This window comes from Streptomyces sp. NPDC003456 (assembly GCF_042878735.1).
In the GTDB taxonomy this organism is placed as follows: domain Bacteria; phylum Actinomycetota; class Actinomycetes; order Streptomycetales; family Streptomycetaceae; genus Streptomyces.
The window spans coordinates 335,172-392,842 of the sequence record NZ_JBIAOK010000007.1; the positions used below are offsets into that span (position 1 = coordinate 335,172).

Annotated in this window: 47 protein-coding genes, 1 tRNA gene and 1 riboswitch (2 of these 49 cut by a window edge); of the genes, 28 read left to right on the forward strand and 20 right to left on the reverse strand. The window is 72.3% G+C overall.

The genetic code is table 11. The features are described from left to right. The 4 genes from ACFYWG_RS28945 to ACFYWG_RS28960 all read left to right on the forward strand — a co-directional run. On the forward strand, nt 1–1,365 hold the 3' portion of the coding sequence (locus ACFYWG_RS28945) for an ABC-F family ATP-binding cassette domain-containing protein (protein ID WP_383501774.1). Its footprint begins 450 nt before the window's first position; 1,365 of the gene's 1,815 nt are visible here — the last part of the coding sequence; the start codon falls outside the window, past its left edge; the stop codon is at nt 1,363–1,365. Between the two features lie 190 nt (nt 1,366–1,555). Further along, nucleotides 1,556–3,364, forward strand: a complete 1,809-nt coding sequence (locus ACFYWG_RS28950) for a PQQ-binding-like beta-propeller repeat protein (RefSeq protein ID WP_389204139.1) — start codon at nt 1,556–1,558, stop codon at nt 3,362–3,364. A 67-nt stretch (nt 3,365–3,431) separates the two neighbouring features. Next, nucleotides 3,432–5,345: a PQQ-binding-like beta-propeller repeat protein gene (locus ACFYWG_RS28955; protein ID WP_389204140.1), complete on the forward strand. Its 1,914-nt coding sequence runs from the start codon at nt 3,432–3,434 to the stop codon at nt 5,343–5,345. A gap of 238 nt (nt 5,346–5,583) precedes the next feature. Next, nucleotides 5,584–6,273: a LuxR C-terminal-related transcriptional regulator gene (locus tag ACFYWG_RS28960; RefSeq protein WP_383501768.1), complete on the forward strand. Its 690-nt coding sequence runs from the start codon at nt 5,584–5,586 to the stop codon at nt 6,271–6,273. A 103-nt stretch (nt 6,274–6,376) separates the two neighbouring features. Here the strand turns inward: ACFYWG_RS28960 and ACFYWG_RS28965 are convergent, their stop codons facing one another. Together ACFYWG_RS28965 and ACFYWG_RS28970 are read right to left on the reverse strand one after the other, a co-directional pair. Further along, nucleotides 6,377–6,691, reverse strand: a complete 315-nt coding sequence (locus tag ACFYWG_RS28965) for a hypothetical protein (RefSeq protein WP_376332348.1) — start codon at nt 6,689–6,691, stop codon at nt 6,377–6,379. A gap of 31 nt (nt 6,692–6,722) precedes the next feature. After that, nucleotides 6,723–8,402, reverse strand: coding sequence for a sodium:solute symporter family protein (locus ACFYWG_RS28970; protein WP_383501765.1), 1,680 nt, complete (start codon nt 8,400–8,402; stop codon nt 6,723–6,725). A gap of 178 nt (nt 8,403–8,580) precedes the next feature. Here ACFYWG_RS28970 and galT point away from each other — a divergent pair, with 178 nt between their 5' ends. The 3 genes from galT to galK are packed head-to-tail and all read left to right on the forward strand — an operon-like array spanning nt 8,581 to nt 11,794. Continuing rightward, entirely contained in the window at nt 8,581–9,642 is a 1,062-nt protein-coding gene (galT, locus tag ACFYWG_RS28975) for a galactose-1-phosphate uridylyltransferase (RefSeq protein WP_389204142.1), read from the forward strand. Beyond that, a complete protein-coding gene (gene galE, locus ACFYWG_RS28980) occupies nt 9,639–10,604 on the forward strand; it encodes a UDP-glucose 4-epimerase GalE (RefSeq protein ID WP_389204143.1) in 966 nt (321 codons plus the stop codon). Before galT ends, galE begins: the two co-directional genes overlap by 4 nt. 26 nt (nt 10,605–10,630) lie before the next feature. Next, nucleotides 10,631–11,794, forward strand: a complete 1,164-nt coding sequence (gene galK, locus ACFYWG_RS28985) for a galactokinase (protein WP_383501759.1) — start codon at nt 10,631–10,633, stop codon at nt 11,792–11,794. 3 nt (nt 11,795–11,797) lie between these two features. Here galK and ACFYWG_RS28990 read toward each other — a convergent pair whose 3' ends face one another. After that, nucleotides 11,798–12,256 carry a GNAT family N-acetyltransferase gene (locus ACFYWG_RS28990; RefSeq protein WP_383501756.1) on the reverse strand — a complete coding sequence of 153 codons (459 nt, stop codon included), beginning with the start codon at nt 12,254–12,256 and terminating at the stop codon, nt 11,798–11,800. Between the two features lie 300 nt (nt 12,257–12,556). Between ACFYWG_RS28990 and ACFYWG_RS28995 the strand changes: the two genes are divergently transcribed. Then, entirely contained in the window at nt 12,557–13,324 is a 768-nt protein-coding gene (locus ACFYWG_RS28995; RefSeq protein ID WP_383501753.1) for a LuxR C-terminal-related transcriptional regulator, read from the forward strand. Here the strand turns inward: ACFYWG_RS28995 and tamR are convergent. Then, nucleotides 13,283–13,780, reverse strand: a complete 498-nt coding sequence (gene tamR / locus ACFYWG_RS29000) for a MarR family transcriptional regulator TamR (RefSeq protein WP_376332359.1) — start codon at nt 13,778–13,780, stop codon at nt 13,283–13,285. The genes ACFYWG_RS28995 and tamR overlap by 42 nt on opposite strands. Before the next feature lie 138 nt (nt 13,781–13,918). Here tamR and ACFYWG_RS29005 point away from each other — a divergent pair, with 138 nt between their 5' ends. Next, nucleotides 13,919–14,746 carry a trans-aconitate 2-methyltransferase gene (locus ACFYWG_RS29005; RefSeq protein WP_385412302.1) on the forward strand — a complete coding sequence of 276 codons (828 nt, stop codon included), beginning with the start codon at nt 13,919–13,921 and terminating at the stop codon, nt 14,744–14,746. Nucleotides 14,747–14,773: 27 nt separating this feature from the next. On the opposite strand, the gene ACFYWG_RS29010 is transcribed toward ACFYWG_RS29005, so the two are convergent. Both ACFYWG_RS29010 and ACFYWG_RS29015 read right to left on the reverse strand, forming a co-directional pair. Further along, a complete protein-coding gene (locus ACFYWG_RS29010; RefSeq protein WP_369194458.1) occupies nt 14,774–15,451 on the reverse strand; it encodes a TetR family transcriptional regulator in 678 nt (225 codons plus the stop codon). Beyond that, a complete protein-coding gene (locus ACFYWG_RS29015) occupies nt 15,448–16,464 on the reverse strand; it encodes an acyl-CoA desaturase (protein WP_383501747.1) in 1,017 nt (338 codons plus the stop codon). Before ACFYWG_RS29015 ends, ACFYWG_RS29010 begins: the two co-directional genes overlap by 4 nt. A 295-nt stretch (nt 16,465–16,759) precedes the next feature. Between ACFYWG_RS29015 and ppc the strand changes: the two genes are divergently transcribed. Then, complete coding sequence (ppc, locus tag ACFYWG_RS29020; RefSeq protein ID WP_376332365.1) at nt 16,760–19,489, forward strand: phosphoenolpyruvate carboxylase; 2,730 nt, start codon at nt 16,760–16,762, stop codon at nt 19,487–19,489. A 66-nt stretch (nt 19,490–19,555) separates the two neighbouring features. Here the strand turns inward: ppc and ACFYWG_RS29025 are convergent, their stop codons facing one another. The 8 genes from ACFYWG_RS29025 to ACFYWG_RS29060 form a co-directional block, all read right to left on the reverse strand. Then, entirely contained in the window at nt 19,556–20,269 is a 714-nt protein-coding gene (locus ACFYWG_RS29025; RefSeq protein WP_389204145.1) for an LPXTG cell wall anchor domain-containing protein, read from the reverse strand. A 135-nt stretch (nt 20,270–20,404) separates the two neighbouring features. After that, nucleotides 20,405–20,896, reverse strand: coding sequence for a hypothetical protein (locus ACFYWG_RS29030; protein WP_389204146.1), 492 nt, complete (start codon nt 20,894–20,896; stop codon nt 20,405–20,407). A 54-nt stretch (nt 20,897–20,950) separates the two neighbouring features. After that, nucleotides 20,951–21,553: an aminoacyl-tRNA hydrolase gene (pth, locus tag ACFYWG_RS29035; protein ID WP_376332371.1), complete on the reverse strand. Its 603-nt coding sequence runs from the start codon at nt 21,551–21,553 to the stop codon at nt 20,951–20,953. A 69-nt stretch (nt 21,554–21,622) separates the two neighbouring features. After that, the gene (locus tag ACFYWG_RS29040; RefSeq protein ID WP_376332373.1) at nt 21,623–22,219 is read right to left on the reverse strand and encodes a 50S ribosomal protein L25/general stress protein Ctc; all 597 of its coding nucleotides are present in this window, start codon (nt 22,217–22,219) and stop codon (nt 21,623–21,625) included. Nucleotides 22,220–22,403: 184 nt separating this feature from the next. Beyond that, nucleotides 22,404–23,384 (reverse strand): ribose-phosphate diphosphokinase, encoded by a 981-nt coding sequence (locus ACFYWG_RS29045; RefSeq protein ID WP_376332374.1) that lies wholly within the window; start codon nt 23,382–23,384, stop codon nt 22,404–22,406. Nucleotides 23,385–23,519: 135 nt separating this feature from the next. Then, a complete protein-coding gene (gene glmU / locus ACFYWG_RS29050; protein ID WP_376332376.1) occupies nt 23,520–24,968 on the reverse strand; it encodes a bifunctional UDP-N-acetylglucosamine diphosphorylase/glucosamine-1-phosphate N-acetyltransferase GlmU in 1,449 nt (482 codons plus the stop codon). A gap of 134 nt (nt 24,969–25,102) precedes the next feature. Next, nucleotides 25,103–25,175, reverse strand: a tRNA-Gln gene (locus tag ACFYWG_RS29055). A gap of 14 nt (nt 25,176–25,189) precedes the next feature. Then, nucleotides 25,190–26,050: a hypothetical protein gene (locus tag ACFYWG_RS29060; protein ID WP_389204147.1), complete on the reverse strand. Its 861-nt coding sequence runs from the start codon at nt 26,048–26,050 to the stop codon at nt 25,190–25,192. 167 nt (nt 26,051–26,217) lie between these two features. Between ACFYWG_RS29060 and ACFYWG_RS29065 the strand changes: the two genes are divergently transcribed. Continuing rightward, the gene (locus tag ACFYWG_RS29065) at nt 26,218–27,516 is read left to right on the forward strand and encodes a histidine kinase (protein WP_383501733.1); all 1,299 of its coding nucleotides are present in this window, start codon (nt 26,218–26,220) and stop codon (nt 27,514–27,516) included. 23 nt (nt 27,517–27,539) lie between these two features. Here the strand turns inward: ACFYWG_RS29065 and ACFYWG_RS29070 are convergent, their stop codons facing one another. Further along, nucleotides 27,540–28,034 (reverse strand): SUKH-3 domain-containing protein, encoded by a 495-nt coding sequence (locus ACFYWG_RS29070; protein ID WP_376332382.1) that lies wholly within the window; start codon nt 28,032–28,034, stop codon nt 27,540–27,542. A gap of 79 nt (nt 28,035–28,113) precedes the next feature. Next, the gene (locus tag ACFYWG_RS29075; RefSeq protein WP_383501729.1) at nt 28,114–28,689 is read right to left on the reverse strand and encodes a YwqJ-related putative deaminase; all 576 of its coding nucleotides are present in this window, start codon (nt 28,687–28,689) and stop codon (nt 28,114–28,116) included. A 379-nt stretch (nt 28,690–29,068) separates the two neighbouring features. Between ACFYWG_RS29075 and ACFYWG_RS29080 the strand changes: the two genes are divergently transcribed. The 3 genes from ACFYWG_RS29080 to ACFYWG_RS29090 all read left to right on the forward strand — a co-directional run bounded on the left by ACFYWG_RS29080 (nt 29,069) and on the right by ACFYWG_RS29090 (nt 34,197). After that, nucleotides 29,069–30,103 carry an SMI1/KNR4 family protein gene (locus ACFYWG_RS29080; RefSeq protein ID WP_376332385.1) on the forward strand — a complete coding sequence of 345 codons (1,035 nt, stop codon included), beginning with the start codon at nt 29,069–29,071 and terminating at the stop codon, nt 30,101–30,103. 7 nt (nt 30,104–30,110) lie between these two features. Further along, a complete protein-coding gene (locus ACFYWG_RS29085) occupies nt 30,111–33,068 on the forward strand; it encodes an SUKH-4 family immunity protein (RefSeq protein WP_389204148.1) in 2,958 nt (985 codons plus the stop codon). A 244-nt stretch (nt 33,069–33,312) separates the two neighbouring features. After that, entirely contained in the window at nt 33,313–34,197 is an 885-nt protein-coding gene (locus ACFYWG_RS29090; RefSeq protein WP_389204149.1) for a cellulose-binding protein, read from the forward strand. Between the two features lie 107 nt (nt 34,198–34,304). Here ACFYWG_RS29090 and ACFYWG_RS29095 read toward each other — a convergent pair whose 3' ends face one another. The 4 genes from ACFYWG_RS29095 to ACFYWG_RS29110 form a co-directional block, all read right to left on the reverse strand. Beyond that, entirely contained in the window at nt 34,305–35,885 is a 1,581-nt protein-coding gene (locus tag ACFYWG_RS29095; RefSeq protein ID WP_385412833.1) for a cation acetate symporter, read from the reverse strand. Nucleotides 35,886–35,914: 29 nt separating this feature from the next. Next, nucleotides 35,915–36,349 carry a DUF485 domain-containing protein gene (locus tag ACFYWG_RS29100; RefSeq protein WP_383501719.1) on the reverse strand — a complete coding sequence of 145 codons (435 nt, stop codon included), beginning with the start codon at nt 36,347–36,349 and terminating at the stop codon, nt 35,915–35,917. Between the two features lie 155 nt (nt 36,350–36,504). After that, complete coding sequence (locus ACFYWG_RS29105; RefSeq protein ID WP_383501716.1) at nt 36,505–37,029, reverse strand: GNAT family N-acetyltransferase; 525 nt, start codon at nt 37,027–37,029, stop codon at nt 36,505–36,507. Nucleotides 37,030–37,049: 20 nt separating this feature from the next. After that, nucleotides 37,050–38,543: an MFS transporter gene (locus ACFYWG_RS29110; RefSeq protein ID WP_389204150.1), complete on the reverse strand. Its 1,494-nt coding sequence runs from the start codon at nt 38,541–38,543 to the stop codon at nt 37,050–37,052. Nucleotides 38,544–38,985: 442 nt separating this feature from the next. Here ACFYWG_RS29110 and ACFYWG_RS29115 point away from each other — a divergent pair, with 442 nt between their 5' ends. The 14 genes from ACFYWG_RS29115 to ACFYWG_RS29180 all read left to right on the forward strand — a co-directional run. Continuing rightward, complete coding sequence (locus tag ACFYWG_RS29115) at nt 38,986–39,774, forward strand: ABC transporter ATP-binding protein (protein WP_385412270.1); 789 nt, start codon at nt 38,986–38,988, stop codon at nt 39,772–39,774. Beyond that, complete coding sequence (locus tag ACFYWG_RS29120) at nt 39,771–42,350, forward strand: ABC transporter permease (RefSeq protein ID WP_389204151.1); 2,580 nt, start codon at nt 39,771–39,773, stop codon at nt 42,348–42,350. Before ACFYWG_RS29115 ends, ACFYWG_RS29120 begins: the two co-directional genes overlap by 4 nt. Nucleotides 42,351–42,597: 247 nt before the next feature. Next, nucleotides 42,598–46,131: a transcription-repair coupling factor gene (gene mfd / locus ACFYWG_RS29125; RefSeq protein WP_389204152.1), complete on the forward strand. Its 3,534-nt coding sequence runs from the start codon at nt 42,598–42,600 to the stop codon at nt 46,129–46,131. A gap of 188 nt (nt 46,132–46,319) precedes the next feature. Continuing rightward, complete coding sequence (locus ACFYWG_RS29130; RefSeq protein ID WP_383501704.1) at nt 46,320–47,093, forward strand: HNH endonuclease family protein; 774 nt, start codon at nt 46,320–46,322, stop codon at nt 47,091–47,093. A gap of 280 nt (nt 47,094–47,373) precedes the next feature. Further along, nucleotides 47,374–47,979, forward strand: a complete 606-nt coding sequence (locus tag ACFYWG_RS29135; RefSeq protein WP_383501702.1) for a hypothetical protein — start codon at nt 47,374–47,376, stop codon at nt 47,977–47,979. A gap of 38 nt (nt 47,980–48,017) precedes the next feature. Beyond that, entirely contained in the window at nt 48,018–49,514 is a 1,497-nt protein-coding gene (locus tag ACFYWG_RS29140) for a protein kinase (RefSeq protein ID WP_383501836.1), read from the forward strand. Nucleotides 49,515–49,656: 142 nt separating this feature from the next. After that, complete coding sequence (locus tag ACFYWG_RS29145) at nt 49,657–50,304, forward strand: SurA N-terminal domain-containing protein (RefSeq protein ID WP_383501699.1); 648 nt, start codon at nt 49,657–49,659, stop codon at nt 50,302–50,304. Between the two features lie 127 nt (nt 50,305–50,431). Beyond that, a complete protein-coding gene (locus tag ACFYWG_RS29150; RefSeq protein ID WP_389204153.1) occupies nt 50,432–51,439 on the forward strand; it encodes a nucleoside triphosphate pyrophosphohydrolase in 1,008 nt (335 codons plus the stop codon). Nucleotides 51,440–51,485: 46 nt separating this feature from the next. After that, on the forward strand, nt 51,486–52,796 hold the full coding sequence (locus ACFYWG_RS29155) for a cytochrome P450 (protein WP_385412254.1): 1,311 nt from the start codon (nt 51,486–51,488) through the stop codon (nt 52,794–52,796). Between the two features lie 179 nt (nt 52,797–52,975). Then, nucleotides 52,976–53,956, forward strand: coding sequence for a transglycosylase family protein (locus ACFYWG_RS29160; protein WP_389204154.1), 981 nt, complete (start codon nt 52,976–52,978; stop codon nt 53,954–53,956). Between the two features lie 228 nt (nt 53,957–54,184). Next, nucleotides 54,185–54,351, forward strand: a riboswitch (cyclic di-AMP (ydaO/yuaA leader). Nucleotides 54,352–54,355: 4 nt separating this feature from the next. Beyond that, nucleotides 54,356–55,069: a transglycosylase family protein gene (locus ACFYWG_RS29165; protein ID WP_389204156.1), complete on the forward strand. Its 714-nt coding sequence runs from the start codon at nt 54,356–54,358 to the stop codon at nt 55,067–55,069. A 401-nt stretch (nt 55,070–55,470) separates the two neighbouring features. Next, complete coding sequence (gene eno / locus ACFYWG_RS29170; RefSeq protein WP_010034445.1) at nt 55,471–56,751, forward strand: phosphopyruvate hydratase; 1,281 nt, start codon at nt 55,471–55,473, stop codon at nt 56,749–56,751. A gap of 116 nt (nt 56,752–56,867) precedes the next feature. Beyond that, nucleotides 56,868–57,344 (forward strand): septum formation initiator family protein, encoded by a 477-nt coding sequence (locus tag ACFYWG_RS29175; RefSeq protein WP_376332415.1) that lies wholly within the window; start codon nt 56,868–56,870, stop codon nt 57,342–57,344. Nucleotides 57,345–57,400: 56 nt separating this feature from the next. Continuing rightward, a protein-coding gene (locus tag ACFYWG_RS29180) for a DUF501 domain-containing protein (protein ID WP_383501685.1) crosses the window boundary here: on the forward strand, nt 57,401–57,671 show its beginning. Its footprint extends 329 nt past the window's final position; the window shows 271 of its 600 coding nt (coding positions 1–271); its start codon is at nt 57,401–57,403; its stop codon lies off the right edge, out of view.

A 57,671-nucleotide genomic window follows, 5' to 3' on the forward strand; every position in this document is an offset into this window, starting at 1 on the left:
CTCCTCGTCCTGGACGAGCCCACCAACCACCTCGACGTCGAGGGCATCGCCTGGCTCGCCCGGCACCTGCAGACCCGGCGCTCCGCCCTGGTCTGCGTCACCCACGACCGCTGGTTCCTGGACCAGGTCTGCACCCGCATGTGGGACGTCCAGCGCGGCGCCGTGTACGAGTACGAGGGCGGCTACTCCGACTACGTCTTCGCCCGGGCCGAGCGCGAGCGCATCGCCGCCACCGAGGAGGCCAAGCGGCAGAACCTCGTCCGCAAGGAGCTGGCGTGGCTGCGCCGCGGCGCCCCGGCCCGTACCTCCAAGCCCCGCTTCCGCGTCGAGGCCGCCAACGAGCTCATCGCGGACGTACCGCCGCCCCGGGACAGCAGCGAGCTGATGAAGTTCGCGTCGACCCGGCTGGGCAAGACGGTGTTCGACCTGGAGGACATCACCGTCCAGGCCGGCCCCAAGGTCCTGCTCCAGCACGTCACCTGGCAGCTGGGGCCCGGCGACCGGATCGGCCTCGTCGGGGTCAACGGCGCCGGCAAGACGTCCCTGCTGCGGGCCATGGCCCAGGCGGCCCGGACCGAGGGGGAGGCCCAGCCCGCGGGCGGGCGGATCCGCGTCGGCAAGACCGTCAAGCTCGCCTACCTCTCCCAGGAGGTCGCCGAACTCGACCCGAACACGCGCGTGCTGGAGGCCGTTCAGCAGGTGCGCGAGCGCGTCGACCTCGGCAAGGGCCGGGAGATGACCGCCGGGCAGCTGTGCGAGACGTTCGGCTTCTCCAAGGAGAAGCAGTGGACGCCGGTCGGCGACCTGTCCGGCGGCGAGCGCCGCAGGCTCCAGCTGCTGCGCCTGCTCATGGACGAGCCCAACGTCCTCTTCCTCGACGAGCCCACCAACGACCTCGACATCGAGACGCTGACCCAGCTGGAGGACGTCCTCGACGGCTGGCCCGGCTCGATGGTCGTCATCTCCCACGACCGGTTCTTCGTCGAGCGCACCACCGACCGCGTCTTCGCGCTGCTCGGCGACGGCGCCCTGCGGATGCTGCCCCGGGGCATCGACGAGTACCTGGAGCGCCGCCGGCGCATGGAGGAGGCCGCGGCCGCCGCCACGCCCGCGCCCGCCGCCGCGCAGCAGTCCGCCGCCCCCGAGCGGAGCTCCGCCGACCAGCGGGCCGCCAAGAAGGAACTGCAGAAGATCGAGCGGCAGCTCGACAAGGTCTCCGAGAAGGAGACCAAGCTCCACGCTCAAATCGCCGAAAACGCCACGGACTTCGCGAAGGTCGCCGAACTCGACGTGGAGTTGCGGGAGTTGGCCGGTCAGCGCGAGGAGCTGGAGATGCGCTGGCTGGAACTCGCCGACGACGCGTGAAGGGCGCGTGAAGGCGCGTAACGACGGCATCACGGGCCGGTCCTCCCTTGGGAACAGGGGACGGGACGGCCCGTTCGCTTGTCGGAACGGGGTGATAGAAAGAGCCGTCTTAGAACTTTATGGAACGACTCTGAGCGCACCGGGTGCCTCAGGGCGTGGCGAAAAATCAGTGAAACGGGGGGAGCGACTGATGTCTCAGCCGCCCAGTCAGCCGCCGCAGGGTGGCTTCGGAGCACCGCAGGACCCGCCGCCGCAGGGCGGTGGCTTCGGGGCGCCGACCCCGCCGCCACCCCAGGGCCCGCCGCAGCCCGGCTACGGCTACCCCCAGCAACCCCCGCAGCAGCCGGGCCCGTACGGGCAGCCGGGTCCGTACGCCCCCGGGCCCTACGGCCAGCCCCCGCAGCCGGGCCCGTACGGCCAGCCGCAGCAGCCGGGCCCCTACGGGCAGCCGCAGCAGCCCGGGCCGTACGGCCAGCCGCAGCAGCCGGGACCGTACGGGCAGCCCGGTTACGGCTACCCGCAGCAGCCCGGCCACCCCGGCGGGCCCGGCACGCCTCCGGGCGGCTCGCGCAGCCCGTTCAAGGGCAAGCCGGCCGCCGTCGTCGGCGCGGCCGTCGCCGCGCTGCTCGTCGTCGGCGGCACCGTGTGGGCGGTCACCGCGACGGGTGACGACAAGGACGGCAAGAAGCCGGTCGCGCAGGGCAGCGACGACCCCAAGGGCGGCTCCTCCGCACCGGTCGACCCCGGTGACGGCGAGGGCGACGGCGGCGAGGACCCGGACAACCTCAACGAGGGCCGCAAGGCCGGCGAGGCCAGGGTCCTCTGGTACAAGGAGGCGCCCGACGCGCCCGGTTCCGGCGCCGAGGCCCCCGGCATGTGGATCACGGACAAGACCGCCGTGAAGGCCGCCTACAAGCAGCTCCTCGCGTTCCACGTGGGCGACGGCAAGCCCGCCTGGGACACCGTCACCTTCCCGCAGAAGATCTGCGCCACCACCCCGCAGAAGACGGCCGACGACAAGATCGTCGTGGCGTACATGAGCGGCAGCAGCGACCGCGCCAAGTGCAACCAGCTCCAGGAGATCGACCTCGACACGGGCAAGAAGGGCTGGACCCAGAAGGTCGCCGACGGCGCCCTGTTCGACTCCACCCTCTCCGTGGAACTGACGGTCACCGGCAAGACGCTGATGGTGGGCCGCTCCCAGTCGGGCACGGCGTACGACGTGACCAGCGGCAAGAAGCTGTTCGACAAGAAGCGCTACGGCGACACCTGCTTCCCGGCCGCGTTCGCCGGCGGTGACAGGCTCGTCGCCGTCTCCTCCTGCGGTGCGGGCAGCGACAACCAGCACGACGAGGTGCAGGAACTCGACCCGAGGACCGGCAAGGTCCGCTGGACGCAGAAGTTCGACAAGGGCTGGCGGGTCGCCCGCGCCTACTCGGTGAGCCCGCTGGTGATCTACAGCACCAACGAGGACAAGAAGGCCTGGAACATCTCCACCTTCACCTCCGGCGGCAAGTTCCGCTCCCAGGTGAGCTTCGACGAGGACTTCGCCCCCGACTGCGGCTGGGCCATCCTCGCGCGGGACCTGCAGGGCTGCCAGGGCGTCGCCGCCGACGCCGACACGCTCTACCTGCCGACCAAGGCGACCACCGGCGCCAACGAGATCGTCGCGATCAACCTGGCGACCGGCAAGGAGAAGTGGCGGGTGAAGTCCCCGGCCGAGGAGTCGATGCTCCCGGTGAAGGTCGAGGACGGAAAGCTCATCGCCTACGTGGAGCCCACCTACGACGGGGGCGGCCGGGTCGTCTCCATCCCGACGGGCGGCGGCAGCCACAAGCCGGTCGAGCTGCTGCGCAACCCGCAGGGCGCCGCGGCCGTCGAGAAGGGCTTCTTCTCCAAGGCCGTCGACTGGGCCGACGGGCGCTTCTACATCTCCACCACCCGGCTGAGCGGAAACGACGACTCGAAGGAGAAGTTGATGCTCGCCTACGGCAAGTGACTCTTCCCCCTTCCGGACCGCCCGTCCCTCCGTCGCCGTCCGTCCCCTTCCCCGAGGTGCCCACGCCATGACCCAGCCGCCCCCTCCGCCGCCCCAGCAGCCCCCGCAGGGAGGCGGGTTCGGCCCGCCGCAGGACCAGCCGCCGCAGGACCCACCCGCGCAGACCCCGCCGCCCGCCGGCGGACCGGACCTGACCAAGGCCCCCGAGCCGGGCTACGGCTACCCGCAGACCCCGCAGACGCCTCCCGCGGCTCCCCAGGCACCCCCCGCGGGCCCGCCGCAGCCGGGCTACGGCTACCCGCAGGGCGCACCCCAGCCGCCGCAGCCGCCGCAGACGGCACCGGGCTACGGCTACCCCGGCCAGCAGCCGGGCCCGTACGGACAGCCCGGGTACGGGCAGCCGCCGACGGTGCCCTACGGGCAGCCGGGCTACGGGCAGCAGCCCGGGTACGGACAGCAGCCCGGGTACGGGCAGCCCGGGTACGGCTACCCGCAGGGGACCGTGCCGCAGCAGCCGCAGGCCGGACAGCCGGGCCGCGGCGGCGCGTTCAACGCGCAGGTGGCCATCATCGTCGCCGCGGTCGTCGCGATCGCGCTGATCATCGGCGGCGGCGTCTGGTACGCCAACTCCGGCAAGGACGACGGCAGGAAGGACGACACCGCCGGCTCCACCGGCGGCACTGGCGGCTCCGGCGACGGCAAGGGCGGCGCCTCCGGCGGCAAGGAGAAGGCCCCGGCCGACCCCACCGCCAAGGTCCTCTTCCAGGTCCCGGCGCCCGAGGTGAAGAACGACAGCACCGTCGTCGTCTCGGGCTCGTGGCTCACCGACAAGGCGTACGTCAAGAGCGGCATCGCCAAGATCGTCGGCTACGACCGCGACAAGGGCACCGAGCTGTGGACCGTTCCGCTGCCCGGCCCCGTCTGCCAGGCCAGCGGGCACGTCACCGCCGACAACAAGACGGCGATCCTCTACCAGCCCGCGATGCCGACCAAGGCCAAGCCCTCGCAGGGCTGCAGCCAGATCGCCCTGATCGACCTCGACGCGGGCAAGAAGCTGTGGACCAAGACGGTCGACACCGGCGGTGACCCGATCAGCTTCAACAACGTCACGGTCAGCGGGCAGACCGTCGCCGTCGGCAGCACCAGCGGCGGTGCCGCGTTCGACAGCTCCGGCAAGCTCCTGTGGAGCCCCAAGACGAGCGACTCCTGCTACGACGCCGGGTACGGCGGCGGCGAGAAGCTCGTCGCGGTGCGCAAGTGCGGCTCGTACGGGGCCCGGCAGCTGCACATCCAGACCATCGACCCGAAGTCCGGCAAGGTGATCTCCGAGTACAAGATGGCCGAGGACATCGAGTACGCGAGCGTCGTGTCGACCGACCCGCTCGTCGTGGCCGCCGACGTCGGCGACTCCGCGGGCGACGGCAGCGGCATCTCCGACTTCTTCTCCATCGACAACAGGACCGGCAAGCTGCGCACGCGCATCGCCGCGCCGGGCGAGCAGTTCGCGGCCCGCTGCGAGGGCATCACGCGCATCGAGTACTGCACCGGCATCGCCGTCGGCGCCGACCGGCTCTACCTGCCGACCGAGGAGCACGACGGCACCGGCAAGTACAGCCAGACCAACGAGATCGTCGCCTTCGACCTCACCACCGGCAAGCAGACCGGCCAGCGGGCCGACGCCGGCGACGGCTACACGATCTCGCCGCTGCGCATGGACGGCGGCAACGTGATCGCCTACAAGCGCCCGCCGTACGACAAGGGCGGGCAGGTCGTCAGCATCGACGGCGGCAGCTTCAAGCAGACCAAGCTGCTGGAGAACCCGGCGACCGAGCAGGTGCGGGACGTGGAGACCCGGATGTCCCCGGACTACTCCGAGTACCTCTACGCCGACGGCCACCTGTTCATGTCCCGGGTGTACGCGAGCAAGCGGTCCACGTCGGGCGACGAGGAGTACCTCGCGGTCGGCTTCGGTACGAGCTGATCGTCTTCCGGTCGGTTCCTGACCGACCCGTGGCCATGGCGGTCCCGTCCCTGCTCAGGGGCGGGACCGTTCGCGTTTGGGTCGGTCAACCTCGTATGCGAGGAATTTCCGCGATCCGGGGCGATTCTCGCCGGTAGGGGGAGCGCGACGTCGAACAAGCGTGTAGCTTCCGGGGGCATGAAGGCGGGGGAGCCGGGGGGCTTCCATGGGGGGACCGGGGTGACTGGGGGGTTGCTCGATGGGAGTGCGGCTCATGGTGGTCGACGACCACCGTCTGCTGGCCGAGGCGCTGGCGTCGGCGCTGAAGCTGCGGGGGCACCGGGTGCTGGCCGCGGCGGCGCCGGCCGCGGGGGCGGCGGAGCTGGTGATCACGCGGGCGCCGGAGGTGTGCCTGCTGGGCACGGCCGCACCGGCCGAGCCGGGGATCTTCGACCCGGTGGTGCGGATCAAGCGGGAGCGGCCGCAGGTCGCGGTGCTGGTGCTGGGGCCGGTGCCGAGCCCGCGGGGCATCGCGGCGGCGTTCGCCGCGGGTGCGTCGGGCTACGTCCGGCACGACGAGCGCATCGAGGGCGTGGAGCGGGCGATCATGAAGGCCCGGGCGGGGGAGGCGGCGGTGGCGCCGCAGCTGCTGCAGGGGGCGTTCGCCGAGCTGCTGAACCCCGCGGCCCAGCCGGACGACGAGGGGCAGCGGCTGCTGTCGATGCTCACCCCCAGGGAGGTCGAGGTCCTGGTCCGCGTCGCGGACGGCGAGGACACCCGCCTGATCGCGGCGGGCATGGGCATCGCCCCCTCCACGGCCCGCACGCACGTCCAGCGGGTCCTGATGAAACTCGGCGTCGGCTCCCGCCTGGAGGCAGCGGCCCTGGCAGCCCGAACGGGCCTCCTGGACCGAGCGACCCCACCCCCGGGCCCGGTGACTGAGCCCTGACGGACACACGCGTCCACCGGGGGCCGGGTGCGAGTCGGCGGCGGGGGCCTGCCGGAGCCGGGGTGGTCCGGGTGCGGCAGGCCCCTGAGCCGACCGGGTGGGGTCAGGCCTTCGGCTCCTCGTCCGGCATGGTGTCCGGCGGGGGCGGGGCCACCGGCCTCAGCTTCAGCCAGGCCAGGAAGAACAGGCCCAGCAGCAGCATGCCCAGGCCCGTCCAGAGGTTGATGTTGACGCCCTCCGCCTTGTCGATGTCGGCGTCGGACGCCGTGAAACCGGCGATCATGACGATGACGCCGTAGAGCACGAAGAGCCCGCCGATGATGCGGCGGATGTCGAACAGCCGGGCGGCCGTCGCCGACTTGCCCTGCAGCTCGGTGACCTCCCGCTGCACGTCCTTCTCGGAGTAGAACTCGGACATCTGTCAATCCTCCCTCGAAAAGCGGGAACGGTCAGAACGAGAACGGGATGTAGCAGGCCGCGGCCAGGATCACCGCGCCCCAGCCGAGCAGCGCGGGCTTGCGGTACCACGCCTCGTCCCCGGGCGCCGGCGGCTCCGCCATGCCGGGCGAGCGCGTGCCGTAGACCAGGCCCTGGAGTTCCGCGGCCGGCTTGGGCGCGGTGAACAGCGACACCGCGACCATCACGACCGCGCCCGCGACGAACCCGGCGATCGCCGAGACGAAGTTGGCGCCCTGGTCGGAGGGGATGTCGACGATGTCCTGCTTGTACAGGACGAAGTAGTTGACCATCGCCGCCGTCGTGCCCGCGATCAGGCCCCAGAAACCGGACTTGACGGACGCCCGCTTCCAGAACATGCCGATGATGAACACCACGAACATCGGCACGTTGAAGAAGGAGAACAGCGCCTGGAGGTAGGCCATGATGTTCGAGAACGACCGGGCCAGGAACGCCGTGCCGATGGACGCGAGGACACCGACCGCGGTGATGAGCCGGCCGAAGCGCACGTAGTACTCGTCCTCGCGGCCCCGGACGATGTACTTCGCCCAGATGTCGGTCGTGAACACCGTGTTGAACGACGACACGTTGGCCGCCATGCCCGCCATGAACGCCGCGAGCAGACCGGTCACGGCGATGCCCAGCACGCCGTTGGGCAGCAGCTGCTCCATCAGGTAGGGGATGGCGTCGTTGTACTGCAGGTCCGAGTCGGCCGTGCCGATCTTCGGGACCAGGGCCGCCGCCACCAGGCCCGGGATCATCACCAGGAACACGATGAAGATCTTGGGGAACGCGGCGATCAGCGGGGTGCGCTGGGCGGCGGAGAGGTTCTTCGCGGACAGTGCGCGCTGCACCTCGGCGAAGTTCGTCGTCCAGTAGCCGAAGGACAGCACGAAGCCGAGCCCCAGGACGATGGTCAGCCAGTTGGCGCCCAGCGGGTTGTCGTTGCCGATGCCGGTGCCGCCCCAGGAGGTCATGAAGTCACTGCCGTGCTGCGCGGTGAGCTTGTCGGACAGCCCGTCCCAGCCGCCGACGCTCTTCAGCCCGAGCACGGTGATCGGGATGAGCGCGGCCAGGATGACGAAGAACTGCAGGACCTCGTTGTAGATCGCCGAGGACAGTCCGCCGAGCGTGATGTACGCCAGCACGAAGAACCCGGCGACCACGATCGCCACCCACTCCGGCCAGCCCAGCAGCGCCTCGACGACGATGGCCAGGGCGTACAGGTTGACGCCGGCGATGAGGATGGCGGCGAAGGCGAACAGGATCGAGCTGAGCAAGTGCGCCGCCCTGTCGAAGCGCAGCAGCAGGAACTCGGGGACCGAGCGCACCTTGGAGCCGTAGTAGAAGGGCATCATCACCAGGCCCAGGAAGACCATGGCCGGGATGGCGCCGATCCAGTACCAGTGCGTGGTGTAGACGCCGTACTGGGCACTGTTGGCGGCCATGCCGAGGATCTCGGTGGCGCCCAGGTTGGCCGCGATGAACGCCAGTCCGGTGACCCAGGCGGGCAGGGAGCGGCCCGACAGGAAGAAGTCGAGGCTGGTCTTCACCGACCGGCGGGCGGCGAAGCCGATGCCGAGGACGACGACGAAGTAGATGCCGAGGATCGTGTAGTCGAGCCAGTTGGTGGGGAGCCGCAGCTCGGCCGACAGATACATGGGGGGATGCATGAGCCCTCGCTTCGTTGCGCGAACCGATACCTGGCGGAATCCACTTCTCCGCGTTCCGTCATTGAACACGTCCGGTGGTGCACTTTGTTTGATTGTGATGTTGACCGAGTGTGGTGAGTTGTGTTTCTATATGTTGGGTTATGTTGAAGGATGAGTGAGCAGGATGAGGGAGTCCGGCGTGAAGAAGACCTCGACCCGGCTGGCCGACGGCCGCGAGCTCATCTACTACGACCTGCGGGACGACACCGTCCGGGACGCGGTCGACCGCCGCCCCCTGGACCGCACGGTCACCACGTCGGAGATCCGCCGCGACCCCCTGCTCGGCGACGCGGTCGCCGTCGCCTCGCACCGCCAGGGCCGCACCTACCACCCGCCGGCCGACGAGTGCCCCCTGTGCCCGTCCGCGGGCGACCGGCTCAGCGAGATCCCCGACTCCTCCTACGACGTCGTCGTCTTCGAGAACCGCTTCCCCTCCCTGGCCGGCGACGCGGGGCGCTGCGAGGTCGTCTGCTTCACCTCCGACCACGACGCCTCCTTCGCCGAGCTCGACGAGGAGCAGGCGCGCCTGGTGCTGGAGGCGTGGACCGACCGCACGTCGGAGCTGTCCCATCTGCCCGCCGTCGAGCAGGTCTTCTGCTTCGAGAACCGGGGCGCCGAGATCGGCGTGACGCTCCAGCACCCGCACGGGCAGATCTACGCCTACCCCTTCACCACCCCGCGCACCGCCCTGATGCTCCGTTCGGCCGTAGCCCACAAGGAGGCGACGGGCGGGGAGAACCTCTTCGACGCCGTCGTGCGCAGCGAACTCGCCGGGGAGCGGGTCGTCCTGGAGGGCGAGCACTGGGTGGCCTTCGTGCCGTACGCGGCGCACTGGCCCTACGAGGTCCACCTCTACCCCAAGCGGCGGGTGCCCGACCTGCTCGCCCTGGACGAGGCCGCGCGCACAGAATTCCCCAAGGTCTACCTGGAACTGTTGAGGCGCTTCGACCGGATCTTCGGCGAGGGTGAGCCGCCGACGCCGTACATCGCGGCCTGGCACCAGGCACCGTTCGGCGCGCTGGAGGAGTTCGACGGGCTCGTGCGCGAGGACTTCGCGCTGCACCTCGAGCTTTTCACCATCCGCCGCACTTCCGGCAAGCTGAAGTTTCTCGCGGGTTCCGAGTCCGGCATGAACGTGTTCATCAACGACGTGCCGCCGGAGCGCGCGGCCGAGCGACTGCGAGAGGTAGCGAGTTCATGAGCGGGAAGTACCTGGTGACGGGCGGCGCGGGATACGTCGGCAGCGTGGTCGCCCAGCACCTGCTGGAGGCCGGTCACGAGGTCGTCGTCCTCGACGACCTGTCCACCGGCTTCCGCGAAGGCGTCCCGGCCGGGGCCGCCTTCGTCCAGGGCGACATCCGCGACGCCGCCGACCATCTGGACTCCACCTTCGACGGCGTGCTGCACTTCGCCGCCTCCTCCCAGGTCGGCGAATCGGTCGTCCGGCCCGAGAAGTACTGGGACAACAACGTCGGCGGCACCATGGCCCTGCTCGGCGCGATGCGCGAGGCCGGCGTGCGCACCCTGGTCTTCTCCTCCACGGCCGCCACCTACGGCGAACCGGAGCAGGTCCCGATCGTCGAGACCGCCCCCACCCGCCCCACCAACCCCTACGGCGCGTCCAAGCTCGCGGTCGACCACATGATCACCGGTGAGGCGGCGGCGCACGGCCTGGGCGCGGTCTCCCTGCGCTACTTCAACGTGGCGGGCGCCTACGGGCAGTACGGCGAGCGCCACTCCCCCGAGTCCCACCTCATCCCGCTGGTGCTTCAGGTGGCGCAGGGCAGGCGCGAGGCGATCTCCGTCTTCGGCGAGGACTACCCGACGCCGGACGGCACCTGCGTGCGCGACTACATCCACGTCGCCGACCTGGCCGAGGCCCACCTGCTGGCTCTCCAGGCCGCCACCCCCGGCGAGCACCTGATCTGCAACCTGGGCAACGGCAACGGCTTCTCCGTCCGCGAGGTCGTCGACACCGTCCGCCGGGTCACCGGCCACCCGATCCCCGAGGTCGTCGCACCCCGCCGGGGCGGCGACCCGGCGGTCCTGGTGGCGTCCGCCGCCCGGGCGCACGAGAAGCTGGGCTGGAAGCCGTCCCGCGCGGATCTCGCGGGCATCGTCGCCGACGCGTGGGACTTCGCGCAGCGGCACGGCAAGCAGTAGCTACGAGAAGGTCAGGGGAGCAGGGCATGAGCGAGGCTGTTGCCGAGACGGTCGCCGCACGGTTCACCGAGCTGTACGGCACCGCGCCGCAAGGGGTCTGGGCGGCGCCCGGCCGCGTGAACCTCATCGGCGAGCACACCGACTACAACGACGGCTTCGTCATGCCGTTCGCCCTGCCGCACACGGCCGTCGCCGCCGTGTCGCGCCGCGACGACGGCGTGCTGCGCCTGCACTCCGCCGACGTGGACTCCGGCGTCACCGAACTGCGCCCGGACGAGCTCGCCCCCGGGTCCGACAAGACCTGGACGGCGTACCCGGCGGGCGTGGTCTGGGCCCTGCGCGAGGCCGGCCACGCGGTCACGGGCGCGGACATCCACCTCGCCTCCACGGTCCCCTCCGGTGCCGGCCTGTCCTCCTCGGCGGCCTTGGAGGTCGTGGTCGCGCTGGCCCTGAACGACCTGTTCGCGCTCGGCCTGCGCGGCTGGCAGCTGGCCCGCCTGTGCCAGCGCGCGGAGAACGTCTACGTGGGCGCGCCCGTCGGCATCATGGACCAGACGGCGTCGGCCTGCTGCGAGGAGGGCCACGCCCTCTTCCTGGACACCCGGGACCTGTCCCAGAAGCAGATCCCCTTCGACCTGGCGGCCGAGGGCATGCGCCTGCTGGTCGTGGACACGCAGGTCAAGCACTCCCACAGCGAGGGCGAGTACGGCAAGCGCCGTGCGGGCTGCGAGAAGGGCGCGGCCCTGCTGGGCGTCGACGCCCTGCGCGACATCGCCTACGACGACCTGGACGCGGCCCTGGAGCGCCTCGGCGACGAGGAGGAGGTCCGCCGCCTGGTCCGGCACGTGGTCACCGAGGACCAGCGGGTCGAGCGCGTGGTCTCCCTCCTGGAGTCGGGCGACACCCGCCGCATCGGCCCCCTCCTGGTCGAGGGCCACACCTCCCTGCGCGACGACTTCCGCATCTCCTGCCCCGAGCTGGACCTGGTCGTCGAGGCGTCCCTGTCGGCCGGTGCGCTCGGCGCCCGCATGACCGGCGGCGGCTTCGGCGGCTCGGCGATCGTCCTGGCGGAGGAGGCGGACGTCGACGCCATCACCAAGGCGGTGACGGAGGCCTTCGCCGCCGCGGGCTTCACCGCGCCCCGGGTCTTCGGGGCGGTGCCGTCGGCGGGCGCCCGCCGGCTGGTCTGAGCCTCACCCGAGCGTTTTCGTCAGCAAGTACTCCGTGATGCCCGGCGGATAGTCCGGCACGGTGCACGCCACCCGGTACCCCTGCTTCTCGTAGAAGCGGGGGGCCTGGAAGTCCCAGGTCTCCAGCCGGGAGGAGCGGCAGGAGCGCTGCGTGCGCGCGATGTCCTCGGCCTGGGCCAGCAGACGGCTGCCCAGGCCCGCGCCGCGGTGGCGGTCGTCGACCCACAGGTGCGTCACGTGCAGCCAGGTCGCCCAGGTGTAGCCGACGAGCCCGCCGGCGAGGGTGCCGTCCGTCTCGTTCACCGCCCACACATGCAAGGGGACGTCCCTCTCGCCGGGCGTTCCGCGCAGCGAGCGCAGGATCGCGGAGGCGGCCGTGTTGGAGTCCCGCAACCGGGTGCGGAGCAGATCACGTCGGGCCTTGTCGACTTCTGTCTCAAGACGGAACATGCGGCACACCATAAACGCGTCGGACAGTCAGTTCTGCAAATAACCTTCCGCTCCGGGCACCCGTCCGTACTCTGATGAACAGCACCGGTGGGGGCCGGTGCCGCTCAGGGGGCGAGACAGCCGGGTACGACGCCCGGGGTGGGGGTGGCGGTTCCCGCACGGCGGCGGCCGTGCGGCCGGCGGCACCCCGGTGAGGCCGCGGACACGGACGGACGCGGACGATCACCGCACTCCGGCGTCGTGCCCGCACGGTGTCGTCTTCCGACGATGGGGATCCCCTGCTCCTCGGGAGCATCGGGGAAGGGGGGTTACGTGGTTCGCATCCGAGTCCTGGTCGTCGACGACCATCGCATCTTCGCCGAGTCGCTCGCCGCGGCCCTGGCCGCCGAGCCGGACGTCGAGGTCTCCGCGGCCGGCAGCGGCCCGGCCGCCCTGCGCAGCCTGGAGCGCGCGGTCACCGAGGGGCGCCGCTTCGACGTGCTGCTCGTCGACGCCGACCTGGGCGGCAAGGTCCCGGGCGCCCGCCCGGCCGTACCCGTGCAGGAGGGCAACGAGGACGGGCTGGTCGACGGCATCTCCCTGGTCACCGGGGTGCGCCACGCGCAGCCGAACGTACGGATCGTCGTGCTCGCCGAGAAGGACGACCCGCGGCGGGCCGCCCTCGCCCTGCAGGCGGGGGCCTGCGGCTGGGTCGCCAAGGACTGCTCGCTGTCCCGGCTGCTCACCGTCATCCGCGGGGTGCTGCGCGACGAGACGCACCTGCCGCCCGCGCTGCTGACCGGCGTGCTGCGCGAACTCACCGCCGCCCGCAAGCACCGCACCGAGAGCGAGCGGCTCGTGGAGTCGCTCACCCCGCGTGAGCGCGAGGTGCTGCGGTGCATGGTGGCGGGGCTGGGGCGCAAGGCCGTCGCCGAGCGCCTGTACCTGTCGCCGCACACCGTGCGGACCCACATGCAGAACGTGCTGGGCAAGCTCGGGGTGCACTCCACCCTCGCCGCCGTGGCCCTGGCCCGGCGCGCCGGTGTCGGACCGGTCGACCTAGCCGGGGATGTTGTCGAACGGGGCGGTCAACTGGCGTAGCAGCCCGGCCAGTTCGCCGCGCTGGCTGCGGGAGAGCTCCGCGAGGATCGCCCGCTCCTGGTCCAGCAGCCCGGACAGGGCCTGGTCCGCGCGGTCCCGGCCCTCGTCCGTCAGCCGCACCAGCACGCCCCGCCGGTCGCTGGGGTCCGGCAGGCGCTCCACCAGGCCCTTCTTGGCCAGCCGGTCGATGCGGTTGGTCATGGTGCCCGACGTGACCAGGGTCTGGGTGAGGAGCTGCCCCGGGGAGAGCTGGTACGGCGTGCCCGCGCGGCGCAGTGCCGTCAGCACGTCGAACTCCCACGGCTCCAGCTGGTGTTCCGCGAAGGCCAGGCGCCTGGCCCGGTCCAGGTGCCGGGCCAGCCTGCTCACGCGGCTGAGCACCTCGAGCGGTTCCACGTCGAGGTCAGGGCGCTCCCGGCGCCACGCTGCGACCAGCCGATCGACCTCGTCCTCCATGACGATCAGTGTAGTGGTTGTGTCGACGTAGAGTCTCTTGATGTCGATCTTCTTGACATCGAGAGACTTTCGGGATCACGCTGGGTGCACGCGCCCCGCGGCCGCACCCGGACGCCGCCCGGACCACCAGGAGGACCCATGCCCGCAGCCGCCCCCACCTGGGACCCCGCCCAGTACCTGCGCCACGCCGGGCACCGCGCCCGACCCTTCGCGGACCTCCTCGCCCGCGTCCCCGACCTGCCCGCCCAGCCGCCCGACCGCCCCCGCATCGCCGACCTCGGCTGCGGCCCGGGCAACGTCACCGTCCTGCTCGCCGGCCGCTGGCCCACCGCCCGCATCACCGGCTACGACAACTCCGCCGAGATGCTCGACCGGGCCCACGTGGACCACGCGGGCCCCACCGCGGGCGGCGGACGGCTGGACTTCGCCCCCGCCGACGCCCGCACCTGGACCCCCGACGCACCCCACGACCTGATCGTCAGCAACGCCACCCTGCAATGGGTGCCCGGGCACGCCGAACGCTTCGCCGACTGGACGGCCGCGCTGAAGCCCGGCGGCACCTTCGCCTTCCAGGTGCCGGGCAACTTCGACGCCCCCAGCCACCGCCTCATGCGCGACCTGGCCGCGACACCGCGCTGGCGCGACCGGCTCGACGGCGTCCTGCGCCACGCCGACGCCGTCCTCACCCCGGCGGCCTACCACGAGCGGCTGACCTCACTCGGCTGCGCGGCCGACGTGTGGGAGACGACGTACGTCCATCTGCTGCCGGGGGAGGACCCGGTGCTCGACTGGGTCAAGGGGACCGGGCTGCGGCCCGTGCTCACCGCGCTCGGCGACGATCCCGAGGCGTGCGGGGCGTTCGTCGCCGAGTACCGCGACGCCCTGCGCGAGGCCTACCCGCCCGGCCCGCACGGCACCCCGTTCCCCTTCCGCCGCGTCTTCGCCGTGGCCCGCAGACAGGACTGAGGGCCACGACGTCTCCGCCGGCGCCGGTCAGGCCTTGCGCCGCCCTATCAGGTGGGGCTTGGCCTCCAGGCCGTCCAGGCCGTGCCAGGCCAGGTTCACCAGGTGCGCGGCCACCTCGGCCTTCTTCGGCTTGCGCACGTCCAGCCACCACTGACCCGTCAGCGCGACCATCCCCACCAGGGCCTGCGCGTACAGCGGGGCCAGCTTCGGGTCGAACCCGCGGCTCTTGAACTCACGGCCCAGGATGTCCTCGACCTGCGTGGCGATGTCCGAGATCAGCGACGCGAACGACCCCGTCGACTGGGGGATGGGCGAGTCACGGACCAGGATGCGGAACCCGTCCGTGTACTCCTCGATGTAGTCCAGCAGCGCGAACGCCGCCTGTTCGCACAGTTCACGCGGGTGACCGGCGGTCAGCGAACCCGTCACCATGTCCAGCAGGCACCGCATCTCGCGGTCCACGACCACCGCGTACAGGCCCTCCTTGCCGCCGAAATGCTCGTAGACCACCGGCTTGGAGACCCCGGCCTTCGCCGCGATCTCCTCCACCGACGTGCCCTCGAACCCCTTCGCGGCGAAGAGCGTGCGACCGATCTCCAGCAGCTGCTGACGGCGCTCGGCACCGGTCATCCGGGTGCGACGCGCTCGCCGCGGCTTGTCATTGCTGGGATTGCTGCTCGAGTCGGTCGCCACAGCGACCATCATGCCGCCTCGACGGGCTCCTTCCCGCGCCGGGAGCCGCCTTCCGAGCCGTCACGGCGCGAATCGATACGCGAGCGTGACGGCCAGCGCACGTCGTACGCCCAGCCCGCCAGCTCGAACCAGCGGATCAGCCGGGCGGAGGAGTCCACCTGCCCGCGCATCACGCCGTGCCGGGCGGACGTGGGGTCCGCGTGGTGCAGGTTGTGCCAGGACTCGCCGCACGACAGGACCGCCAGCCACCACACGTTGCCCGACCGGTCACGCGACTTGAACGGACGCTTGCCCACCGCGTGGCAGATCGAGTTGATCGACCAGGTCACGTGGTGCAGCAGCGCCACCCGCACGAGCGAACCCCAGAAGAACGCGGTGAACGCGCCCCACCAGGACATCGTCACCAGACCGCCGATCAGCGCCGGCAGACCCAGCGACACCACCGTCCACAGCACGAACTGGCGCGAGATCGTCCGGAGCGTCTTGTCCTTGATCAGGTCCGGGGCGTACTTCTCCTGCGGCGTCTGCTCCTCGTCGAACATCCAGCCGATGTGCGCCCACCACAGCCCCTTCATCAGGGCCGGCAGCGTCTCGCCGAACCGCCACGGCGAATGCGGGTCGCCCTCCGCGTCGGAGAACTTGTGGTGCTTGCGGTGATCGGCCACCCAGCGCACCAGCGGCCCCTCGACCGCCATCGACCCGGCGATCGCCAGGGCGATCTTCAAAGGCCGCTTGGCCTTGAACGAACCGTGCGTGAAGTGGCGGTGGAACCCGATCGTGATGCCGTGGCACCCCAGGAAGTAGAAGAACACCAGCAGGCCGATGTCCAGCCAGCTCACTCCCCAGCCCCACGCCAGCGGCACGGCCGCCAGCAGCGCGACGAACGGGACGATGATGAAGACAAGCAGGGCGAGCTGCTCGATGGACCGCTTCTTCTCGCCACCGAGCGTGGCGGAGGCTTCGGCTGCGCTGGCTTGACCGGGCGCCTTCACGGCGTCCTCGATCACGTCGGAACTACTGGTCATACGCGTCCCCTGGGGGGTATGTGGATGGAGAAGGTGCGGCCGGGCCACGGCAATCCGTGCAGTACTCCCTACGGTTCCGTAACCTACGGCGTCGTAAGTATGGCAGTGCGTCGCTCCGCGGCAAGAGCCCGACGGCCTGCGCGTCCCGGCCGACACCTATCCTTGAGTCGGTCGGACAGCGCGGTCCGCTCTGATTTCTTCCCGGACGTCCCGCCCCGCAAGCGGCGCCCGCCGCGCGAGACGCCGTCCGGGTTCCCCTCCCAGACGAGCTTCAACACTGCAAGGAGCCGCACCTGTGAGCAGTGCCGACGACCAGACCACGACGAGCAGTGAGCTGCGTGCCGACATCCGCCGCCTGGGCGACCTCCTCGGGGAGACCCTCGTCCGGCAGGAGGGCCCCGAGCTGCTGGACCTCGTCGAGAAGGTCCGCCGACTGACCCGCGAGGACGGCGAGGCCGCCGCCGAGCTGCTGCGCGGCACCGAACTGGACACCGCGGCCAAGCTGGTCCGCGCCTTCTCCACCTACTTCCACCTGGCCAACGTCACCGAGCAGGTCCACCGCGGCCGCGAACTGCGCGCCCGCCGCGCCGCCGAGGGCGGACTCCTCGCCCGCACCGCCGACCGGCTCAAGGACGCCGACCCCGACCACCTGCGCGAGACGGTCCGCAACCTCAACGTCCGCCCCGTCTTCACCGCCCACCCCACCGAGGCCGCACGCCGGTCCGTCCTCAACAAGCTCCGGCGCATCGCCGCGCTCCTGGAGACCCCGGTCATCGAGTCCGACCGCCGCCGCCTCGACATCCGGCTGGCCGAGAACATCGACCTCGTCTGGCAGACCGACGAACTGCGCGTCGTCCGCCCCGAGCCCGCCGACGAGGCCCGCAACGCCATCTACTACCTCGACGAACTCCACGCCGGCGCCGTCGGCGACGTCCTGGAGGACCTCACCGCCGAACTGGAACGCGCCGGCGTCAAGCTCCCCGACGACACCCGCCCCCTCACCTTCGGCACCTGGATCGGCGGCGACCGCGACGGCAACCCCAACGTCACCCCCCAGGTGACCTGGGACGTCCTCATCCTCCAGCACGAGCACGGCATCAACGACGCCCTGGAGACCATCGACGAACTCCGCGGCTTCCTGTCCAACTCCATCCGCTACGCCGGCGCCACCGAGGAACTGCTGACCTCCCTCCAGACCGACCTGGAGAACCTCCCCGAGATCAGCCCCCGCTACAAGCGCCTCAACGCCGAGGAGCCCTACCGGCTCAAGGCCACCTGCATCCGGCAGAAGCTGGAGAACACCAAGAAGCGCCTCGCCGAGGGCACCCCCCACATCGACGGACGCGACTACCTCGGCACCGGCGAACTCCTCGCCGACCTGCGGATCGTCCAGGACTCCCTGCGCGCCCACCGCGGCGGCCTCTTCGCCGACGGCCGCCTCGCCCGCACCATCCGCACCCTCGCCGCCTTCGGCCTCCAGCTCGCCACCATGGACGTCCGCGAACACGCCGACGCCCACCACCACGCCCTCGGCCAGCTCTTCGACCGGCTCGGCGAGGAATCCTGGCGCTACGCCGACATGCCCCGCGACTACCGCGCCAAGCTCCTCGCCAAGGAACTGCGCTCCCGCCGGCCCCTCGCCCCCACCCCCGCACCCGTCGACGCCGCCGGCGAGAAGACCCTCGGCGTCTTCCAGACCGTGCGCAAGGCCCTGGAGGTCTTCGGACCCGAGGTCATCGAGTCCTACATCATCTCCATGTGCCAGGGCGCCGACGACGTCTTCGCCGCCGCCGTCCTCGCCCGCGAGGCCGGCCTCATCGACCTCCACGCCGGCTGGGCCAAGATCGGCATCGTGCCGCTGCTGGAGACCACCGACGAGCTCAAGGCCGCCGACACCATCCTCGAGGACATGCTCGCCGACCCCTCCTACCGGCGCCTCGTCGCGCTGCGGGGCGACGTCCAGGAGGTCATGCTCGGCTACTCCGACTCCTCCAAGTTCGGCGGCATCACCACCAGCCAGTGGGAGATCCACCGCGCCCAGCGCCGCCTGCGCGACGTCGCCCACCGCTACGGCGTCCGCCTGCGCCTCTTCCACGGCCGCGGCGGCACCGTCGGCCGCGGCGGCGGCCCCACCCACGACGCCATCCTCGCCCAGCCCTGGGGCACCCTGGAGGGCGAGATCAAGGTCACCGAACAGGGCGAGGTCATCTCCGACAAGTACCTCATCCCCTCCCTGGCCCGGGAGAACCTGGAACTCACGGTGGCCGCCACCCTCCAGGCCTCCGCCCTGCACACCGCGCCCCGCCAGTCCACCGAGGCCCTCGCCCGCTGGGACGCCGCCATGGACGTCGTCTCCGACGCCGCCCACGCCGCCTACCGGCGCCTCGTCGAGGACCCCGACCTGCCGACGTACTTCCTCGCGTCGACACCGGTGGACCAGCTCGCCGACCTGCACCTGGGCTCCCGGCCCTCCCGCCGCCCCGGCTCCGGGGTCTCGCTCGACGGCCTGCGCGCCATCCCCTGGGTGTTCGGCTGGACCCAGTCCCGGCAGATCGTCCCCGGCTGGTTCGGCGTCGGCTCCGGCCTCAAGGCCCTGCGCGAGGCCGGCCTCGACACCGTCCTGGACGAGATGCACCAGCAGTGGCACTTCTTCCGCAACTTCATCTCCAACGTCGAGATGACCCTGGCCAAGACCGACCTGCGGATCGCCCAGCACTACGTCGACACCCTCGTCCCCGACGAACTCAAGCACGTCTTCGACACCATCAAGGCCGAACACGAACTGACCGTCACCGAGGTCCTCCGCGTCACCGGCGAGAACGAACTGCTGGACGCCGCGCCCGTCCTCAAGCAGACCTTCGCCATCCGCGACGCCTACCTCGACCCCATCTCCTACCTCCAGGTCGCCCTGCTCAAGCGGCAGCGCGACGCGGCCGCCGCCGGCGAACAGCCCGACCCGCTGCTCGCCCGCGCCCTGCTCCTCACCGTCAACGGCGTGGCAGCGGGCCTGCGCAACACCGGCTGACCCGCACCCGGACAGCACCGTGCCCCCGGACCCGCAAGGACCCGGGGGCACGGTGCCGTCCACACCTCAGCCGCGCCGCGCGCTCCGGCGACGGAACACCAGCACACCACCCGCCGCCAGCAGCACCGCCGCCACGCCCGACAGCAGACCCACCGGCGCACCGGCGCCCGTCTCCGCCAGGTCACCACCCGCGGAACCCTGCGGCGACGGCGACGACGCACCCCCACCCCCCGGCGCACCGGCGGACGCCGACGCGGACGGGCCGCCCGGCTCACCCGACGGCGCGCCGGACGTCCCCGGGGACGGCGACGCGGACGGCGTCCCCGACGGCGACGCGGACGCCGACCCGGACGGCACCCCACCGCCGGGCTCCTCGTCCTCGCAGTCCGTCCAGAACACCTTGTGCTTCGCCGCGCCCTTCTCGCCGTCGAAGTTCCAGAACAGCTTGTAGTGACCGTCGGGCAGCGACAGATCCTCGCTCCGGCCGTGGCCCTCGCCGTCCAAGGCCAGCGCGCCCGACTTCACCGTCTGCCCCTTGTTCTCGCTCGGCGGGATGGCGTCGATGCGCCAGTCGACCTGCTGACCGCCGTCGAAACCGAAGGCGTCCAGGTAGAAGGTGCACACATGCGGCTCGTTGCGGCGCAGCTCCTCGCCCGTCGCGGCGTCATGGATCTTGACCGTGCCGTTGTCCCCGGGCGGGGTGGCGTGCGCGGCGGGAGCGAGCAGGAGGGCCGCGGAAGCGGTGGCGCAGACAGCGCCGAGGCGGGAGAGGGTTCGCATCGGGAAATCCATCTTCGAGAAGTGACGGGAAGATGTGGAGGGGGCGGCTCAGCTTCCAGCCCGGCCCGACAGCACGTCAATCACGAACACACAACACTCGGGCCCCTCCACAGACCTGGAGAACGCCCCGACCCCTCAGACCGTCACGAAAGCCGCCGTCAGCAACGCCACCCCCGACACCGCCAGCACCCACGCCGCCCGCGACCGCAGCAGACCACCCGCCACCACCACCGACGCCAGCAGGAACGCGCCACCCAGCGGGATCCACGCGTACAGCACCCCCGCCGGACCCGAACGCACCGCGTGCTCACCACCCGGCTTCAGCACCACCGTGTACGTCCGGCCCTGCTCCACCGCGACCGACTTCTCCAGCACCACCCGCGACCGCGGCTGCGACCCCGCCGACAGCGGCGCGTACCGGCCCGAGCACATCTCCCGACCGCACCGCGTCACCTCGACCGTGCCCCGCTCCCGGCCCTTCGTCAGCATCACGTGCTGCGCCGTCCCCCACGACGCCCACACCCCCGCCACCACGATCAGCACCGCCATCGCGCCCATCACGGCGAACCGGCCGAACCGCAGCGCGACGGCCGACACCGGGCGGGAGGGCAGGGCATGGGCAGGCATGGCCGGGATCATTGGCCATGCCTGAACAACCCGTCAACCTCGCCGGGTGACAAGTCAGGAGTTGTACGTACTCTGCGCCCGCTCCAGACCGTCGATCACCAGACACTCCACCGCGTCCGCCGCCCGGTCCACGAAATAGTCCAGCTCCTTGCGCTCCGCCGACGAGAAGTCCTTCAGCACGAAGTCCGCCACCTGCATCCGCCCCGGCGGCCGCCCGATCCCGAACCGCACCCGGTGGTAGTCCGCACCGAACGCCTTCGTCATCGACTTCAGCCCGTTGTGCCCGTTGTCCCCGCCCCCCAGCTTCAGCCGCAGCACCCCGTAGTCGATGTCCAGCTCGTCATGGACCGCCACCACATGCGCCACCGGCACCTTGTAGAAGTCCCGCAGCGCGTTCACCGGCCCGCCCGACAGGTTCATGTACGACATCGGCTTCGCCAGGATCACCCGCCGGTTCGCCGGCCCCGGCGGACCGATCCGCCCCTCGACCACCTGCGCCTGCGCCTTCCCGGCCCGCTTGAACCTCCCCCCGATCCGCTCGGCCAGCAGATCGGCCACCATGAAGCCCACGTTGTGCCGGTTCCCCGCGTACTCCGGCCCCGGATTGCCCAACCCCACGATCAGCCACGGAGCGGCCGCATCGGTCGTCACGTCCATGTCTCCTTCATACGCGTCGGCCGCTGCCCCGCACGGGAACAGCGGCCGACGAAACGACGACGCAGAGGATCAGGCCTCGGCGGCCTCTTCCTCAGCGGACTCCTCGCCCTCCGGGGCCTCCTCGGCCTGCGCGGCCAGGACCTGCAGGACGACGGCGTCCTCCTCGACGGCCAGCGTCGTGCCCTTGGGCAGCTGGATGTCCTTCGCGAGGATCGAGGCACCGGCCTCCAGACCCTCCACGGACACCGTCACGCCCTCGGGGATGTGCGTGGCCTCGGCCTCGACCGGAAGCGCGTTCAGCACGTGCTCCAGCAGGTTGCCGCCCGGAGCCAGCTCGCCCTCGGTCTGCACCGGGATCTCCACCGTGACCTTCTCGCCGCGCTTGACCAGCAGCAGGTCCACGTGCTCCAGGAAGCCCTTCAGCGGGTCGCGCTGCACCGACTTCGGGATCGCCAGCTCGTTGGTCTTGCCGTCGATGTCCAGCGCGATCAGCACGTTCGGCGTACGCAGCGCCAGCAGCAGCGCGTGACCCGGCAGGGTCAGGTGCAGCGGGTCCGAACCGTGCCCGTACAGCACGCCGGGAACCTTGTCCTCACGACGGATACGGCGCGCGGCACCCTTGCCGAACTCGGTGCGCGTCTCGGCGGCGATCTTCACCTCGGACATGATCACTCCTCATAGTCAGAAACGGACGTGGTCACCCGGCCACGAACGGCCTGCTACGAAGAGCGCGTCGATAACGGACCGCCGCAATCCCGCCAACACACGGGAAACGGCCTCCCTCGCCGAGCAACTGCAGCAGTCTACTCGGCAAGGGAGGCCGCACCCAAAACGATCTCCGCAGCGATCCCTACTGCTCGTCGAACAGGCTCGTCACCGAACCGTCCTCGAACACCTCACGCACCGCCCTGGCGATCGTCGGCGCGATCGACAGCACCGAGATCTTGTCCATGTCCGCGCTCAGCTCACCCGGCGTCGGCAGCGTGTTCGTGAACACGAACTCGCTCACCCGCGAGTTCTTCAGCCGGTCCGCCGCCGGACCCGACAGCACACCGTGCGTCGCCGTCACGATCACGTCCTCCGCACCGTGCGCGAACAGCGCGTCCGCCGCGGCACAGATCGTCCCACCCGTGTCGATCATGTCGTCCACCAGGACGCACACGCGGCCCTTCACCTCACCCACGACCTCGTGGACGGTGACCTGGTTCGCGACGTCCTTGTCCCGGCGCTTGTGCACGATCGCCAGCGGCGCGCCCAGCCGGTCGCACCAGCGGTCCGCCACCCGCACACGGCCCGCGTCCGGGGACACCACCGTCAGCTTCTCCCGGTCCACCTTCCGGCCCACGTAGTCCGCCAGCAGCGGCAGCGCGAACAGGTGGTCCACCGGACCGTCGAAGAAGCCCTGGATCTGGTCCGTGTGCAGATCCACGGTCAGGATCCGGTCCGCGCCCGCGGTCTTCATCATGTCCGCGATCAGACGCGCCGAGATCGGTTCACGCCCACGGTGCTTCTTGTCCTGCCGCGCGTAACCGTAGAACGGCACGATGACCGTGATGGAGCGGGCCGACGCACGCTTCAGCGCGTCGATCATGATCAACTGCTCCATGATCCACTTGTTGATCGGAGCCGTGTGGCTCTGGATCAGGAAGCAGTCGGCACCACGCGCCGACTCCTGGTAACGCACATAGATCTCACCGTTCGCGAAGTCGAAGGCCTTCGTCGGGACGACCCCGACACCCAACTGCTGGGCGACCTCCTCGGCAAGCTCGGGGTGGGCGCGGCCGGAGAAGAACATCAACTTCTTCTCGCCGGTCGTCTTGATCCCGGTCACAGCACTGTCTCCTCAGAGGTGTCGCAGCTGGGTGTCGAGAGACCTCGCAGCCGGCTTGCCGGAGGCCGTCTCAGCTGGTGGGGGTGCGGGTGTGCACTTATCACCGTACGCCGTGTTTGAGGCATCGGTTTCCGGTCAGCCCTCCTCGGCCGACCCCCGGGAAGCCGCCTCCGCCGCCTTCGCGGCAGCGCTCCCCGGACGCTTGCGAGCCACCCAACCCTCGATATTCCGCTGCTGACCACGGGCCACGGCCAGCGAACCCGCCGGCACATCCTTCGTGATCACGGACCCCGCGGCGGTGTACGCACCGTCCCCCACCGTGACAGGCGCCACAAACATGTTGTCCGAGCCCGTACGGCAATGCGAACCGATGGTCGTGTGGTGCTTCTCCTGGCCGTCGTAGTTCACGAACACGCTCGCGGCACCGATGTTCGTGTACTCACCGATCGTCGCGTCCCCCACGTACGACAGATGCGGCACCTTCGTCCCCTCACCGATCGAGGCGTTCTTCGTCTCCACGTACGTCCCGATCTTGCCCTTCGCCCCCAGCCGCGTCCCCGGACGCAGATACGCGTACGGACCGACGCTCGCCCCCGGACCCACCTCGGCCCCCGAGGCCACCGTGTTGTCCACCCGCGCCCCCGCACCCACCCGGGTGTCGGTCAGCCGGCAGTTGGGCCCGACCTCCGCGCCCTCGCCGAGATGCGTCGAGCCGTGCAGCTGCGTGCCCGGATGGACGACCGCGTCCTGCTCGAACGTCACGGTGACGTCGACGAAGGTCGTCGCCGGATCGACGACGGTCACCCCCGCGAGCATCGCCTCCGTCAGCAACCGGTCGTTCAGGATCCGCCGCGCCTCGGACAACTGCACACGGTTGTTGATCCCCGCGATCTCACGGTGATCACCCGCCACCGACGCCCCGACCCGGTGCCCGGCCTCCCGCAGGATCCCCAGGACGTCCGTCAGGTACTCCTCGCCCTGGCTGTTGTCCGTGCGCACCTTCTTCAGCGCGTCGGCCAGCAGCTGGCCGTCGAACGCGAACACCCCCGAGTTGATCTCCCGGATCGACCGCTGCGCGTCGGTGGCGTCCTTGTGCTCGACGATGGCGGTGACCGCACCCGAGGCGTCGTCCCGCACGATCCGGCCGTAGCCCGTCGCGTCCGGCACCTCGGCGGTCAGCACGGTGACCGCGTTGCCGTCGGCGGAGTGCGTCCCGGACAGCGCCCGCAGCGTCGCGCCGGTCAGCAGGGGGGTGTCCCCGCACACGACCACGACCGTCCCGTCGACCGACCCGCCCAGCTCCTCCAGGCCCATCCGTACGGCGTGCCCCGTGCCGTTCTGCTCGGCCTGCACGGCGGTGCGGACGCCGGGGGCGATCTCGCCCAGGTGGGCGGTGACCTTCTCCCGTGCGTGGCCGACCACGACGACCAGGTGCTCGGGGTCCAGCTCGCCGGCGGCGGCGAGGACGTGGCCGACGAGACTGCGGCCGCAGAGCTCGTGCAGGACCTTGGGTGTGGCCGACTTCATACGGGTGCCCTCACCCGCTGCGAGAACGACGACGGCTGCCGGGCGGTTGGCGCTCACGGAATGCCCTTCGGCTGTGGATGGGGTGGGGTGTCATCCGCAGGATACCGGGGGGTTTTTCCGGGGGCATGGGTGCGGGGTCCGACCGGTGTTGATCCGGTGGGACCCCGAACCGAGGCGATGCCTGTCATGGGCTCCCCCGCAAGGATTCGAACCTTGTCCTGCTGGTACCAAAAACCAGTGTGCTGCCAGTTACACCACGGGGGACAGCGCCTCAGACCTTACCGGAGACGGGCTTGAGCGTGGGCAACGATGCCGCGCCACCAGCCCTCGACACGGTTGTACAGATCGGCACTTCGCGCGACGGTGACGACGAGGCAGCCGCGGTAGTCGTCACCGGTGTTCTTGCGCACGGTCTTCGGGTTGTGCTTCTTCAGCGTCGGCCTGGCGAAGACCGACGGGTCGGCATCGACCAGACCCGCCCAGAAGCGGTGAGCGGCTTCCACGTCGGCCGATTCATGGATGAGCACCCGGAAGCCCAGCCGCGGACGTTCCACGCCGAGCAGGTCGAGCCAGGCGAGGTAGACCTGGATCACCCCGGGGTCGCTGTTGACGAAGATGGCCCGCTCGCGCCGGTCGTACGGCTTGCTCTTGGAGCCCTCGGCCCAGTACAGCGCGACGCCGGCGAGGAACAGCTCCCTTTCCGTGAGCTCTCCGACCTCCTGCGCGGCGTTCTCCCTGGTCCGCTCACGCTCTTCGTTCTGCGTGGCCCGCAGCCGAGCGAGACCTGCCTGCATCAGGGCCCGCTGCTCCTCCGGTGTGTAACGCGGTTCGGGCTTCGGAAGGTCACGCACCCACAGCGAGACGGAACTCCTGGAGCACCCCAGCTCCGCCTCGATGCGGTCGTACGTCCAGCCCTGGAGGCGCAGCTCTCTGGCTCGCTCGCGGAGGTCGTCCTTGGCGTTCGGGCGTTTTGTCCAGGCCGGTGGCGGCTCGCCCTTGACCAGGCGGTTGAGGAGGTCGTTGTTGTGGATCTTCAGCTCGTCGCGGATCTGCCGGAGGGAGAGGCCCCGGCGGCGCAGGGCGATCGCCCTCTCGCGCAGGGACTCGAAGTCCGCGTACTTGCTCGACGCATGTGCCATACGCATACCGTCCGGGCGGAACGGGAGGCTCCGGGGTCGAACGGTGTGTGGTTCAGCAGTTCGAGGGATATCGGGTGGATCCGCAGCCGAACGGTCACCGCGTGTGGTGCGGGCGAGTCCGGGAAACTCACCGGAAAACCGGCGGGAGGCGCCTTTAGGCTGGGGGCATGACCGCGACGGGGGAAGACCATGTGACGGCCCGGGGAGGGCCGTGGTGGTGGGGCAGACGGCGCAGTGCCGTGTTCGACGTGAGTCTGGCCGCGGTGTCCGCGCTGGAGTGCGCGCTGGAGGGGATCCCGTTCGCGAGGGACGCCGGGATTCCGGTGGCGGCGGGGGTCGTCTTCGGTGCGCTGGCCGGTTCCGTGCTGCTGGTGCGCCGGCGGTGGCCGATCGCGGTCGTGCTGGTGGCCATCGCGATCACGCCCGCGGAGATGGGCCTGATGATGGGCGTCGTCGGCCTGTACACGCTGGCCGCGGCCGAGCTGCCCCGGCGGATCATCGCCTCGCTGGCGGGGATGTCGCTGGTGGGGACGCTCATCGTGACGTTCGTGAAGACGCGGCAGGACATGGCGCGCGGGGATCTGGACCTGGGCGACTGGTTCGTGCCGTTCGCGGCGATCACCATGTCGCTGGGCTTCACCGCGCCCCCGGTGCTGCTGGGTCTGTACGTGGGGGCGCGGCGGCGGTTGATGGAGAGCCTGCGGGAGCGTGCGGACAGTCTGGAGCGGGAGCTCCAGTTGCTGGCGGAGCGGGCGGAGGAGCGGGCCGAGTGGGCCCGCAACGAGGAGCGGACGCGGATCGCGCGGGAGATGCACGACGTGGTCGCGCACCGGGTGAGTCTGATGGTGGTGCATGCGGCGGCGTTGCAGGCGGTGGCCCGGAAGGATCCGGAGAAGGCGGTGCGCAACGCCGCGCTGGTGGGGGACATGGGGCGGCAGGCGCTGACCGAGTTGCGGGAGATGCTCGGGGTGCTGCGCAGCGGTGGGGACGAGCGGCGTGAGCGGGCGGCGTCGGTGCCGCTGGCGGCGGTGGGGGCCGCGGCGGCTGCGGCGGCGTCGCGGGCGGCGGACGACGACGGGCCGTGTCTGGCGGAGATCGAGGAGCTGGTGGGGCAGTCGGCCGCGGCGGGGATGGTGGTCGATCTGTCGGTGCAGGGGGATGTGCGGTCGTACGCGCCGTTGGTGGAGCAGACGGCGTATCGCGTGGTGCAGGAGGCGTTGACGAACGTCCACAAGCACGCGGCGGGGGCGAAGACGTATGTGCGGCTGGCGCATCGGGTGTCGGAGATCGCGATGCAGGTGGAGAACGAGCCGCCCGAGGAGGCGGCGTCGTCGGCGCGGCTGCCGTCCGGGGGGAACGGTCTGGTGGGGATGAAGGAGCGGGTGTCGGCGCTGGGCGGGGTGTTCGTGTCGGGGCCGACGGACGCGGGGGGTTTCCGGGTGTCGGCGGTGATTCCGGCGTCGTAGCCCGGTTGGCCGTGGCATCCGGGTCAGTGGGTGGTGAGGCGGGTGGGTGCGGTGCCGGCGACGAGGGTGGCCAGGGCCTGGTCGATGTCGGTGCCGAGGTACCAGTCGCCGGTGTGGTCGAGGGTGTAGACGCGGCCGTCGGTGTCGATGGCGAGGAGGGCGTGGGTGTCGGTCTCGGCGCCGAGGGGGCAGACCTCGGTGTCGAGGGCGCGGCCGAGGTCGCCGAGGGTGCGGGCCAGGTGGAGGCCGTGCAGCGGGTCGAGGTGGAGGGTGGCGGGGGCGACCTGGCGGCCGGGGCCGGTGGGGGTGATGTGGAGGCCGCCGAATTCGGCCCAGGCTTCCACGGCGGCGGGGAAGACGGTGTGGCGGTGGCCGGCGGGGGAGACGTGGTCGCGCAGGGTGTCGGCCCAGATCTCGGCTTGTTTGATGTCCCAGCGTCCGGGTTGCCAGCCGGCGGCGCGCAGGGCGGCGTCGACGGGTACGGCGAAGCGGGTGGTGGAGGTGCGGTCGGTGTGCATCTGCCTTTTGTCTCGTCGTGGTGACGGGGTGGCGCGTGCCGGGTGCGCCGGGGTGTGGGGGGCCGGGGCCGTGGGCGCGTCAGGCGTTCTGGTCGGCGGGGTCGACTATGCGGACGCCGAAGTGGGCGCTGAGGGCGGTGCAGGCGCGGCAGGGGGTGGCGAAGCTGCCGTGGAGGGGGTCGCCGTCCTCGCGGATGCGGCGGGCGGTGAGTTTGGCGTGCTTGAGGGCTTTGCGGGCTTCGCCGTTGGTCATGGGTTTGCGTGCGGCGCGTTTGCTGCGTGCGGCGTCGGCGGCGGCGATGTGGCGGGAGATGAGGATGGTCTCGGCGCAGCGTCCGGTGAAGCGGTCGCGCTGGGCGCTGGGGAGGGTGTCGAGGAAGTCCTGGACGAGGGGGTGCAGGGCGGGGGGTGTGTCGCCGCGGGCGGCGGTGCCGGTGAGGGTGGTGCCGCGGACGGAGAGGGCGGCGGCGACGGTGGGGAGGATGCCGTCGCGGCGGTGGCGCAGGGCGGGGGTGTGGGCTGTCGCGGTGGCGCTCCAGCCGATGCGGGGGTCGCCGCTTCGGGGGTCGGCGGGGTGCGGGATGCCGCCCCGCGGGTCGCCGTCGTGGTGGCCGGCGGGCCTGCCGGTGTGTGGTCCCGTCTGTGTCGCGTTCATGATCGTATTCCCCTCCGTGCATCCCCCCGGAAGGTCACAGGGTGCCAAATGCCGTGGCTGCTGCGGAAGCTGGGGCGGGGCGACACGCCAGGAGCGGGGCGTGTCGTGACGGTGGGGTGACGGGGGGTCACGGGCGCGCCGGGGGGCGGCGACCGGTGCCGGTGACCGGTGTCGTCGTACCGCATAGGCTGTCGGCACCGCGGTCGATGCGGTGATCCGTTCGGGGTTCGATGCAATGGACCAGAAGGGTGATCCGCGGCGGCCGGGGACGCAGTGACGTGCAGGAAGTCGCATCAGAAGACGTGACAGTCGATACGGGCCGTAGTGCGCCAAGGGTGGTCAATACGGGTCGTACAGAGTGCCGCAGGGGGCAACCGCCATGACGACAGGTCGGCTCGGGCTGGGGGCGCCTCCCGGCCGCCAGGCCGGGGGACACGCAGCGCCGCCGAACGCGGCCTACGCCGGGCAGGTCGTGCATTTCCCGGATCCGGTGCGGGCGGCCCGTCACCCGCGGGGGGTACGGGTGGACGAGCGTGGTCACCCCGACTTCTCGCCCTACGCGCGTGCGGCCGCGGAGATCGCGGAGCCGCCGGAGGGTTTCGGTGTCGACGAGTTGCGGCTGACGGACTACGTGTCGGCGAACACGGCGCTGGCGGCGTCGGGGCACGAGTTGTGGGACACGGTGCCGGCGGTGGCGACGCCGCACGGCTGGACGTGGCACCACGTGGTGGACACGCGGCGGCTGGAGCTGGTCCCGGTCGAGGTGAAGGCGCTGCTGCGGCATCACGGCGGGGTGGCGACGTCGGGCGTGGACCAGTCCAAGCGGGGGACGCGGCCGTTGCAGGAGACGCGTCCGGCGCATTTCGGGCTGCCGAAGTCGGGTGTGGCGGTGACCGAGTCGCAGGTGCAGGGTGTCGAGGAGGACCTCGGGTACCGGCTGCCGGGTGCGTACCGGTCGTTCCTGAAGGCGGCGGGCGGTTGTGCGCCGGTGGGCGCGGCCCTGGACGCGGAGTTGGGGCTGCTGGTGGACCAGCCGTTCTTCACGGTGCGCGACGAGGCGGCGGTCAACGACCTGGTGTACGTGAACAAGTGCCTGCGTGACCATCTGACGAAGGACTACCTGGGTGTCTCGTTCGTGCAGGGCGGGCTGCTCGCGGTGAAGGTGAAGGGCGAGCGGATCGGTTCGGTGTGGTTCTGCGCCTACGACGACGCGCGGGACGTGGATCCGTCGCTGCCGCCGGCGGAGCGGGTGGAGCGGCTGCTGCTGCCGTGCGGGGACGATTTCGACGACTTCCTGTCGCGGCTGGCGGGCAATCCGCCGGAGTTGGAGACGGTGGCGGACCTGATGGTGGACGGCGGGTTCGCGCGTGTGGTGCCGGTGGGCGCGGTGTCGTCCCCGGCGGTGGGGGAGTGACTCGGCGATGGTGACCTTCGCGCAGGCGCAGGAGCGCGCCGAGGAGTGGATCAACGGGGACGTGCCGTCGTACCAGCATCGTGAGGTGCGGGTGCGGGAGTTCGACCTCGGGTTCGTGGTGTGGGCGGAGGACCGTGCGGACGGGCCGCGCTCCGACGGGGGCGGGCAGCGGCTGGTGATCGCGCGGGACAGCGGCGAGGCGACGCTGTGGCCCGGGTTGCCGGTGGGCGAGGTGATCCGCCGGTACGAGGAGGAGTACGGCCGTACGGACGGGGCTGAGGAGCCGGCTCCGGCGGCGCCCGCGCGGGTGGATCTGAACCAGACGTCGTTCCTGCTGACTCCGCCGGAGTGGTTGCAGGAGGCGGCGGACCGGATGGGCATTCCGGACCGGCGCGGGGGCGGGTCTTCGTCGGCCGTCCCGGCTTCCGGTGCGGTGGCGGGTGCCGGTTCGGTGCCCGGGGCTGCTTCCGGGGCGGGGGCGGACGCGGCTGCTGCGGCCGCCGCCGGGGCCGCGTCCTCGCCGGCGTCGGGCGCCGGGCCGTCGGCACCGCCGGAGCCCGCCGACGCCCCGCCCGCCGATGTCCCCGCCGCGGCGCAGGGTGCGCCCGTGGCGCCCGGGAGCGGTACGGCGTGGCCGGCCGCCGGGGGGAGCGACGCGGGGACGGACCCGGGTCCGTCCGGGTCGGCGGGTGGGCCGGAGACGCCGGCCGGGGCGACGCCCTGGGCCGGTACGGACACCAACGCCGACGCGGGGGACGACCGTTCGGTGCCGCTGCCCGCGACGGTGTTCGCGCCGCCGCTGAGCGGGAGCGACGACGACGCGCCGCCGCCGTCGGCGGCGCCCGAGGCCCGCACGACCCTGATGTCGGGCGGCAGCGGGCTGCCGCCGACGGCTGTCTCGCCGGCGCTCGGCGACCCGAACGCGCAGGGCGCCGGGGCTTCCGGTGGGCCCGGGTACGGGTACCCGTCCGGGCCGGGCGCGGGACCTGCCGCTCCTGGTGGACCCGCGGCCACCTCCGGCGGGCCCGCAGGTCCGGGTGCGCCGCAGGGGACGCCGCCCGGCGGGGTGCCCTACGGGACGCCGCCCGCCGGGGTGGCGCACGGGAGCACGCCTGCGCCCGCCCCCACGTCGGGCGGGGCGCCGTACGGGAACGCGCAGGGCGCCGCCGGGTCCGTGCCCGGGCGGCCGCTCGCGCCGAACGCCGGGGACATCGCCGACGCGGCGACCAGCAAGGCGGCCCCGCCGCCGGGCCGCGGCCGGGGCGACGGCCCTTCCACGCCGCCTCCGCCGGGTGCCCCGGGTACGCCGGGCGCGCGGCCGGGCGGTCCTGCCGCGCCGTCGGGTCCCGGGGCTCCGGGAACGCCCGGGGGCGGCGCGTACGTGCCGACGCAGATGGTGTCGGCGCTGGGCCCGGACGGGCCGCAGGCACCGGCCGCTTCGGCTCCCGGTGTCCCCGGTGGCTCCTCGGGTGCCGGGTCCGCGCAGGGTCCGGGGGCGCCGCAGCCTCCGCAGCAGCCGCCGGGCGCGCCCGGCGCTCCGCAGCCGCCCGGGGCCCCCGGGGGTACGCCCCCCGGCGGTGTCCACCACGCGGCGACGATGCTGGCCGGCCCGGGGGTCCCGCAGCCGCCCGCGGCTCCCGGTGCGCCGGGAGCGCCGGGGGCCCAGGCAGGGCCCGGTGCGCCGGGTGCGCCCCAGCCTCCCGGTGCCCCGCACCGGCCCGGTGTTCCGCACCCTCCCGCCGCCCCGGGCGTCCCCGGTGCTCCGGGCGCTCCGGGTCCCGTGCACCACGCGGAGACCGTGCTGGCCGCGCCCCCGGTGGCCGGCCCCGGTGTGCCTCCGCCTCCGCAGGCCCCCGGTGCGCCGCCCGCCGCCCCGGGCGCGCCCGGCGTCCCGCCGGTGCCGCACGGGGCGATGCCGCCCGGCGCGGTGCCCCCGCCCGGTCAGCCGGTGCCCGGGCAGGGCTACGGGTATCCGCAGCAGCCGGCCGGGCAGCCGACGGTCGGTCCGGGCTACCAGGCCGTGCTGCGCTACCGCGCGCAGGACGGTTCCGAGCAGCAGCTGATCCGGCGCTCGGCGCCGGGCACGCCGCACCCGGAGTGGCAGATCTTCCACGAGCTGCGGGCCATGAACGTGCCCCCGGACCAGGTGCTGGAGCTGCACACGGAGCTGGAGTCGTGCGAGCTGCCGGGTGCCTACTGCGCGCGGATGATCCGCGAGCAGTGGCCGCAGGCGCGGATCGCCTCGATCGCGCCCTACGGCACGGACCACGCCAGCCGGCAGCAGGGCATGCAGCAACTGCTGGCCCACCAGGGCGAGTTGCACCAGGTGGCGGACGGGCCCGCGCGCCCGGCGCCGGTGCGTGCTCCGCTGCCGCCGGTGCAGGCGGCGCCGCCGGTCCCGCCGGAGGCCGTCGCGCAGGAGCTGGCAGCCGCGTTCGGGCCGGGGGTGTTCCGGTTCGAGCAGGCCGCCGTCTCCCGGCAGGGGGTGCCGCCGGTCGTGGCGCACACCCTGGTGGTGGCCGGTCTGCCGCTGGACATGGGCCCGTTCTTCTGGGCGCAGGCCCAGCCCGGGCGGCCCGTGCCGACGCTGGCGGAGCTGGCGGCCGAGCGCGGTGTGCAGCCGGCGGCGGACGCCGGGTCCTACCTGGTGATGGGCAGTGACTTCGGCAAGGCGATCTGCGTGCAGTACGGCACGGCGAACATCGTCGCGGTGCCGGTGGAGGCCGGACCGGGCGGTGCGCCCGTACCGCCGCAGTTCGTGAACACCGGGCTGCCCGAGTTCGCGCGGTGCCTGGCGCTGCTGGGGCGGATGTGGCGGCTCAGGTTCGGGCTGAACCAGGAGCAGGCGGGCCGCTGGACCGTCGACTTCCAGGCCCAGTTGGCCGCGCTGGACCCGGCGGCGCTGGGGTCGCCCGAGAGCTGGTGGTCGGTGCTGCTGGAGCAGATGTGGGACGGACTGCTGTGAGGCGCCGTCACCGCTGAGGTGTGCGGAGGGAGCCGGGCCCGGTCGCGGGAGATGCGACGGGGCCCGGCTCTTTCGTGTGCGGACCCGGGGCGCGCGAGCCCTGCTGTCCCCGCTGCCGGCGGTCCCGTGACCTCGGTGCGGAGTGTCGCGTTGTGCACCTTTGCGGCAAATCCACCAAGATGTGCGCGACACAGGCATATGCCGCGTCGGACGTCGCGTCCGTGTGGTGGAGAGGGGTCCCAGGATGAGGAGCGCACCGGTGTCGCCCCACGGCTTCACGGCTGTGCGGGGACGCGGCTACCGTCCCGAGCAGGCCGACGCGTACGCCGGGGCCCTGAGCGCCGACCGTGACGCCTCCTGGGAGGAGGCCGCCCGGCTGACGATGCTCGCCCGGCGGATGGACGACGAACTGGCCCGGCTGCGGCACACCGTGGCCCGGCTGGTGCCGCAGTCCTACGCGTCGCTCGGTGAGCGGGCCCGGCGGCTGTTCACCCTCGGGCAGGAGGAGGCCGCCGCCGTCCGCGAGGGGGCGCGGCGTGAGGCGCGCCGACGCGTCGGGAAGGCGCGGGAGGCGGCGGCCGGCGTGCGGGGCGAGGCGCAGGCGTACGCCGACACGGTGCGCGCCGAGGCCGACGAGCGGGCCCGGCAGCGGCTGCTGGCGGCGCGCGCCGAGGCCGACGAGATCCTGGGCGCGGCCCGGCGGGAGGCGGACGAGCAGCGCGGCGAGGCGCGGGCCGCGCTGCGCGAGGTGCGGCAGCGCACCGCCGGGATGCTGGCCGAGCAGGACAAGGAACGGGCCGAGCGGTGGGCCGAGGCGGAGCGCGCGCGGGCCGGTTGCGCGGCCGGGCTGGACGCGGACGGCTCGGAGGCGGTCGCGCGGGCCGAGAGCGCGCTGTCGGAGGCGAAGCGGGCCTTCGCGGAGGCCGAGGAGGAGGCCCGGCGGCTGGCGGAGGAGGCGCGCGTGTGCGCCGCGCAGACGGTGGAGCGGGCCCGTGAGCGGGCCGCGGCGCTGGAGGAGGAGACGGAGCGGGTGCTGCGCGAGCACGCGGAGCAGGGGGACGCCGTCCGCCGGCACATCGACCACGTCCACACCCGGTTGACGGCGTGGTCGGGCCAGGCGGCCCGGTGAGCGACTGGGCTCCGGCCGACCGGAGGCCCGGCTGAGGGGCCCGGCCGTCGGTCGGCCGCCCGACGGGTGCGGCACGGCGGTCCGTGCGGACCGCCGTGCCGTGCGGGTCAGGGGTCCTTGCGTCCCGCGCCCGCCAGGATCAGGCCCTCGACCGCTTCGTACTGGTGGCGCTGCTCCTCCGACTTGCGGTGGCCGGAGGCCAGCGTGCCGAGCCAGCCGCAGGCGAAGCCCAGGGGGATGGAGAGCAGGCCCGTGGTGGTGAACGGGAACCAGTTGAAGTCGGCCTCGGGGAAGGCGGACACGGGGGAGCCGGAGACGAGGTTGGTGCCCGGCATCAGCAGCAGCACCGCCAGCGAACCGCCGATGAGCGTGCTGAGCAGGCCCGTTCGCGTGAAGCGCCGCCAGAACAGGCTGTAGACCAGCGCGGGCGCGATGGCGGAGGCGCCCAGGCAGAACGACAGCGTCACCAGCGGCTGGAGGCTGCGGTGCTGGACCTGGGTGGCCAGGGCGATCGCGGGGATGCCCACGGCCAGGGCCGACAGCCGGGCCAGGGTCATCTCGCGGCGCGGGGACATCTCCTGCACGCGGGCCGCGAACACGTCGTGCGCCAGGGAGTTGGCGCAGGCCAGGATCATGCCGGCGACGGAGGCGAGCAGCGTCAGGAAGACGGCGGTGGTGACGGTCGTGAACAGGAACGTCTCCGCCGCCGACACCTCCGCGCCGAACGCGGCCTGCGTGCCCAGCAGGAACGCCGTGTTGCCCTGCGGATCGACCTTCGCGATGACGGCCCGGCCGACCAGGGCGGTCGCACCGAAGCCGATCACCGTGATGACGAGCACGAACAGCGCCACTCCGGACACCGCCCAGGACATCGAACGGCGTACCTGCCGGGCGCTGGAGGCGGTGTACATGCGCATGGTGACGTGCGGCAGGACGCCGCCGCCGAGGACCACCGTGAGCTGCGCGGTGATCATGTCCAGGTCGGGGTGGGGGCCGCCGGCGAACTGCAGGCCCGAGGTGAGGAACGCCGAGCCCACGCCGCTGCCCGCGGCGGCGGCGCCGAACAGCGCCCCGGGGTCCCAGTCGAACCGGTGGAGGATCAGCACCGCGACGACCATGCCGGAGCCGAGCAGCAGCACGATCTTCAGGATCTGGATGAGGGCGGTGCCCTTCATGCCGCCGATCGCCGCGTAGCTGATCATCAGGGCGCCGACGCCGATGATGCAGCCGGTCTGCAGCGATTCGCCGGAGAAGCCGAGGATGAACGCCATCAGCTGCCCGGTCCCGGCCAGCTGGACCAGCATCAGCGGCACCAGGGCCGCCAGGGTCACCGCGCAGGCCGCGATCCGCACGGCGCGGCCCGGCGCCCGCCGGGTCAGCGCGTCGCCCATGGTGAACCGGCCCGCGTTGCGCAGCGGTTCGGCCAGCAGGAACATCAGCAGCATCAGCGACAGCGCGGTGCTCAGGGCCAGGACGGTGCCGTCGTAGCCGAACAGGGCGATCACGCCGCCGGTGCCGAGGACGGTGGCGGCGGAGATGTAGTCGCCGGCGATCGCCAGGCCGTTGCGCATGGGGGACAGGGAGCTGTAGCCGGTGTAGAACTCGTCGAGGTCGTCGCGGTCCGGGCCGGTCATCACGCACAGCAGCAGGGTGATCGTGGCGACGGTGGAGAAGCCGACCAGGGACATGGCCTGGGCGTTGCCGCTGAAGTCGGTGTTCACAGCGCGCCCTCCCGCTTGGCGTCCAGCGCGGTCTGCCTGCGGATCCGGTCCGCGATCGGGTCGACGCGGCTGCGGGCGGTCCGCTCGTACAGGGCGATGGCCAGCCAGGTCACGGGCACCTGCACGAGTGCCAGCAGCAGGCCGGTGGGCAGGCCGTCGGTGACGGTGCCCGTCATCAGCGACGGGGCGAACGCCGACAGGAGCAGGAACAGCACGAAGTAGCCGAGTGCGGTGAGCGTGGCCACGCGCCGCTGCCAGCGGTAGGCGCTGCGCAGGAGCCTCAGGTCGCTGTGCTGCCCGAGGGGGGCGTGGCGCCGGATGTGCCGCCCGGCCGGCTCGGGCTCCCGCCGCGGCACCCACGGGTAGGTGTCGTAGGAGGGGGACGAGTCGGGCGGTGGGTACGGCGGGTAGGGCGGCGGGTCGTAGGACATCCCGGGGCTCCTTGCGGGGTCGGGTCCGGTGAACGGCAGGGAGTTGGGGGCGGGCGGCCCCGCACGCTACTGCGGAGTACCGGGGGAGCGCGAGGGTTTGGACAAACTGATTGGTCGGTACGTGCTCACCTGCGTGACCTCGGGTGTTACCCGCGTTAACCCCCGGATCCGGGCCTCGGCGGTGGCACCGCGCCCAAGTCCCGCCGCTCGTAACGGAGTCCGGGCCCGCCGTCGACGGAAGCGACCCCCACGCGGCGGAAGCCGTTGCGTTCCAGGACGGTCCGCGACGCGGAGTTCTCCCATCGCGTCAGCGCCGTGAGCGTGCGGAGCCCGTACGCGGTGGCGGCCAGCCGGCACACCTGGGCGACCGCCGCCGTCGCCACCCCGCGGCCCGCCGCCCGTGCGCCCACCCGGTAGCCGACCTCGGCGCCGCCGTCCGCCAGGTCGATCAGGTTCACGCGCCCGACGATCTCCCCCCGGTCCGCGAGGACCACGTGGAAACGGCACACGCCCGCGTCCTGCTCGGCCAGGAGCGCCCGGTGCCGTGCGGCGAAGCCCTCGGGGGTGAAATAGGCGTCGCCGCGGTCCGGGACCGTGCGGGCGAAGTACGCCCGGTTCTCCCGCTCGAAGGCCAGCAGCGCGTGCGCGTGGTCCGCCCGCAGCGGTTCCAGGGTCACCATGACCGCGAGGGTAGAGAGGGTCAGTCCTTCAGCACCGGGAATTTCCGGGGCGCCAGGAGCAGCAGCAGCACGAACGCCAGCGCCGCGGCCCCCGCCGCGCCCAGGTAGACGGCGTGCACCGCGTCGGCGATGGCCCGCCGGGTGGCCTGCGGCGCCACACCCCCGTCCAGCGCCCTGGTCACCGAGTCGAGGTCGCCCGAGCCGCCGAGCCGGGCCGCCAGCACTCCGTTGGCGACCGCGCCGAAGACCGCCGCGCCGATCGTCTGGCCCGTCTGACGGCAGAACAGCACCGAGGCGGTCGCCGTGCCGCGCTCGGCCCAGCCCACCGTCGACTGCACCCCGACGATGAGCGGCAGCTGGAACAGGCCCAGCGCGGCCCCGAGCAGCAGCATCAGCACGGTGGGCTGCCAGGCGTGCCCGGGGTAGGGCAGGAACGGGAACGCGAACAGGACCAGGGCGGCGGCGCCGATGCCCAGCAGCGCGGTGTCGCGGAACCCGATCCGCCGGTACACGTGCTGGCTCAGCGCGGCCGACACCGGCCAGCTCAGCGTCCACACCGACAGCACGAACCCGGCCGCGACGGGCGCCAGGCCCAGCACCGACTGGGCGTAGGTGGGCAGGAAGACCGTCGGCGCGACCATCAGCAGGCCCAGCGCGCCCAGGGCCAGGTTGACCGCGGCGATCGTCCGGCGCCGCCACACCCACCCCGGGATGATCGGGTCCGCGGCCCGGCGCTCCACCAGCACCACGACCGCGGCCAGGGCCAGTCCCGCGCCGAACAGGCCGAGCGAGGGCGGCGACAGCCACGGCCAGGCCACCCCGCCCTGCACCAGCGCCGTCAGCAGCACCCCGCCGCAGGCGAACACCGCCAGCGCGCCCGCCCGGTCCACGCGCGCGTGCGGCACCGGATCCCGCTCGGGTTCGTGCAGGTGACGCACGATCAGCCACAGCGCGACCGCGCCGATCGGCAGGTTGACCAGGAAGATCCACCGCCAGTCCGCGTACGCGGCGAGCACTCCGCCGAGGCCCGGGCCGGCGACCGCGGACACCGCCCACACCGTCGACAGCTTCGCCTGGATCTTCGGACGGTCCTCCAGCGGGTACAGGTCGGCGGCGAGGGTCTGCACGGTGCCCTGCAACGCGCCGCCGCCCAGGCCCTGCACGACACGGAAGGCGATGAGCGCCCCCATGTTCCAGGCCAGCGCGCACAGCAGGGACCCCAGCAGGAACAGCACCGAGCCCACGACGAGCACGGGCTTGCGGCCGAAGGTGTCGGAGAGCCTGCCGTAGACGGGCAGGGTGACGGTGACGGCCAGCAGATAGCCGGAGAACAGCCAGGAGAAGACGGAGAACCCGCCGAGGTCCCCGACGATCTGCGGCACGGCGGTGGACACGACGGTCGCGTCGAGCGCCGCCAGCGCCATCGACAGCATCAGGGCCGCCACGACGGCCGACCGCCCCCGGTCCGCCACGGGCGCCGCCGTCTCACGCGCCGCGGAACTGGTGCTCCCCACCCCGGCCCCTCCCCCTCGACTCTGCCTGCCCCTTGCACCTATCTGCCGCCCGACAGCTTCCCACTTGACCCTGACGTCGCGGGAGGGTGGAGGCTGAGTGGGCCGACAGGCGGAGCCGACCCTGAGACGGCCTCCACCCCACGGTGGACTGCCCCTAGGGGTACCTCCGTACTACGACCTGGGGAGGGTTCGTACCGGCGGAGGACGAGAGGGCGAAGGGCTCGTCCTTAACCTGGCTTTACGCCGCCGGGGGGGCGGTGGGCCCACCGTCGGGGGTGGGGTTTTCCTCAGCAGAAGACTGCGCTGGACACCAGGGCGCACGACCCCTCCCCGCCGCGAGACTTGGAACACGTCGGACGGACCGCCCGGCCCGGCACCGCACCAGCGGCCGCCGGCCCGGCAACCGCCTTCACCAACTGCTGACCGACATAGGAGACATACCGTGACTTCGGCTGTGACCATTCCCAGGCACGGGGGTACTGGAGGGCGTACGGCCGTAGCCGCGCGGGCGCGGCAGGTCGTCAAGGCGTACGGGTCCGGAGAGACCCGGGTCGTCGCCCTCGACCACGTCGACGTGGACATCGCACGCGGCCAGTTCACCGCGATCATGGGCCCCTCGGGCTCCGGCAAGTCCACGCTGATGCACTGCCTCGCCGGGCTCGACACCGTCACCGGCGGTCAGATCTACCTCGACGACACCGAGATCACCGGTCTGAAGGACAAGAAGCTGACGCAGCTGCGCCGGGACCGGATCGGGTTCATCTTCCAGGCGTTCAACCTGCTGCCGACGCTCAACGCCATCGAGAACATCACGCTGCCCATGGACATCGCGGGCCGCAAGCCCGACAAGGAGTGGCTGACGCGGGTGGTGGAGACCGTGGGCCTCGCCGACCGGCTCAGGCACCGGCCGACCCAGCTCTCCGGCGGCCAGCAGCAGCGCGTCGCCGTGGCCCGTGCCCTCGCCGCCCGGCCCGAGATCATCTTCGGCGACGAGCCCACCGGCAACCTCGACTCGCGCGCCGGCGCCGAGGTCCTCGGCTTCCTGCGCCGCTCGGTCGACGAACTGGGCCAGACCATCGTCATGGTGACCCACGACCCCGTCGCCGCCAGCTACGCGGACCGGGTGCTCTACCTCGCCGACGGCCGCATCGTCGACGAGATGCTCAAGCCCACGGCCGAGGCCGTCCTGGACCGCATGAAGGACTTCGACGCCCGGGGGCGCACGTCATGACCGTCCTGAAGACCTCGATGCGCAACTTCCTCGCGCACAAGGGGCGCATGGCCCTCTCGGCGATCGCCGTCCTGCTGTCCGTGGCCTTCGTCTGCGGCACGCTCGTCTTCACGGACACCATGTCCACCACGTTCGACAAGCTGTTCGCGGCCACCTCCTCCGACGTCACGGTGAGCGCCAAGGGCGCCTCCGACACCGGTGAGACCACCGCCGACAACGGCAAGCCGCCGGTCATGCCGGCCTCCGTGCTCGGCGAGGTGCGCAAGGCCCAGGGCGTGAAGTCCGCCGAGGGCACCGTGTTCTCCACCTCGGTGACGGTCGTCGACGCCGACAAGGACAGCCTGTCGCCCTCCAGCGGCGCCCCGACCATCGTCGGCAGCTGGAACCGCAACGAAGCCCGCACCATGGAGATCACCTCCGGCGCGGCCCCCCGCGGCGCCGGCCAGATCATGGTCGACGCCGACACCGCCGACAAGCACGGCCTGGAGCTCGGCGACGAGATCGCCGTGCTCTCCACGGTCGGCAACCACACCGCGAAGATCTCCGGCATCGCCGACTTCACCGTCACCAACCCCGGCGCGGCCCTCTTCTACCTCGACACCAGGACCGCCCAGCAGGCCCTGGTCGGCGAGAGCGGCGTCTACACCAACATCAACGTCACCGCGGCCGCCGGCGTCAGCGACGCGCAGCTGAAGAAGAACGTCGCGGCCGAACTCGGCGGCGGCTACCAGGTCAAGACGGCCAAGGAGACCGCCGACGCCAACCAGAAGGACGTCGAGAGCTTCATGAGCGTCATGAAGTACGCGATGCTCGGCTTCGCCGGGATCGCCTTCCTCGTCGGCATCTTCCTGATCATCAACACCTTCTCCATGCTGGTCGCCCAGCGCACCCGGGAGATCGGCCTGATGCGGGCCATCGGCTCCTCCCGCAAGCAGGTCAACCGCTCCGTGCTCGCCGAGGCGCTGCTGCTCGGTCTCGTCGGCTCGCTGCTCGGCGTCGGTGCGGGCGTCGGCCTCGCCGTCGGCCTGATGAAGCTCATGGGCCAGATGGGCATGGAGCTGTCCACCGACGACCTCACCGTGGCCTGGACGACCCCCGTGGTCGGTCTCGTCCTCGGCGTGATCGTCACCGTGCTCGCCGCCTACCTGCCCGCCCGCCGCGCCGGCAAGATCTCCCCGATGGCCGCCCTGCGCGACGCGGGCGCCCCCGCCGACGCCAAGGCCGGCTGGATCCGCGGCATCACCGGCACCGTCCTCACCGCAGCGGGCGCCTTCGGCCTCTTCCTGGCCTCGGCCGCCGACAAGGCCACCGAGGGATCGCTGTGGCTCGGCCTCGGCGTGGTGCTGACGCTCATCGGCTTCGTGGTCGTCGGCCCGCTGCTCGCCGGCGCGGTGGTCCGCGTCCTCGGCGCGCTCCTGCTGCGCATGTTCGGCCCCGTCGGCCGCATGGCCGAGCGCAACGCCCTGCGCAACCCGCGCCGCACCGGCGCGACCGGCGCCGCCCTGATGATCGGCCTCGCCCTGGTGGCGTGCCTGTCCGTGGTCGGCTCCTCCATGGTGGCCTCCGCCACCGACCAGCTCGACAAGACCGTCGGCACCGACTTCATCATCCAGTCCGACCGCGGCCAGCTCATCAGCCCGCAGGCGGTCCAGGCGGTCGAGTCCGCCCCGGACGTGGAGCGGGTCACCGAGTACAAGTGGACCGAGGCCGACTTCACCACCCCCGACGGCAAGACCCTCGAGGACACCGCCATCACGGCGGCCGACCCGTCCTACGCGACCGACCTGCGCACCGAGACGGTGGCCGGCAAGCTCACCGACGCCTATAAGCCCGACTCGATGTCGGTCCACGAGAAGTTCGCCGAGGACCACCGCATCACCCTCGGCTCCAAGGTGCGGGTGGCCTTCCGGGACGGCAGGACCGCCGACCTGACCGTCCGGGCGATCACCAGCAGCGACGTCGTGATCGACGCGGGCGCGATGTACACGTCCGTCTCGACGATGGCCAAGTACGTCCCGGCCGACAAGATGCCGCTGAACACCCTGCTGTTCGCCTCGGCCGAGGAGGGCAGGCAGGACGCCGCCTACGCGTCGCTGAAGTCCGCGCTGCACGACTACCCGCAGTACAAGGTGCGCGACCAGACCGACTACAAGGAAGCCCTGAAGGACCAGATCGGCCAGCTGCTCAACATGATCTACGGCCTGCTGGCCCTGGCGATCGTCGTCGCCGTCCTGGGCGTGGTGAACACCCTGGCCCTGTCGGTGGTGGAGCGCACCCGGGAGATCGGCCTCATGCGGGCGATCGGCCTCTCCCGCCGCCAGCTGCGCCGCATGATCCGCATGGAGTCGGTCGTCATCGCCCTCTTCGGCGCCCTGCTGGGCCTCGGCCTGGGCATGGGCTGGGGCGCCACGGCCCAGCAGCTGCTGGAGCTGGAGGGCCTGATGGTCCTGGACATCCCCTGGCCGACGATCATCGGCGTCTTCATCGGCTCGGCGTTCGTGGGCCTGTTCGCGGCCCTGGTCCCGGCCTTCCGCGCGGGCCGGATGAACGTGCTGAACGCCATCGCGACGGAGTAGCGGGCCGCCGCCGAGAACCACCGCACACGGGGGTTGCGGGGGCCCGGCGCCGGGAGGTCCAGGACAGGACCTCCCGGCGCCGGGTGCTGTCACGCAGGTGGGCCGGGACCGCCGAGCACCTCGCACTCGGGGGCGTCCTCCACAGGCCCGACGCCGAGCCGCGCAGCGACGTACGCTGGAGACCCCCGGCCCGCAGCGCGCGTCGGGCCCGTCGTGTTGCCCACCCCCCTGGACGGAAAAAGCCCGAATGAGCCTGCACGGTCTGCTCGACGCCGTCATCAAGGACGCCGCCCTCGCGGAAGCGATCAGGGCCGCCGCCGACGGCAACCGCATGCACGTCGACCTGGTCGGCCCCCCTGCCGCCCGGCCCTTCACGGTCGCCGCCCTGGCCCGCGAGTCGGGCCGCCCGGTCCTCGCGGTCACGGCGACGGGCCGCGAGGCGGAGGACCTGGCCGCCGCCCTGCGCTCGCTGCTGCCCCCCGAGGGCGTCGTGGAGTACCCGTCCTGGGAGACGCTCCCGCACGAACGGCTCAGCCCCCGCAGCGACACCGTCGGCCGCCGCCTGGCCGTGCTGCGCCGCCTGGCCCACCCGCGCCCCGACGACCCCGAGACCGGCCCGGTCTCCGTCGTGGTGGCCCCCGTCCGCTCCGTCCTCCAGCCGCAGGTCAAGGGCCTGGGCGACCTCGAGCCGGTGGCGCTGCGGTCCGGGCAGAGCGCCGACCTGAACGAGGTGGTGGAAGCCCTCGCGGCCGCCGCCTACGCGCGCGTGGAGCTGGTGGAGAAGCGCGGCGAGTTCGCCGTGCGCGGCGGCATCCTCGACGTGTTCCCGCCCACCGAGGAGCACCCCCTGCGCGTCGAGTTCTGGGGCGACGACGTCGAGGAGATCCGCTACTTCAAGGTCGCCGACCAGCGCTCCCTGGAGGTCGCCGAACACGGCCTGTGGGCCCCGCCCTGCCGTGAGCTGCTGCTCACCGAGGACGTCCGCGAGCGGGCGCGCGCCCTGGCCGAGCGCCACCCCGAGCTGGGCGAACTGCTCGGCAAGATCGCCGAGGGCATCGCCGTGGAGGGCATGGAGTCCCTCGCCCCGGTCCTCGTCGACGACATGGAGCTGCTGCTCGACGTCCTGCCCAAGGGCGCCATGGCGGTCGTCTGCGACCCGGAGCGGGTGCGTACGCGCGCCTCGGACCTGGTCGCCACCTCGCAGGAGTTCCTGCAGGCGTCCTGGGCGGCCACCGCGGGCGGTGGCGAGGCGCCCATCGACGTCGGCGCGGCCTCCCTGTGGTCCATCGCCGACGTCCGCGACCGGGCCCGCGAGCTGGACATGATGTGGTGGTCGGTGTCGCCGTTCGCCGCCGACGAGGAGCTGGACGGGGACACCCTCAAGCTGGGCATGCACGCCCCGGAGACCTACCGCGGGGACACCGCCAAGGCCCTCGCCGACACCAAGGGCTGGCTCGCCGACGGCTGGCGCACGGTGTTCGTCACCGAGGGCCACGGCCCGGCGGCCCGTACCGTCGAGGTGCTCGGCGGCGAGGGCATCGCCGCCCGCCTGGACGGGGACCTCGGCGAGATCTCCCCGTCGGTCGTGCACGTGGCGTGCGGGTCGATCGACCACGGCTTCGTCGACCCGGCCCTCGCACTCGCCGTCCTCACCGAGACCGACCTGACCGGGCAGAAGGCCTCCGGCCGCGAGGGCGCCCGGATGCCGGCCCGCCGCCGCAAGACCATCGACCCGCTCACCCTGGAGCCGGGCGACCACATCGTCCACGAGCAGCACGGCGTGGGCCGCTACATCGAGATGGTCCAGCGCACCGTGCAGGGCGCCACCCGCGAGTACCTGGTCGTGGAGTACGCCCCCGCCAAGCGCGGCCAGCCCGGCGACCGGCTCTACATCCCCACCGACCAGCTGGAGCAGATCACCAAGTACGTCGGCGGCGAGGCGCCCACCCTGCACCGCCTGGGCGGCGCCGACTGGACGAAGACCAAGGCCCGCGCCAAGAAGGCCGTCAAGGAGATCGCCGCCGACCTCATCAAGCTCTACAGCGCGCGCATGGCCGCCCCCGGGCACGCCTTCGGGCCGGACACGCCCTGGCAGCGCGAGCTGGAGGACGCCTTCCCCTACGCGGAGACGCCCGACCAGCTCACCACCATCGCCGAGGTCAAGGAGGACATGGAGAAGTCGGTCCCCATGGACCGCCTGATCTGCGGCGACGTCGGCTACGGCAAGACCGAGATCGCGGTCCGGGCCGCCTTCAAGGCCGTCCAGGACGGCAAGCAGGTCGCCGTGCTGGTGCCGACGACCCTGCTGGTGCAGCAGCACTTCGGCACGTTCAGCGAGCGGTACGCGCAGTTCCCGGTGAACGTGAAGGCACTGTCCCGCTTCCAGACCGACACCGAGGCCAAGGCCGTCCTGGAGGGCCTGCGCGAGGGCTCGGTGGACATCGTCATCGGCACGCACCGGCTGTTCTCGTCCGAGACGAAGTTCAAGGACCTGGGCCTGGTCATCGTCGACGAGGAGCAGCGCTTCGGCGTCGAGCACAAGGAGCAGCTGAAGAAGCTCCGCGCGAACGTCGACGTGCTGACCATGTCCGCGACCCCGATCCCGAGGACGCTGGAGATGGCGGTCACCGGCATCCGCGAGATGTCGACGATCACCACCCCGCCGGAGGAGCGCCACCCGGTGCTGACCTTCGTCGGCCCCTACGAGGAGAAGCAGATCGGCGCGGCCGTCCGCCGCGAACTGCTGCGCGAGGGCCAGGTCTTCTACATCCACAACCGGGTCGAGTCGATCGACCGGGCCGCCGCCCGCCTGCGCGAGATCGTGCCCGAGGCGCGCATCGCGACGGCCCACGGCCAGATGTCGGAGCAGGCGCTGGAGCAGGTGGTGGTCGACTTCTGGGAGAAGAAGTTCGACGTCCTGGTGTCCACGACGATCGTCGAGTCCGGCATCGACATCTCCAACGCCAACACCCTGATCGTCGAGCGCGGCGACAACTTCGGACTCTCGCAGCTGCACCAGCTGCGCGGCCGGGTGGGCCGCGGCCGCGAGCGCGGCTACGCCTACTTCCTCTACCCGCCGGAGAAGCCGCTGACGGAGACGGCCCACGAGCGCCTGGCCACCATCGCCCAGCACACGGAGATGGGCGCCGGCATGTACGTCGCCATGAAGGACCTGGAGATCCGCGGCGCGGGCAACCTCCTCGGCGGCGAGCAGTCCGGCCACATCGCGGGCGTCGGCTTCGACCTGTACGTGCGGATGGTCGGCGAGGCCGTCGCGGACTACCGGCGCCAGCTGGAGAGCGGCGAGATCGAGGAGGAGCCGCCGCTCGAGGTCAAGATCGAGCTGCCCGTCGACGCGCACGTGCCGCACGACTACGCGCCCGGCGAGCGGCTGCGCCTGCAGGCGTACCGCGCCATCGCCTCCGCGAACTCGGAGGAGGACATCAAGGCGGTCCGCGAGGAACTCGTCGACCGCTACGGCAAGCTGCCCGAGCCGGTGGAGAACCTGCTGCTGGTGGCGGGGCTGCGGATGTTCGCGCGGGCGTGCGGCGTCGGCGAGATCGTCCTCCAGGGCACCAACATCCGCTTCGCGCCGGTGGAGTTGCGCGAGTCGCAGGAGCTGCGGCTCAAGCGGCTCTACCCGGGGGCCGTCATCAAGCCGGCGGCCCACCAGGTGGTGGTGCCCCGCCCGAAGACGGCCAAGGTGGGCGGCAAGCCACTGGTCGGCCGCGAACTCCTCGCGTGGGTCGGCGAGTTCCTCACGTCGGTGCTGGGGTCCTGAGCAGCCCGTGACCACGGTCCGGTCCTCGGGGAGGCCGGGGGACCGGACCGTCAGCGCACGCAACGGCAGCGCCGGGCCTCTCCGACCGGTGGGTGCCCCCTGCAAGCGGAACCTCTGCCTCGCTACCGTGGGACGGGCACGGGCCGCCCGTGCGCAGCCGGTACGGACAGAGCAGGGAGGGGCGCACGGTGAGGCGTCTGAGGGGTGGGGCGGCACTTGCTGTCGCGATGGTGTTCACCGGTGCGGCGCTGGCCGGCTGCGAGGATCTCGCCGCACCGGGGGACGGGAGCGGAGCCTCGGGCTCCGGGGCACCGGCCGCCGGGGACGGCCGGGCGGTGAACCCGCTGGACAACCCGGACGGCACCGAGCCGGGGCTCGCCCCGGTCACCTCCTCCGCCGACAAGGCCGAGGCGCGTGCCCTGATCGAGAAGGTGGCGACCAAGGGCCGCGGCCCGCGCACCGGTTACGAACGCGACAAGTTCGGCTACGCCTGGATGGACTCGGCGCCGCGCGAGGTGCCCTTCTCGCACAACGGCTGCGACTCGCGCAACGACCTGCTGAAGCGGGACGGCGACAAGCTCCGCTTCCGCTCGGGCTCCGACTGCATCGTCGTCGCGCTGACGCTGCACGACCCGTACACCGGCAAGGTCATCGAGTGGAAGAAGTCCCGCGCCACCGAGGTGCAGATCGACCACGTCATGCCGCTGTCGTACGACTGGCAGATGGGCGCTTCGCGCTGGACCGAGGACAAGCGGGAGGCGATCGCCAACGACCCGCTCAACCTGATGCCGGTGGACGGGCCGACCAACAGCTCCAAGGGGGACTCCGGCCCGGCGTCCTGGCTCCCGCCGGACAAGCGGATCCGCTGCGCCTACGCGGTGCGCTTCGCCCAGGTGTCGCTCAAGTACGACCTGCCCGTGACGGCACCGGACAAGGAGACGATGCTGCGGCAGTGCGGATGACGGGGCCCAAGTCCCTGGCGCGGGCGGCATGGTGAGACCCGCCCCGGGACACGGACGTGGGCATTCCGGAATGCGCGTCGCCGACGCGTCCTGCCGGGGGGCCCGAAGGCTCCTCACCCGTCCCGGCGGGCGCTCCCGACACACGAAGTGATCAGCACGACAACGGTTCGGTACAACCCGTGACCGGTGGTCCGTGTCGGGCTATACGCTCGGATCCCCCACCGTGCTCTGTCACTCGCACGTACCCGTCCCATTCGGCCACACCGGACCAGGAGCAGTCATGTACGGCCACGGCGCGGCGCCGCCTCCCCGCAGCGCGGCAACGGTCATCTCCCTGCGCGTGCTGATCGCCGCAGCCGGAGTCCTCACGTGCGGCGTGCTGGCCTGCGTCCCGCTGTTCCGGGCCGCCGTCCTGCGCGGCAAGGTGTACGACTGGATCGCGGCCTGGGTGAGCCTGCCCCTGTCCATCATCTGCTTCGTGGTGGTCGGCTCGCTGCCCGAGGGCGACCACCGCACGGACATAGCGCTCGCCGTGATCCTGCTGCTGGGCCTCGGGTCCGCGATCTACTTCCTGATCGTGGACATCGGCCACCACAGCGCGCAGCGCCGCTTCGCGGGCTACCCGGCCTCGCAGGGCCCGACCGTCATCTCCTCGCAGACCCCGTACGGCTACCCGCACCAGGCGACCCCCTACAACGCGGCCGCCACGCCCGTCCCGCAGCAGCAGCCCCAGCCGCCGCAGCCCCCCGTTCCGCCGGTCCCGCAGCGGCCGGCGCCCGCCCGCATCGACCAGGTGCGCGCCGAGCTGGACGAACTCAGCGACTACCTGCGCCGGCACGAGGGCCGGCCCGACGGCACCCCGGGTGAGCCCGGGGGCAGCAGGTGAGCGCCGAGGCGGGACGGGTCGTCGCCGGTCGTTACGAACTGTCCGCCGTCCTCGGCCAGGGCGGCATGGGCCAGGTCTGGACGGCGTACGACCAGCGGCTGGACCGGCGCGTCGCCGTGAAGCTGCTGCGGCCCGACAAGGTGGCCGGCCAGGACGCGGAGGAGCTGCGCCGCCGCTTCGTGCGAGAGTGCCGCGTCACCGCGCAGGTCGACCACCCCGGCCTGGTCACCGTGCACGACGCGGGCAGCGAGGGCGAGGAGCTGTTCCTCGTCATGCAGTACATCGACGGCGCCGACCTCGCCGGTCACCTCGCCGGGCGCACCCCGTACCCGTGGCCGTGGGCGGTCGCGGTGGCGGCCCAGCTGTGCGCCGTGCTCAGCGCCGTGCACGCCGTGCCGATCGTCCACCGCGACCTCAAGCCGCGCAACGTGATGGTGAAGCAGGACGGCACGGTCACCGTCCTCGACCTCGGCGTCGCCTCCGTCATGGAGACGGACACCACCCGCCTCACCCACACCGGGACGCCCATCGGCTCGCCCGCCTACATGGCCCCCGAGCAGGCGATGGGCGGCGCGGTCGGCCCCTACACCGACCTGTACGCGCTCGGCGTGGTCCTGCACGAACTGCTCAGCGGCGACGTCCCGTTCTCCGGCTCCACCGCGCTCGGCGTCCTCCACCGGCACCTGTACGAACCGCCGGTCCCGGTGCGCCGGCTGCGCCCGGAGGTGCCCGAGGCGCTGGAGACCCTCGTGCTGCGCCTGCTCGCCAAGGACCCGCAGCACCGGCCCGCCTCCGCCCAGGAGGTGTACGAGCGCCTGGAACCGCTGCTGCCCGCGCGCGGCACCCCCACCGGCGCGCCCCTCGACCCCACCCGGCCCTTCCTGCGGCCGCACGCCCCCTGGCCGGACCGGGCCCGCACCCCCGCACCCCAGCCCGCGCCCGCCACCCCCGTCCCCGACGCGCCGGGGAACACCGACATCGCCCGGGCCGTCGACGAGGTCAAGCGCCTGCTCGGCGAGGGCCGCATCACCCAGGCCGTCGACATCCTCGGCGCGATCCTGCCCGTGGCGGCCGGACAGCACGGCGAGCACTCCCCGGTCGTGCGCACCCTGCGCCGGCAGTACGCGGCCACCCTGCTGGACGACGGCCAGTACCGGCGCGCCCTGCCCGAGCTGCGCCGCCTCGCCGACGAGCGCGCCGCCGAGGCCGGCCAGGCCGACCCGCAGTGCCTGCGGTTCCGCTACGAGGCCGCCCAGTGCCTGGAACAGCTCGGCGAACCGGCCGCGGCCCTCGCCGAGTACCGGGCGCTGCTGCCCTACTACGAGAACCAGTACGTCGCCGCCGGCGGCCCGGAGCTGGCCCACGACGTCCGCCGCCGCATCGGGCACCTGCTGCTCGCCCTCGGCGACCGCGGCGCCGCCCACGACACCCTGGCCCGGCTGCTGCACGACGTCGAACGCACGCACGGTCCCGGTCACCCCCTGGGAGCGGAGATCCGCCGCACGCTGCAGTGGCTGGGGCAGGTGCGGGGCTGAGGCCCGGTCCGGGGGCGGCGCGGCGGTGCCGGAAGTCCCGGTGAATCGTTGGTCGAATGGGTTGGCCAGAGCTTGCCCACTGCCTACCATCGATCACCGCAAGACCTTGTGCACCGTCGCACAATCTCCTCGGGAGGTCTCCTTGCACCGCCGCCGTCGCACCGCGCTCGTCCTCACCGCCGCGATCGCCGCCGCGGCGCCACTCCTCACCGCCTGCGGCAGCGACGCGCATCCCGGTGCCGCGGCCGTGGTGGGCGGGCAGCGCATCACCGTCTCCCAGCTGGAGGAGCGGGTCGGCGAGGTCCGGGCGGCCCAGCGGGCGGCCGTGCGGGACGAGGCGCAGTACCGGCAGGCCATCGCCCGGACCGGCACCCTCACCCGGGACACCCTGCAGACCATGGTGCTCGACCGGGTGCTGCACCGCGCCGCCCAGGACGCCGGGGTGACCGTCACCCGCAAGGAGGTCCAGACGATGCGCTCCGGCCTGGAGAAGCAGGCCGGCGGCGGCAAGGCGCTGGAGACGACCTGGCTGCAGCAGTACGGCATCCCGCCGCAGCGCCTGGAGGAGAACCTCCGCCTCCAGGTGGAGGCCCAGAAGCTCGCCGAGAAGCTCGGCACCGACACCAGCCGCCCCGAGTTCTGGAAGGCCCTGTCGGACGCCTCCAAGGAGCTCGACGTCGACCTCAACCCGCGCTACGGCACCTGGGACGTGCGCAAGAGCAGCCGCGCCGACGCCCGGACACCGTGGGTGCGCGACGTCACGGCGACCGGGGCGCAGCAGCCCATGTAGCACGCCGGGGGAGGGACCGGAGCGGGCCTGTGGACAACCCCCGGCCCGCGGACCGGCCGACCGGCCTCCGGTCCCACCCCTGTGGACGACCCGCGGCGCCGTCGGCCACGTGGGATAGCTTCGAAACGTGAACGCCAACCGCCCCGAAGCCACCCCGGGCCACCCGCAGGCCGCACCCGGCGCGGCCGCCGTCCCCGGCCGCGTCGTCCTGCTCACCACCAGCCACCGCGTCGCCCCCGGCCTGCTGTCCTGGCCCGCCTGGCAGGCCCTGCACGCCGCCGACCGGGTGCTGTGCGCGGACGGAGCCCACCCGCAGCTGCCCTATCTGCGCGAGGCCGGCATCGCCGTCGAGGAGGCGTCGCCCACCGCGCAGGAGCTGGTCGACGCCTGCGCAGGGGGCCACACGGTGGTCGTCGTGGCGACCGGCGAGGGCGAACCGGCCCTGACCGACGGGCTCGCCCGCCTCGCGGGCACCGGCCGCCTCACCATGCCGGAGCTGGAGCTGCTCCCCGCCTCCTACGACCTGCCCGGCGCCCGCCTCCTCGACCTCGTCCAGGTCATGGACCGCATCCGCGCCGCATGCCCCTGGTCCTCCCGGCAGACCCACAAGGGCCTCGCCAAGTACGGCATCGAGGAGGCGTACGAACTGGTCGAGGCGATCGAGGAGGGCGACCGCGACGAACTGCGCGAGGAGCTGGGTGACGTCCTGCTCCAGGTCGTCTTCCACGCCCGTATCGCCGAGGAGGACCCGGAGGCGCCCTTCTCCATCGACGACGTGGCCGGCGGCATCGTGGCCAAGCTCGTCCACCGCCACCCGCACGTCTTCGGCGACGCGACGGCCGAGACCCCCGAGGAGGTCAAGGCCCACTGGCTGCGCACCAAGGCGATCGAGAAGCAGCGCACCTCCGTCACCGAGGGCGTCCCGCTCGGCCAGCCCGGGCTGGCCCTGGCCGCCAAGCTCGCCTCCCGGGCCCGCACGGCCGGCCTCGACATACCCCTGCCCGCGGTGGAGGGCATCGGCTACGAGCTGCTGGCCCTGGCGGTGCGCGCGGAGGCCGAGGGCGTGGACCCGGAGGCCGCGCTGCGAGCGGCCGCCCGCGCCTACCGGGACGCGATCCGGCAGGCCGAGGGCTGAGCGGACCCGGGCGGGGCGGGGCCGGCGGGCCGGATACGGTCGGACCGTGACCGACCAGCCCCAGCCCAGCACGCCCGCTCCCACGCCCCGTCCCGGTCCGGCTCCGGCTCCGGCTCCGGCTCCGGAACTCTTCACGTGGGAGTTCGCGAGCGACCCCTACCCCGCCTACGCCTGGCTGCGCGAGCACGCCCCGGTGCACCGCACGCGGCTGCCCAGCGGAGTGGAGGCGTGGCTGGTCACGCGGTACGCGGACGCCAAGCAGACCCTCGCCGACCCGCGGCTCTCCAAGAACCCGGCGCACCACGACGAACCGGCCCACGCCAGAGGCAGGACGGGGATCCCGGGGGAGCGCAAGGCGGAGCTGATGACGCACCTGCTGAACATCGACCCGCCGGACCACACCCGGCTGCGGCGGCTGGTGTCGAAGGCGTTCACGCCCCGCCGGGTCGCCGAGTTCGCCCCCCGGGTGCAGGAGCTGACCGACGGGCTCATCGACACCTTCGCGCGCACGGGGTCGGCGGACCTCATCCACGAGTTCGCCTTCCCGCTGCCCATCTACGCCATCTGCGACCTGCTCGGCGTCCCCCGCGAGGACCAGGACGACTTCCGGGACTGGGCGGGCATGATGATCCGTCACCAGGGCGGGCCCCGCGGCGGCGTCGCCCGCTCGGTGAAGAAGATGCGCGGCTACCTCGCCGAGCTCATCCACCGCAAGCGCCAGGCGCTGCCGGCCGAGGCCGTCCCCGGCGAGGACCTCATCTCCGGGCTCATCCGCGCCTCCGACCACGGTGAGCACCTCACCGAGAACGAGGCGGCGGCCATGGCGTTCATCCTGCTGTTCGCCGGGTTCGAGACGACGGTCAACCTCATCGGCAACGGCACGTACGCCCTGCTCACCCATCCCGGGCAGCGCGCCCGGCTCCAGGCGTCCCTCGCCGCCGGGGAGCAGGACCTGCTGGCCACCGGTGTCGAGGAACTCCTGCGGTACGACGGCCCCGTGGAGCTCGCCACCTGGCGTTTCGCCACGCAGCCGCTGACCGTCGGCGGGCAGCGCATCGAGGCCGGCGACCCGGTCCTGGTGGTGCTGGCGGCGGCGGACCGGGACCCGGAGCGGTTCGCCGACCCGGACGTGCTGGACCTCTCCCGCCGCGACAACCAGCACCTCGGGTACGGCCACGGCATCCACTACTGCCTCGGCGCCCCGCTCGCCCGGCTGGAGGGCCAGACCGCCCTCGCCGCCCTGCTGACACGCCTGCCGGACCTCCGGCTCGCCGCCGACCCGGCCGAGCTGCGCTGGCGCGGCGGCCTCATCATGCGCGGGCTGCGGACCCTGCCGGTGGAGTTCACCCCGGCGTGACGGCCGCCGTGACCAGCCAGGGCCGGCGCCAAACATGACACGCCGTCACCACTGTGATCTTCACGTGATCTGTGCGGCATGAACTTGTGACAAGTGATCGTCTGCCGATACGTTCACCCATCAACGCGGCCCGGTCACGGCGCCGCGAGGGTCACTGCTGTCTTGCGAAAGGTCTCCGTATGCTCTCCGGGAACGGTCGTCACCGTCGCCCCCGCCAGGCTCCGGCTCTCCTCGTCGCGGCCGGAGTGACCGGCTCCGCCATCGCGATCCCGCTCCTCGGGGCGTCCGGTGCCAGCGCTGCCGACGGCACCACCTGGGACCGGATCGCGGACTGCGAGACCGGCGGGGCCTGGAGCCAGAACAGCGGCAACGGCTACTTCGGCGGCCTCGCACTGTCCCAGGAGGACTGGGAGAGCTACGGCGGGCTCGACCACGCCCCGAGCGCCGACCTGGCCAGCCGCTCGCAGCAGATAGCCGTCGCCGAGAGAATCCTCGCCGACCAGGGGGCCGGCGCCTGGCACACCTGCGGGCTCCTCTCCGGTCTGGAGAAGGGCTCGTCCGGCGAGTCCGACTCGTCCGATGAATCCGCTCCGACTGATTCGCGCGGATTGCTCGACTCACCCCAATCGTCCAGGTCTTCCGCCACGCCCTCCCCGTCGGCGACGTCCCCGTCCTCTTCTCCGTCCGGCGCGGCGTCGTCTGACGCGCCGTCGGCATCTCCGGATGAAACAGCCAATTCCGACAAGTCGCCCGGCTCGCGTGCCGCCGGCAAGGGCTCCGGCGGCTCGAAGTCGGCCACGCCCGAGAGTGCCCCCTCCGGCAAGTCCCGTCCGAGCGCCGAGTCTTCGGCCGCGGCCGACACCGGCTCCGGCCGGCACCGCGGCCCCAGCGCCGACGAGAGCGCCGAGTCCGCGGACGGCCATGCGGGAGGGTCCTCGGGCCGGCACGCCTCGCGCGGCGAGGAGGCGTCCGAAGAGCAGTCCGAGGGCGCCTACATCGTCGGCGTCGGGGACAGCCTCTGGTCCATCGCCGACTCCCTCCGGATCGACGGCGGATGGGACGAGTTCTACGACGGCGACGAGAAGGGGGCCGAGAGCGAACCGGACCTCGTTCTGCCCGGTCAGACGCTCACGGCGGAGGACGAAACGGACGGGAAGTAGCCGTTCGGGCAGTGCGGGAACGGCGGCGGAAGTCGCCCCGAAATGCCGCGAGTTCACGCCATGTTTCGCGGCCTATGTCCCGTATCGGCACGGTGAGAGATAGATCTCAGAAGCCCTGATCGTCTTTGAAATTCCGGCGATCGCCTGTCTACGGTCGTGACCGCTCGTCACCGCGAGCCCCGGCTGCCGCAACGCCGAATCCTGCCAGCGGCCGCACGGGAACAGTCGTCGCGTCAAGCGCCGTAGGCAGGAGCGGGGGACCCAAGGTAGGTGCCCGACCGGTTCGTCGAGCCGGAAGGGCTAGGGGTGGAGCCGCGTCCCGTGAGGGACGTGGCCGGGCAACTCAACCGGCCCGAACCCGACAGCTCACCTCGCAGGCGTCGGTGAGGGGATCCATCCATGCTGTTTTCCGGCAAGGGCAAGCACCGTCGTCCGTCCAAGGCCACCCGCGCCATCGCCGTCGCCGGTGTCGCCTCCGCCGCCGTCGCCGCTCCGCTGATGGCGGCCGGCAACGCCTCCGCCGCCACCGCCTCCGAGTGGGAGGCCGTCGCCCAGTGCGAGTCCGGCGGCAACTGGTCCATCAACACCGGCAACGGTTACTACGGCGGTCTGCAGTTCTCCGCCTCCACCTGGGCCGGCTACGGCGGCACCAAGTACGCCTCCACCGCCGACCAGGCCACCAAGGCGCAGCAGATCGAGATCGCCGAGAAGGTCCTCGCCGGCCAGGGCAAGGGCGCCTGGCCCGTCTGCGGCAAGGGCCTGTCGAGCGCCGCCTACACCGGCGGCGGTTCCACCGGCGACTTGGGCAGCTCCGCCGGCACCTCGCAGCAGAGCCAGCAGAGCCAGCAGAGCACCGAGTCCCGCGAGACCCAGCCGCAGCCGGCCTCCCGCTCCGACGAGCGCCCGGCCGCCAAGAAGACCGTCACCACCCCGACCGGCAAGAAGGTCAAGAAGGGCGACGGCGAGTACAAGGTCGTCAAGGGCGACACCCTCAGCTCCATCGCCGCCGAGGAGAAGGTCAAGGGCGGCTGGGAGAAGCTGTTCCAGCTGAACAAGGACATCGTCGAGGACGCCAACCTCATCTACCCGGGCCAGCAGCTGCACCTGAAGTAAGCAGCAGCGCCCGACCGCCGCAGGGCGGTCCGCACCGCGCTCACTTGCGGTCCGGCCGTCCGGCGGCCCCGCCCTCGCGGGAGGCCCCGCCCTGACAGGCGGCCCCCCGCCCGACGGCGGCCCCCGTCCCCACGGACACCCCGCCCCGGTGCGTGTACCCCCCGTACGCGCCGGGGCGGGGTCATGTCCGGCCCCGGCCGCGGCGGCGGAGTTTCGGCCGGTCTGGGCGAACCTGCTTTGTTCCGTTCGGAAACAATTTACTCTCGGTTCTGTCCATGGGGTGGGCGACCCGGTGGCCGATCGCCCGGAGCCGGTTAGGCTCATGTCGCGAGCCACCACGGCCCGCACCCCGCCGGGTCCACGCGACCCGCGTCACCGCGTCACATAAGAAGGAGATGCTCGTGCCGTCCATCGACGTCGTCGTAGCCCGGGAAATCCTGGACTCCCGAGGCAACCCCACGGTCGAGGTCGAGGTCGGCCTCGACGACGGCAGCACCGGTCGTGCCGCCGTCCCGTCCGGCGCCTCCACGGGCGCCTTCGAGGCCATCGAGCTCCGCGACGGCGACTCGAACCGCTACCTCGGCAAGGGTGTGGAGAAGGCCGTCCTCGCGGTCATCGAGCAGATCGGCCCGGAGCTGGTCGGCTACGACGCCACCGAGCAGCGCCTGATCGACCAGGCGATGTTCGACCTGGACGCCACCGACAACAAGGGCTCGCTGGGCGCCAACGCCATCCTCGGCGTCTCGCTCGCCGTCGCCCACGCCGCCTCCGAGGCCAGCGACCTGCCGCTGTTCCGCTACCTGGGCGGCCCCAACGCGCACCTGCTGCCGGTGCCGATGATGAACATCCTGAACGGCGGCTCGCACGCCGACTCCAACGTGGACATCCAGGAGTTCATGATCGCCCCGATCGGCGCGGAGTCCTTCTCCGAGGCCCTGCGCTGGGGCGCCGAGGTCTACCACACGCTGAAGAAGGTCCTGAAGAGCAAGGGCCTGGCCACCGGCCTCGGCGACGAGGGCGGCTTCGCCCCGAACCTCGGCTCCAACCGCGAAGCCCTCGACCTCATCCTCGAGGCGATCAACGAGGCCGGCTACACCCCCGGCGAGCAGATCGCCCTGGCCCTCGACGTCGCCGCCTCCGAGTTCTACAAGGACGGCGTCTACACCTTCGAGGGCAAGGAGCGCTCGGCGGCCGAGATGACCGAGTACTACGCGGAGCTCGTCGACGCGTACCCGCTCGTCTCCATCGAGGACCCGCTGTTCGAGGACGACTGGGAGGGCTGGAAGACCATCACCGACAAGCTCGGTGACAAGGTCCAGCTCGTCGGCGACGACCTGTTCGTCACCAACCCCGAGCGCCTGGCCCGCGGCATCGAGGAGGGCGCGGCCAACGCGCTCCTGGTCAAGGTCAACCAGATCGGCTCGCTGACCGAGACCCTGGACGCCGTCGAGCTGGCCCAGCGCAACGGCTTCAAGTGCATGATGTCCCACCGCTCCGGCGAGACCGAGGACGTCACCATCGCCGACCTGGCCGTCGCCACCAACTGCGGCCAGATCAAGACCGGCGCCCCGGCCCGCTCCGAGCGCGTCGCCAAGTACAACCAGCTGCTGCGCATCGAGGAGATCCTCGACGACGCCGCGGTCTACGCCGGCCGCAGCGCCTTCCCGCGCTTCAAGGGCTGACGGCCGGCAGACCCGGCTCGTCGGCAGCGGCGTCGTACGTACGTCCTCGTACTCGGTCCCGTACCGTGTCCGGGGACGTACGCGCGTATGGACGGCGGAGCGGGAGGCGGACTGACATGGCCGTGAAGGACCGGGACCGGTTCTCCACCGCGACCAGGATCCGGCTGCTCGGTGAGCAGACCGCGGCCCGGGTCTACCGCTCCCAGACCAGGCGCCAGGCACGCCGCTCCCGGCTGACCGGCCGGGCCGCGCTGCTGGCGCTGGTGATGTGCTCGCTGATCGTCGCCCTGGCCTGGCCGATGCGGCAGTACGTCTCCCAGCGCGCCGAGATCGAGGACCTGCAACGCGAGCAGCGGCAGGCCCGCGAGCGCGTCGAGAAGCTGCGCGACGCCAAGGCGCGCTGGCAGGACGACGCGTACGCGGAGCAGCAGATCCGGCAGCGGCTGCACTACGTCATGCCGGGGGAGACGGGATTCGTCGTCGTCGACCCGGACGCGGCGAAGCAGTCGCGCACCGACCTGGGCGCGGCCGACCGCCCCTGGTACGCCAACGTCTGGGACGGGGTCGACAAGGCCGACGACTCCGGCCGGTGACGCGTCCCCCAGTGACCCCCGCAGAGAACCCAGAGAAAGACACCCTGAAGACAGTCATGGAAACGCCCCCGCCGACCACCCCGCGCACCGAGCCCACCGACGCGGACGTCGAGGCCTTCAAGCAGCAGCTCGGTCGGCCCCCGCGCGGACTGCGGGCCATCGCGCACCGCTGCCCCTGCGGACAGCCCGACGTCGTCGAGACGGCCCCGCGCCTGCCCGACGGCACGCCCTTCCCGACGCTCTACTACCTGACGTGCCCCAAGGCCAACTCGGCGATCGGCACGCTGGAGGCGAACGGCGTCATGAAGGAGATGACCGAGCGCCTGG

Excerpts from the sequence above, each read along its gene's own strand:
- ACFYWG_RS29030 (WP_389204146.1), bottom strand. The coding sequence starts at position 20,896 with ATGCCTGCCCATGCCCTGCCCTCCCGCCCGGTGTCGGCCGTCGCGCTG.
- galK (WP_383501759.1), top strand. The coding sequence starts at position 10,631 with ATGAGCGAGGCTGTTGCCGAGACGGTCGCCGCACGGTTCACCGAGCTG.
- ACFYWG_RS29065 (WP_383501733.1), top strand. The coding sequence starts at position 26,218 with ATGACCGCGACGGGGGAAGACCATGTGACGGCCCGGGGAGGGCCGTGG.
- ACFYWG_RS29095 (WP_385412833.1), bottom strand. The coding sequence starts at position 35,885 with ATGTCCCTGGTCGGCTTCTCCACCGTCGCCACGATCACCCTGCTGCTG.
- ACFYWG_RS29070 (WP_376332382.1), bottom strand. The coding sequence starts at position 28,034 with ATGCACACCGACCGCACCTCCACCACCCGCTTCGCCGTACCCGTCGAC.
- pth (WP_376332371.1), bottom strand. The coding sequence starts at position 21,553 with ATGGACGTGACGACCGATGCGGCCGCTCCGTGGCTGATCGTGGGGTTG.
- ACFYWG_RS28965 (WP_376332348.1), bottom strand. The coding sequence starts at position 6,691 with ATGTCCGAGTTCTACTCCGAGAAGGACGTGCAGCGGGAGGTCACCGAG.
- ACFYWG_RS29005 (WP_385412302.1), top strand. The coding sequence starts at position 13,919 with ATGCCCGCAGCCGCCCCCACCTGGGACCCCGCCCAGTACCTGCGCCAC.
- galE (WP_389204143.1), top strand. The coding sequence starts at position 9,639 with ATGAGCGGGAAGTACCTGGTGACGGGCGGCGCGGGATACGTCGGCAGC.
- ACFYWG_RS28950 (WP_389204139.1), top strand. The coding sequence starts at position 1,556 with ATGTCTCAGCCGCCCAGTCAGCCGCCGCAGGGTGGCTTCGGAGCACCG.
- ACFYWG_RS29120 (WP_389204151.1), top strand. The coding sequence starts at position 39,771 with ATGACCGTCCTGAAGACCTCGATGCGCAACTTCCTCGCGCACAAGGGG.
- ACFYWG_RS29085 (WP_389204148.1), top strand. The coding sequence starts at position 30,111 with ATGGTGACCTTCGCGCAGGCGCAGGAGCGCGCCGAGGAGTGGATCAAC.
- ACFYWG_RS29090 (WP_389204149.1), top strand. The coding sequence starts at position 33,313 with ATGAGGAGCGCACCGGTGTCGCCCCACGGCTTCACGGCTGTGCGGGGA.
- mfd (WP_389204152.1), top strand. The coding sequence starts at position 42,598 with ATGAGCCTGCACGGTCTGCTCGACGCCGTCATCAAGGACGCCGCCCTC.
- ACFYWG_RS29135 (WP_383501702.1), top strand. The coding sequence starts at position 47,374 with ATGTACGGCCACGGCGCGGCGCCGCCTCCCCGCAGCGCGGCAACGGTC.
- ACFYWG_RS29175 (WP_376332415.1), top strand. The coding sequence starts at position 56,868 with ATGGCCGTGAAGGACCGGGACCGGTTCTCCACCGCGACCAGGATCCGG.
- ACFYWG_RS29025 (WP_389204145.1), bottom strand. The coding sequence starts at position 20,269 with ATGCGAACCCTCTCCCGCCTCGGCGCTGTCTGCGCCACCGCTTCCGCG.
- ACFYWG_RS29015 (WP_383501747.1), bottom strand. The coding sequence starts at position 16,464 with ATGACCAGTAGTTCCGACGTGATCGAGGACGCCGTGAAGGCGCCCGGT.
- ACFYWG_RS28960 (WP_383501768.1), top strand. The coding sequence starts at position 5,584 with ATGGGAGTGCGGCTCATGGTGGTCGACGACCACCGTCTGCTGGCCGAG.
- ACFYWG_RS29010 (WP_369194458.1), bottom strand. The coding sequence starts at position 15,451 with ATGATGGTCGCTGTGGCGACCGACTCGAGCAGCAATCCCAGCAATGAC.
- tamR (WP_376332359.1), bottom strand. The coding sequence starts at position 13,780 with ATGGAGGACGAGGTCGATCGGCTGGTCGCAGCGTGGCGCCGGGAGCGC.
- ACFYWG_RS29080 (WP_376332385.1), top strand. The coding sequence starts at position 29,069 with ATGACGACAGGTCGGCTCGGGCTGGGGGCGCCTCCCGGCCGCCAGGCC.
- ACFYWG_RS29105 (WP_383501716.1), bottom strand. The coding sequence starts at position 37,029 with ATGGTGACCCTGGAACCGCTGCGGGCGGACCACGCGCACGCGCTGCTG.
- ACFYWG_RS29060 (WP_389204147.1), bottom strand. The coding sequence starts at position 26,050 with ATGGCACATGCGTCGAGCAAGTACGCGGACTTCGAGTCCCTGCGCGAG.
- ACFYWG_RS29040 (WP_376332373.1), bottom strand. The coding sequence starts at position 22,219 with ATGTCCGAGGTGAAGATCGCCGCCGAGACGCGCACCGAGTTCGGCAAG.
- ACFYWG_RS29100 (WP_383501719.1), bottom strand. The coding sequence starts at position 36,349 with ATGTCCTACGACCCGCCGCCCTACCCGCCGTACCCACCGCCCGACTCG.
- ACFYWG_RS28970 (WP_383501765.1), bottom strand. The coding sequence starts at position 8,402 with ATGCATCCCCCCATGTATCTGTCGGCCGAGCTGCGGCTCCCCACCAAC.
- ACFYWG_RS28955 (WP_389204140.1), top strand. The coding sequence starts at position 3,432 with ATGACCCAGCCGCCCCCTCCGCCGCCCCAGCAGCCCCCGCAGGGAGGC.
- ACFYWG_RS29165 (WP_389204156.1), top strand. The coding sequence starts at position 54,356 with ATGCTGTTTTCCGGCAAGGGCAAGCACCGTCGTCCGTCCAAGGCCACC.
- ACFYWG_RS29160 (WP_389204154.1), top strand. The coding sequence starts at position 52,976 with ATGCTCTCCGGGAACGGTCGTCACCGTCGCCCCCGCCAGGCTCCGGCT.
- ACFYWG_RS29075 (WP_383501729.1), bottom strand. The coding sequence starts at position 28,689 with ATGAACGCGACACAGACGGGACCACACACCGGCAGGCCCGCCGGCCAC.
- ACFYWG_RS28990 (WP_383501756.1), bottom strand. The coding sequence starts at position 12,256 with ATGGTGTGCCGCATGTTCCGTCTTGAGACAGAAGTCGACAAGGCCCGA.